The 57,671-nt window shown below is 50.6% G+C and carries 47 protein-coding genes (1 of these 47 running past the window's edge); 20 read left to right on the plus strand and 27 right to left on the minus strand.

Annotated elements, in window-relative coordinates; genetic code table 11:
- Window positions 1–270 precede the first annotated feature (270 nt).
- The 3 genes from AC0QH1_RS26530 to AC0QH1_RS26540 all read left to right on the plus strand — a co-directional run bounded on the left by AC0QH1_RS26530 (window position 271) and on the right by AC0QH1_RS26540 (window position 4,571).
- Complete coding sequence (locus AC0QH1_RS26530) at window positions 271–1,839, plus strand: thioredoxin-like domain-containing protein (protein WP_324634464.1); 1,569 nt, start codon at window positions 271–273, stop codon at window positions 1,837–1,839.
- Between the two features lie 470 nt (window positions 1,840–2,309).
- Window positions 2,310–3,746, plus strand: coding sequence for a NupC/NupG family nucleoside CNT transporter (locus AC0QH1_RS26535; RefSeq protein ID WP_324634465.1), 1,437 nt, complete (start codon window positions 2,310–2,312; stop codon window positions 3,744–3,746).
- A 48-nt stretch (window positions 3,747–3,794) separates the two neighbouring features.
- The gene (locus AC0QH1_RS26540; protein ID WP_324634466.1) at window positions 3,795–4,571 is read left to right on the plus strand and encodes a hypothetical protein; all 777 of its coding nucleotides are present in this window, start codon (window positions 3,795–3,797) and stop codon (window positions 4,569–4,571) included.
- Between the two features lie 104 nt (window positions 4,572–4,675).
- On the opposite strand, the gene AC0QH1_RS26545 is transcribed toward AC0QH1_RS26540, so the two are convergent.
- Both AC0QH1_RS26545 and AC0QH1_RS26550 read right to left on the minus strand, forming a co-directional pair.
- Entirely contained in the window at window positions 4,676–5,449 is a 774-nt protein-coding gene (locus tag AC0QH1_RS26545) for a circadian clock KaiB family protein (protein WP_324634467.1), read from the minus strand.
- 200 nt (window positions 5,450–5,649) lie between these two features.
- Window positions 5,650–6,948, minus strand: a complete 1,299-nt coding sequence (locus tag AC0QH1_RS26550; protein ID WP_324634468.1) for a type IV pilus twitching motility protein PilT — start codon at window positions 6,946–6,948, stop codon at window positions 5,650–5,652.
- A gap of 211 nt (window positions 6,949–7,159) precedes the next feature.
- Here AC0QH1_RS26550 and wecB point away from each other — a divergent pair, with 211 nt between their 5' ends.
- The gene (gene wecB / locus AC0QH1_RS26555; protein WP_324634469.1) at window positions 7,160–8,284 is read left to right on the plus strand and encodes a non-hydrolyzing UDP-N-acetylglucosamine 2-epimerase; all 1,125 of its coding nucleotides are present in this window, start codon (window positions 7,160–7,162) and stop codon (window positions 8,282–8,284) included.
- Between the two features lie 128 nt (window positions 8,285–8,412).
- Here wecB and AC0QH1_RS26560 read toward each other — a convergent pair whose 3' ends face one another.
- On the minus strand, window positions 8,413–8,913 hold the full coding sequence (locus tag AC0QH1_RS26560; RefSeq protein WP_324634470.1) for a TIGR00725 family protein: 501 nt from the start codon (window positions 8,911–8,913) through the stop codon (window positions 8,413–8,415).
- 666 nt (window positions 8,914–9,579) lie between these two features.
- Entirely contained in the window at window positions 9,580–9,702 is a 123-nt protein-coding gene (locus tag AC0QH1_RS26565; RefSeq protein ID WP_324634471.1) for a hypothetical protein, read from the minus strand.
- A gap of 753 nt (window positions 9,703–10,455) precedes the next feature.
- On the opposite strand from AC0QH1_RS26565, the gene argZ reads away from it, so the two are divergent.
- On the plus strand, window positions 10,456–12,570 hold the full coding sequence (gene argZ, locus AC0QH1_RS26570; protein WP_324634472.1) for a bifunctional arginine dihydrolase/ornithine cyclodeaminase: 2,115 nt from the start codon (window positions 10,456–10,458) through the stop codon (window positions 12,568–12,570).
- A gap of 335 nt (window positions 12,571–12,905) precedes the next feature.
- Here the strand turns inward: argZ and AC0QH1_RS26575 are convergent, their stop codons facing one another.
- From AC0QH1_RS26575 to AC0QH1_RS26595, 5 genes are all read right to left on the minus strand, one after another.
- Window positions 12,906–13,550: a Uma2 family endonuclease gene (locus AC0QH1_RS26575; RefSeq protein ID WP_324634473.1), complete on the minus strand. Its 645-nt coding sequence runs from the start codon at window positions 13,548–13,550 to the stop codon at window positions 12,906–12,908.
- A gap of 389 nt (window positions 13,551–13,939) precedes the next feature.
- Window positions 13,940–15,697, minus strand: coding sequence for an N-acetylmuramoyl-L-alanine amidase (locus AC0QH1_RS26580; RefSeq protein WP_324634474.1), 1,758 nt, complete (start codon window positions 15,695–15,697; stop codon window positions 13,940–13,942).
- Between the two features lie 49 nt (window positions 15,698–15,746).
- Window positions 15,747–16,328 carry a DUF3226 domain-containing protein gene (locus AC0QH1_RS26585; protein ID WP_324634475.1) on the minus strand — a complete coding sequence of 194 codons (582 nt, stop codon included), beginning with the start codon at window positions 16,326–16,328 and terminating at the stop codon, window positions 15,747–15,749.
- Between the two features lie 169 nt (window positions 16,329–16,497).
- Window positions 16,498–17,712 (minus strand): AAA family ATPase, encoded by a 1,215-nt coding sequence (locus AC0QH1_RS26590; protein WP_324634476.1) that lies wholly within the window; start codon window positions 17,710–17,712, stop codon window positions 16,498–16,500.
- Window positions 17,713–17,862: 150 nt separating this feature from the next.
- Window positions 17,863–18,918 carry an N-acetylmuramoyl-L-alanine amidase-like domain-containing protein gene (locus AC0QH1_RS26595; RefSeq protein WP_324634477.1) on the minus strand — a complete coding sequence of 352 codons (1,056 nt, stop codon included), beginning with the start codon at window positions 18,916–18,918 and terminating at the stop codon, window positions 17,863–17,865.
- Window positions 18,919–19,828: 910 nt separating this feature from the next.
- Between AC0QH1_RS26595 and AC0QH1_RS26600 the strand changes: the two genes are divergently transcribed.
- From AC0QH1_RS26600 to AC0QH1_RS26610, 3 genes are read left to right on the plus strand one after another with little or no spacing between them, the layout of a single operon-like run.
- Complete coding sequence (locus AC0QH1_RS26600; protein ID WP_324634478.1) at window positions 19,829–19,951, plus strand: hypothetical protein; 123 nt, start codon at window positions 19,829–19,831, stop codon at window positions 19,949–19,951.
- A complete protein-coding gene (locus tag AC0QH1_RS26605; protein ID WP_324634479.1) occupies window positions 19,944–21,626 on the plus strand; it encodes a CTP synthase in 1,683 nt (560 codons plus the stop codon). The genes AC0QH1_RS26600 and AC0QH1_RS26605 overlap by 8 nt, the downstream gene beginning before the upstream one ends.
- A 31-nt stretch (window positions 21,627–21,657) precedes the next feature.
- Window positions 21,658–22,083 carry a hypothetical protein gene (locus AC0QH1_RS26610; RefSeq protein ID WP_324634480.1) on the plus strand — a complete coding sequence of 142 codons (426 nt, stop codon included), beginning with the start codon at window positions 21,658–21,660 and terminating at the stop codon, window positions 22,081–22,083.
- 81 nt (window positions 22,084–22,164) lie between these two features.
- On the opposite strand, the gene AC0QH1_RS26615 is transcribed toward AC0QH1_RS26610, so the two are convergent.
- The 5 genes from AC0QH1_RS26615 to AC0QH1_RS26635 all read right to left on the minus strand — a co-directional run bounded on the left by AC0QH1_RS26615 (window position 22,165) and on the right by AC0QH1_RS26635 (window position 27,677).
- The gene (locus AC0QH1_RS26615; RefSeq protein WP_324634481.1) at window positions 22,165–23,100 is read right to left on the minus strand and encodes an ROK family protein; all 936 of its coding nucleotides are present in this window, start codon (window positions 23,098–23,100) and stop codon (window positions 22,165–22,167) included.
- A gap of 90 nt (window positions 23,101–23,190) precedes the next feature.
- Entirely contained in the window at window positions 23,191–24,981 is a 1,791-nt protein-coding gene (locus tag AC0QH1_RS26620) for an ABC transporter ATP-binding protein (RefSeq protein ID WP_324634482.1), read from the minus strand.
- Window positions 24,982–25,061: 80 nt separating this feature from the next.
- A complete protein-coding gene (locus tag AC0QH1_RS26625) occupies window positions 25,062–26,270 on the minus strand; it encodes a cupin domain-containing protein (protein WP_324634483.1) in 1,209 nt (402 codons plus the stop codon).
- A gap of 140 nt (window positions 26,271–26,410) precedes the next feature.
- Entirely contained in the window at window positions 26,411–26,569 is a 159-nt protein-coding gene (locus AC0QH1_RS26630) for a hypothetical protein (protein ID WP_324634484.1), read from the minus strand.
- Between the two features lie 103 nt (window positions 26,570–26,672).
- Window positions 26,673–27,677: a hypothetical protein gene (locus AC0QH1_RS26635; protein WP_324634485.1), complete on the minus strand. Its 1,005-nt coding sequence runs from the start codon at window positions 27,675–27,677 to the stop codon at window positions 26,673–26,675.
- Window positions 27,678–27,854: 177 nt separating this feature from the next.
- Here AC0QH1_RS26635 and AC0QH1_RS26640 point away from each other — a divergent pair, with 177 nt between their 5' ends.
- Window positions 27,855–28,685, plus strand: coding sequence for a nucleotidyltransferase family protein (locus AC0QH1_RS26640; protein WP_324634486.1), 831 nt, complete (start codon window positions 27,855–27,857; stop codon window positions 28,683–28,685).
- 160 nt (window positions 28,686–28,845) lie between these two features.
- On the opposite strand, the gene AC0QH1_RS26645 is transcribed toward AC0QH1_RS26640, so the two are convergent.
- The 3 genes from AC0QH1_RS26645 to trxB all read right to left on the minus strand — a co-directional run bounded on the left by AC0QH1_RS26645 (window position 28,846) and on the right by trxB (window position 33,515).
- A complete protein-coding gene (locus AC0QH1_RS26645; protein ID WP_324634487.1) occupies window positions 28,846–29,727 on the minus strand; it encodes an ABC transporter permease in 882 nt (293 codons plus the stop codon).
- A 334-nt stretch (window positions 29,728–30,061) separates the two neighbouring features.
- Entirely contained in the window at window positions 30,062–31,918 is a 1,857-nt protein-coding gene (locus AC0QH1_RS26650; RefSeq protein ID WP_324634512.1) for a glycosyltransferase, read from the minus strand.
- A 226-nt stretch (window positions 31,919–32,144) separates the two neighbouring features.
- The gene (gene trxB / locus AC0QH1_RS26655; RefSeq protein WP_324634488.1) at window positions 32,145–33,515 is read right to left on the minus strand and encodes a thioredoxin-disulfide reductase; all 1,371 of its coding nucleotides are present in this window, start codon (window positions 33,513–33,515) and stop codon (window positions 32,145–32,147) included.
- 253 nt (window positions 33,516–33,768) lie between these two features.
- Here trxB and AC0QH1_RS26660 point away from each other — a divergent pair, with 253 nt between their 5' ends.
- Window positions 33,769–34,434 carry a class I SAM-dependent methyltransferase gene (locus AC0QH1_RS26660; RefSeq protein ID WP_324634489.1) on the plus strand — a complete coding sequence of 222 codons (666 nt, stop codon included), beginning with the start codon at window positions 33,769–33,771 and terminating at the stop codon, window positions 34,432–34,434.
- Between the two features lie 75 nt (window positions 34,435–34,509).
- On the opposite strand, the gene AC0QH1_RS26665 is transcribed toward AC0QH1_RS26660, so the two are convergent.
- Window positions 34,510–35,013, minus strand: a complete 504-nt coding sequence (locus AC0QH1_RS26665; protein ID WP_324634490.1) for an O-acetyl-ADP-ribose deacetylase — start codon at window positions 35,011–35,013, stop codon at window positions 34,510–34,512.
- 41 nt (window positions 35,014–35,054) lie between these two features.
- On the opposite strand from AC0QH1_RS26665, the gene AC0QH1_RS26670 reads away from it, so the two are divergent.
- Entirely contained in the window at window positions 35,055–35,624 is a 570-nt protein-coding gene (locus AC0QH1_RS26670; RefSeq protein ID WP_324634491.1) for an NUDIX hydrolase, read from the plus strand.
- Window positions 35,625–35,655: 31 nt separating this feature from the next.
- Here AC0QH1_RS26670 and AC0QH1_RS26675 read toward each other — a convergent pair whose 3' ends face one another.
- Window positions 35,656–36,150 (minus strand): DUF427 domain-containing protein, encoded by a 495-nt coding sequence (locus AC0QH1_RS26675; protein WP_324634513.1) that lies wholly within the window; start codon window positions 36,148–36,150, stop codon window positions 35,656–35,658.
- A gap of 654 nt (window positions 36,151–36,804) precedes the next feature.
- Here AC0QH1_RS26675 and AC0QH1_RS26680 point away from each other — a divergent pair.
- The 3 genes from AC0QH1_RS26680 to AC0QH1_RS26690 all read left to right on the plus strand — a co-directional run bounded on the left by AC0QH1_RS26680 (window position 36,805) and on the right by AC0QH1_RS26690 (window position 40,354).
- Window positions 36,805–37,956 carry a hypothetical protein gene (locus tag AC0QH1_RS26680; protein ID WP_324634492.1) on the plus strand — a complete coding sequence of 384 codons (1,152 nt, stop codon included), beginning with the start codon at window positions 36,805–36,807 and terminating at the stop codon, window positions 37,954–37,956.
- A gap of 385 nt (window positions 37,957–38,341) precedes the next feature.
- Window positions 38,342–39,370, plus strand: a complete 1,029-nt coding sequence (locus AC0QH1_RS26685) for a hypothetical protein (RefSeq protein ID WP_324634493.1) — start codon at window positions 38,342–38,344, stop codon at window positions 39,368–39,370.
- Window positions 39,371–39,754: 384 nt separating this feature from the next.
- Complete coding sequence (locus AC0QH1_RS26690; RefSeq protein WP_324634494.1) at window positions 39,755–40,354, plus strand: gamma-glutamylcyclotransferase; 600 nt, start codon at window positions 39,755–39,757, stop codon at window positions 40,352–40,354.
- 141 nt (window positions 40,355–40,495) lie between these two features.
- Here AC0QH1_RS26690 and AC0QH1_RS26695 read toward each other — a convergent pair whose 3' ends face one another.
- A complete protein-coding gene (locus AC0QH1_RS26695) occupies window positions 40,496–41,290 on the minus strand; it encodes an MBL fold metallo-hydrolase (protein WP_324634514.1) in 795 nt (264 codons plus the stop codon).
- A gap of 181 nt (window positions 41,291–41,471) precedes the next feature.
- Between AC0QH1_RS26695 and AC0QH1_RS26700 the strand changes: the two genes are divergently transcribed.
- Both AC0QH1_RS26700 and AC0QH1_RS26705 read left to right on the plus strand, forming a co-directional pair.
- Window positions 41,472–42,962 (plus strand): TldD/PmbA family protein, encoded by a 1,491-nt coding sequence (locus AC0QH1_RS26700; protein WP_324634495.1) that lies wholly within the window; start codon window positions 41,472–41,474, stop codon window positions 42,960–42,962.
- Between the two features lie 570 nt (window positions 42,963–43,532).
- Window positions 43,533–46,418, plus strand: a complete 2,886-nt coding sequence (locus AC0QH1_RS26705) for a sensor domain-containing phosphodiesterase (RefSeq protein WP_324634497.1) — start codon at window positions 43,533–43,535, stop codon at window positions 46,416–46,418.
- Between the two features lie 26 nt (window positions 46,419–46,444).
- Here the strand turns inward: AC0QH1_RS26705 and AC0QH1_RS26710 are convergent, their stop codons facing one another.
- Both AC0QH1_RS26710 and AC0QH1_RS26715 read right to left on the minus strand, forming a co-directional pair.
- Window positions 46,445–47,248, minus strand: coding sequence for an RDD family protein (locus AC0QH1_RS26710; protein ID WP_324634499.1), 804 nt, complete (start codon window positions 47,246–47,248; stop codon window positions 46,445–46,447).
- 144 nt (window positions 47,249–47,392) lie between these two features.
- Window positions 47,393–48,247, minus strand: a complete 855-nt coding sequence (locus AC0QH1_RS26715; protein WP_324634500.1) for a DUF975 domain-containing protein — start codon at window positions 48,245–48,247, stop codon at window positions 47,393–47,395.
- 80 nt (window positions 48,248–48,327) lie between these two features.
- Between AC0QH1_RS26715 and AC0QH1_RS26720 the strand changes: the two genes are divergently transcribed.
- On the plus strand, window positions 48,328–49,290 hold the full coding sequence (locus AC0QH1_RS26720; protein ID WP_324634501.1) for a stage II sporulation protein M: 963 nt from the start codon (window positions 48,328–48,330) through the stop codon (window positions 49,288–49,290).
- Window positions 49,291–49,368: 78 nt separating this feature from the next.
- Here the strand turns inward: AC0QH1_RS26720 and AC0QH1_RS26725 are convergent, their stop codons facing one another.
- The 5 genes from AC0QH1_RS26725 to AC0QH1_RS26745 form a co-directional block, all read right to left on the minus strand.
- Window positions 49,369–50,676 (minus strand): DUF58 domain-containing protein, encoded by a 1,308-nt coding sequence (locus AC0QH1_RS26725; RefSeq protein WP_324634502.1) that lies wholly within the window; start codon window positions 50,674–50,676, stop codon window positions 49,369–49,371.
- Between the two features lie 57 nt (window positions 50,677–50,733).
- Window positions 50,734–51,684 carry an AAA family ATPase gene (locus AC0QH1_RS26730; RefSeq protein ID WP_324634503.1) on the minus strand — a complete coding sequence of 317 codons (951 nt, stop codon included), beginning with the start codon at window positions 51,682–51,684 and terminating at the stop codon, window positions 50,734–50,736.
- Window positions 51,685–51,786: 102 nt separating this feature from the next.
- The gene (locus AC0QH1_RS26735; protein ID WP_324634504.1) at window positions 51,787–52,893 is read right to left on the minus strand and encodes a DUF4350 domain-containing protein; all 1,107 of its coding nucleotides are present in this window, start codon (window positions 52,891–52,893) and stop codon (window positions 51,787–51,789) included.
- A 50-nt stretch (window positions 52,894–52,943) separates the two neighbouring features.
- Window positions 52,944–53,540 carry a DUF4129 domain-containing protein gene (locus tag AC0QH1_RS26740; RefSeq protein WP_324634505.1) on the minus strand — a complete coding sequence of 199 codons (597 nt, stop codon included), beginning with the start codon at window positions 53,538–53,540 and terminating at the stop codon, window positions 52,944–52,946.
- Window positions 53,540–54,622: a DNA cytosine methyltransferase gene (locus AC0QH1_RS26745; RefSeq protein WP_324634506.1), complete on the minus strand. Its 1,083-nt coding sequence runs from the start codon at window positions 54,620–54,622 to the stop codon at window positions 53,540–53,542. Before AC0QH1_RS26745 ends, AC0QH1_RS26740 begins: the two co-directional genes overlap by 1 nt.
- A 191-nt stretch (window positions 54,623–54,813) precedes the next feature.
- Here AC0QH1_RS26745 and AC0QH1_RS26750 point away from each other — a divergent pair, with 191 nt between their 5' ends.
- The 3 genes from AC0QH1_RS26750 to AC0QH1_RS26760 all read left to right on the plus strand — a co-directional run.
- A complete protein-coding gene (locus tag AC0QH1_RS26750; RefSeq protein ID WP_324634507.1) occupies window positions 54,814–55,878 on the plus strand; it encodes a restriction endonuclease, SacI family in 1,065 nt (354 codons plus the stop codon).
- A 206-nt stretch (window positions 55,879–56,084) separates the two neighbouring features.
- Window positions 56,085–57,431 (plus strand): TldD/PmbA family protein, encoded by a 1,347-nt coding sequence (locus AC0QH1_RS26755; protein WP_324634508.1) that lies wholly within the window; start codon window positions 56,085–56,087, stop codon window positions 57,429–57,431.
- Window positions 57,432–57,627: 196 nt separating this feature from the next.
- Window positions 57,628–57,671: the beginning of a YkvA family protein gene (locus tag AC0QH1_RS26760; RefSeq protein ID WP_324634509.1), read on the plus strand. 259 nt of this gene lie beyond the right edge of the window; only the first 44 of its 303 coding nucleotides appear in the window; the start codon lies at window positions 57,628–57,630; the stop codon falls past the right edge of the window.

A 57,671-nucleotide genomic window follows, 5' to 3' on the forward strand; every position in this document is an offset into this window, starting at 1 on the left:
GCCAGCGCGAATCATTTGCATGCAAGTTGCGATCGCCCTACGGTTCCTGTGGAGATCTGAGGCATAGGCTCCCTATGTCAATAAAAGCATTGCTTTAAAGTTTTGCCCCGATTATGAATAAGTTTATCCGATTGCCACTGTTTTGTCAACTTTTTTTTCTCCTTTTTCGCCGGCGCGAGAGGCGGGAGGGATAAAGGGGTGGTAATGATTTTGCATCACAACTGCAAATAAAACCCGATAGGATGGGAATTGTTGTTCTCGAAAAAATCTATGGTTTCTCGGGTTAGAGCACCGGAATTGCCACAGAATAAAGCGTGGCTGAATTGCGATCGCCCGCTATCCTTGGCGCAATTGAAAGGGCGGATCGTGATTCTCGACTTTTGGACCTATTGCTGCATCAACTGCCTGCATATTTTACCCGACCTGAAATATTTAGAGCAAAAATACAAAAACTGGTTGACTGCGATTGGGGTTCATACTGCCAAATTCGACAACGAACAAGAAATCGACAACATAAGAAAAGCCATTTTGCGCTACGATATCGAACATCCGGTTATCGTCGATCGCGATCGCCACATTTGGGACCAATATGCAATTCGCGCTTGGCCAACCTTAACGGTTATCGATCCGCAAGGCTATGTAGTGGGTAGCGTTTCCGGAGAAGGCAAGGGCGAGGTATTAGATGAACTGATTGGCAAATTAATCGAAGAACATCAAGAAAAAGGAACGATCGCCGCGCAAGAAATCCAGACCCTTTTAGAAAAACAGCGCCAAATCGAAATCACGCCCCTTGCCTTTCCCGGGAAAGTGCTAGCCGATGAAAAAAGAGATCGCCTGTTTATTGCCGATTCCGGACATCATCGGATTGTCGTCGCCACCTTCACTGGGGAAATAAAACAGATTATCGGTAAAGGGACGAAAGGATTAAAGGATGGTTATGTCAACGAAGCGCAGTTTTTTTCACCGCAAGGAATGGCATGCGATCGCAACCAAAACCTTCTCTATGTTGCCGATACAGAAAACCACACCATCCGAAAAATTGACTTATCTGCACAAACCGTAGAAACCATTGCCGGAACCGGAAAACAAAATCCTGCCCTGCATCTGCCATCGGGAAAAGCATTAGAAACCCCTTTAAACTCTCCCTGGGATTTAGAATTAATTGAAGGAGAGATTTTATTTATCGCAATGGCCGGTTCTCATCAAATTTGGGCAATGGATTTAAGAGTTGGCCAGATCGGGATTTATGCGGGAAGCGGTGCAGAAGGGTGTTGGGATAGTTATCTCAGCGAAGCTGCATTTGCTCAACCCAGTGGCATCAGCGCGAATGGGGAAGAATTGTTTGTGGCGGATAGCGAAATTAGTTCGATTCGCGCGGTAAGTTTAGAAGAGAATGCCACAGTGAGGACAGTCTGCGGAAGTGGAGATTTATTTGGGTTTGGCGATCGCGATGGGATTGGGGAAGAGGTAAGATTGCAACATTGCCTCGGCATGGAATATGTGGAAGGAAAACTGTGGATTGCGGATAGTTACAATCATAAAATAAAACGAGTCGATCCGAAAACTGGCCTGTGCGAAACGGTGTTGGGGGGTGACAGGGAGGACGATCGCAATCTGCAAAATCAAGAGAGTAGGTTTGACGAACCCGGGGGGTTGAGTGCCAGCAGTTCCGATCTTTATATTGCCGATAGCAATCACCATAAAATTCGCCGAGTAGAATTTAATACCCTGAGTATTTCCACCTTAGAATTGCCCGGTTTGTGTGCCCCAGGGGGTTGTGTGGCGATCGCATCGGATAACGGCGATCGCGGGAGGGAAAAAAGCGGTGAAAAGGAATAATTAAGCGTTGCTGGAAGTTGGGTGAGGGTGCATTCATCGCCGGAAGGGATGGGAATAAGAGTCAGTTAGGCCCTGGGTGAATGAGATCGCGGCATTTGGGTAGAGATTTTTGTCTCAGTGCCCTTGTCTTGGATCCTTAACAATGGGAAATATCGGGATGGAATAAAAAAGCGATCGCGGCGGATCCGTGGGGTGTGGTGTAACGATCGGCAACACTGAGTGGGGAGATTCACTCCACCGAGAGGGATGATAAGCAGAGGGATTGGAGTGGAGTGAATGGGGCGATCGCGCAGTAGAGATCGAATTAAATTCGACAGGAGGATACCAGTAGGGTTAGAATTGCCTCGACTAGGTATTTCAAAAGTCTGCCTGCGGTGACAATCAACACCATAAAACGGTTCAAAAATCGGTTAATTTGTTGAGCGTATCCCATTGTAGGCAGAGTTAACCTGTGCAGAGGCGTCAATCCAATGAACTTGCTATTAAATTTCATTTCGTTATTGGGCATCGCCGGACTTTGTTTGATTGCATGGTTCGGTTCCGAGGATCGTCGCATCATTCCCTGGAATGTGATGTTTTGGGGAATTGGTTTACAAATGGTCATCGGCGCGATCGTGTTTGGCTTTGGCAGTCAACTGGTAGAAGGACTCAGTACAGTTCTAAATGCCGTGTTAGATGCGTCTGAAGCGGGGGCGAGGTTTTTGTTTGGCGGACCGAATTCGATTTTAGTTGCGGATCCAGATTTTACTGCCGGACCGGGACCTGCGGGACGATGGATTGCTAGAGCAGTGGGACAACCCTATGTGGCGGTTCCGGGCGATCGCATCGGTACGGATAACCTAAACCCTGGATTTGCGTATGTGCTGGCATTTCGTGCCTTGCCGCAGGTGATTTTCTTTTCCGGTTTGGTGAGTTTGCTTTATCGACTGAATATCATCCAACCGATCGTCAAGTGGTTTGCGGTTATTTTCCAAAAAACCATGAAAATTAGCGGTGCAGAATCCCTGTCGGGGGCGGCGAATATTTTTGTAGGAATTGAATCAGCGATCGCGGTCAAACCGTTTCTTCTCGACATGACACGCAGCGAACTCTGTGCGATTTTGGCCAGTTGCTTCGGGTCGATCGCCTCTTCCGTATTAGCCCTTTATGCCGGCTTATTGCGGCCCGTATTTCCCTCCATTGCAGGTCACTTAGTTTCCGCTTCGATTATGACCATTCCGGCGTGTTTTGTGATGGCCAAATTATTAGTACCAGAACGAGACGAACCGAAAACAATGGGGAAAATTCCTGAAGAACCGGAAATCGACCCCGAGAAACGTCCCAATCCAATGGATAGTTTGATTGGTGGAGCACTGGATGGGGTAAAAATGGCAGTGGGAATTGCCGCAGCGATTATCGCAATTCTCGGATTGGTGGCGTTGCTGAACACCTTTTTTACCACGATATCCAGTTGGATAGTGGGTGATGCATCGGCAACAAGTGAATCGCTTATCGTGCAGTTTTTTGGCAATCCGTTAGCGAATATGTTAGGGATGTTGTTTTTGCCGCTAACATTTTTAACGGGAGTTTCTTTGGACTGGCAGGAACTTTGGACCGCTTCGGTGCTGATCGGGCGAAGATTGCTGGAAACCAATATTCCGCCGTATCAAGCCCTATCTGTGCTGTCGAAAAGTGGGGCAGTCAGCGATCGCGTAGTGCTGATTGTGAGTTACGTGCTTTGTGGGTTTACTCATTTTGCGTCCTACGGGATTTTTGTGGGGGGATTGTCGGGGTTAATTCCCGAACGGCGATCGGAGGTTTCTTCGCTGGGTTTTAAAGCACTGTGGGCCGGAACTTTGGCAACATTAATGACCGGCTGTATGGCGGGATTGTTTGATTTGGGCAATCCGGCAATTTTAGGGAAATAAGCGTAGCAGAAAAGAATCGGCGAACATCGAAAACGAGGAGAATTGACGATGAAATGGAATCGGTTGTGGCCGTTGGGGTTAGGATTGCTGACGGCGTTGGTGCTGGTTTTGGCGTCGGAACCGTCGTTTGTTTTCCCGGTGGATTCATCTGCCCACAGACAAGGGTTATCTGCTAGGGCGGTAGAGGTGGGAACCCTGGTGGCGCAAGAGTCCGAGTCGGAGGATAGCGAAAATGTTGCGCCCGATCCAGAAGCGCAACCGCAGGAGGAGTCTGGCGAACCCGCCGCATCGGAAACCCCACCGGCGACGGTAGAGGAAGCGGTGGAAGGGACGCCGTTAGTGCTGAGTGAAAATCTTTACAGGGATCCGAACGGTCGGTTTCAGGTGGGGATTTTAGGGCAATACGATCCGGAATTTACTCTGGAAGATGTAACCGATGAAGTCAGTTTGGAAGAATATCGGGTGAATGCGATCGGGGGGATTGCGTTAATTGAAGCGCCCGATGGAAATTTGGCTTACACCGTGGTGGTGCAACCCTTGGCAACGACGAGAACCCGGACGAATGAGGAGTTAGCCGAAATTGCGATCGCGCAATTCGAGCGTGGGGAAGGGTTTCAACCGGGTGAGTTTCAAGTGATGAGCCCGGGGCAAATTTTGATTCCCTGGACTGGGGTGTTAAATGGGTCTCAGGGGATGAGCGGGGCGATCGTGGCCCGACAAACCGCTCGAAATGTGTATTTGCTGTTGATTTCGGCCACTGAAGCGGGGGAACCGAAGTTGGAGGAGGCGATCGCCCTGTTATCCAGTTCTCTTGCACCGCTTTAATCCTGCGATCGGGCAAGGGCTTTCTATTATTGTCAATCTGCAATAACCGAGGAAGATTGCCCGATGGTGGGAATGCACAAACCGGGAAGTGAAGTTCGCCGGAATCAGTCTCTCAAATAGCCGAGGACTTGCAGGATTTTGGCTTCGTCATCCAAGGAACCCACAATCCGGCGCATGGGCAACGGCCAAACCTTGACTAAGGTTGGGGTAGCGGAAATTTGAGACAATTCTGCTTGTTCCGGGTGTTTGGAGACATCAATCACTTTTAAGGTGTAAGGATGTCCTAAAGAGCGTTCTAAAAAATGGTGTAGTGTCTGAAGGGTAAGTTCGGTGGTTCTACTGTGACCCGAGACAAACAGGCGCAACACATAGCCTTGGGTAGGCGATCGCTCGGTGGCGGGAAACCGCAGTTTGGGAGAGATATGTTCCTCAACGATAGGGCGATCGCTTTCCTGAGACTCCAACCGCAAAATTAAATCGTGATTGTCCCACAATTGGGGAAATTGCTGACGATAAGTGGCCAACACCATTGGGTGACACAAGTCTTCGGGCCACGGACTGGGAGACCACTGGAATTGCCACAGGTCAAAAATCATATTGAGCAGTGCTTGATATCGCAAAACCGGGGGATAAGCCACTGCCGAAGTTCGCACCTGTTCCGTATCCGGATCCCGCCATCGGTCAACCGTGGCGGTGTAACAAGGCACGAGGAAATGGGGCGGTTCCGGAAGGCCCAACCATTCCTGCAAGGCAGCACACAGATGCAAATGCCAGCGATTTTGTTTCGTTGGGTCGATGCAATAAATCAGGTCTCCACCCGGTGTAAATAAAGCAATGCCTTTAAAAAGTTCGGGAAGCGAAACTTGTGAATTATTCACAGAATTGCCTGCGCGCTAAACTGGGCAACGATAGAGTCGGACACAGGAAAGGGTGAACTCGGCATCAAGACAAAAGTAGAAAGCATAGAGGATGAACCTAAAATAACTTAAATTTTCAAGTTGACCTAGGAATAGATTTTCATCCTTAACACTTTCCACTTTAGTTAGTAAAAATTGCCATTTCTCCGCAGCCAATTTCCTTAAATCCGACCTCGAAGCATTTGAGCCATTTCATTGGGAGTTGGCGATTGTTCCAGGGCAATTTCTTCAGTAATTCGCCCTTCTTGATAAAGTTCATAGAGAGAGCGGTTCATCGTAATCATGCCTTCATAAGTATCTTTCAGCATGATTTGGTGGATTTCCTCATACTGCTCCTTGACGATGTATTCTTTAATCACATCGGTATTGATGAGGATATCGTGGAAACCGGCTCGCTTGCCATCGGTAGTTTTACACAATAACTGAGCGATGATAGCCACGAGAATTTCTGAGAGAGAAACCCGAATGGAGATTTGCTCTTCAGCGGAGAACATATCCAGAATCCGAGTTAGGGTTTTCACCGCACTATTGGTGTGCAGGGTACCCATAACCAAGTGACCGGTAGATGCCGCTTTAATGGCAATACTGACGGTTTCTTTATCCCGAATTTCCCCCACCAATATCATATCCGGGTCTTGACGGAGTGCGCCTTTGAGTGCGTTAAAAAACTTCAGAGTGTGGCGACCGACTTCTCGGTGCTTGATTAAGGATTTTTTACTTTCATGGACGAATTCCACCGGATCCTCAATCGTGATCATGTGGTAGGCGAAATTCTTATTCATGTAGTCGATCATTGCCGCCATTGTGGTGGACTTACCCGAACCCGTCGGCCCGGTGACCAACACTAACCCTTTGTGGTAGCTGCAGATCTTTTTAAAGACTTCTGGCAGGTTGAGTTGCTCCATCGTCAGAATCTTGGCTGCAATGAGTCGCAAAACCATTGCCGGACCGGCTAAGGAGTCGAAGGCACTGATCCGCACCCGAACGAAACCGAAGTCAAATGCGCCATCAAAGTCCAAATTTTCTTGGAATTGTTGAATTTCCTCATTGGACATGCACTCGCGCAACCAACTCATAAAGGTATTGAGATCGGTTTTGGGATAGCCCGTATCGGTGATATCGCCGCGCTTGCGGAAGCGAGGCAGTTCGTTGACGCCAAGGTGAACGTCAGAAATGCCTTCTTCGTTAGCTCGAGAGACAATTTCGCGCAATGTGGGGTGGCCCGGACTCGGACCTGGACCTTGGGGGGCATCAGGTGCGGCGGGAGTGGCCTGTGGTGTTGGTGGGGGTGGAGGGGCTTGTTTGGCTGCGGGGGCGGGAGGTGCCGGTGGGCGACCCGGTGGGGGTGGCGGCGGCGGTTTTGGTGCTTTTTGGGAGCCACCAGGAGGGCGTTTGGCAGGGGGACGACCCGGTGGTGGGGGCGGCGGGGGTGGAACGGGTGGACGCTTGGATTGGGTCATGTGACTCTCTTAATTTAGATGCAACAAGATTCATCGAATTAGGAGCAAGGCGGCTGCAGCTTGCTGACGCTGTGGAAAAGGCAGCCTTGCGCGATCGCGGGGGTGTACTCTTTAGAATAGAAGCGAACCCCTATCTAGGTGAAAGGTTTCCCAAAACTCTGCTGGTTTTAACAGGAGGGGTTGGCTGAAAGCAAGTTGTGCTGTGCTGTGGATGAGGTCAAGCGTGAAACAAGCGATTAAAGTGTGTATTGCCCTGGGAACTCGTCCGGAAGCGATTAAGTTGGCTCCGGTGATTCAAGCGTTTGCGCGATCGCCGGCGTTTGAGACGGAAGTCATCTTAACTGGTCAGCACCGGGAGATGGTGGAACAGGTGATGCAACTGTTCCATCTGAAAGCGGATCGGGATCTTGCCATTATGAAGCATAAGCAAAGCCTGACGGATATCACCGCTCGTAGTTTACAAGGGTTGGAAGATTTATTTCAACCGGATCCCCCGCAATTGCTCTTGGTGCAGGGAGATACCACCACAGCATTTGCGGCGGCCTTGGCGGCATTTTACCAAAAAATTCCCGTGGGTCACGTGGAGGCGGGGTTGCGAACTGATGATTTATTCAATCCCTATCCCGAAGAAGCCAACCGCCGCTTGATTTCGCAACTAGCGCAACTGCACTTTGCTCCCACGGTGGAAGCGGTGGAGAATCTGCATCGGTCTGGGGTGACGGGGGAAATTCATCAAACTGGCAATACAGTCATCGATGCGTTGCTTTCCGTGGCGTCTGGTCAACCGCCTTGTCCGGTTTCCGGGTTGGACTGGGAGGGCGATCGCGTGTTGTTGGCGACGGTTCACCGCCGGGAAAATTGGGGCGCACCCCTGGAAGGGATTGCCCGAGGATTTCTGGAGATTTTAAAGCAGTTCCCCGATACGGCGCTGCTGCTACCTTTGCATAAAAATCCGACGGTGCGCGAACCGTTACAAGCGCTGTTGGGCAATCATCCGCGCGTGTTTTTAACCGAACCGTTAGATTATGGGGAGTTGGTGGGGGCGATGCAGCGCTGTTATTTGTTATTAACCGATTCGGGCGGATTGCAGGAGGAGGCTCCTGCACTGGGAAAACCGGTGCTGGTGTTGCGCGAAACCACCGAACGTCCCGAAGCGATCGCCGCCGGTACGGCGATGCTGGTGGGTACCGATTCGAGGAATATTGTGGCGGCAGCTAGCAACCTGTTACGCGACGCGAATGCTTACCATAAAATGGCCAATGCTGTCAACCCCTTTGGTGATGGTCGGGCAGCACAGCGAATTGTGGATATTGTGCTGAAGTATTTTAAGGGGTGAGAGAGACAAAAGCGGCGACGAGGAAAAGTCGCGCCAGGGCAGAGAAAGCCCACCCGAGGCTAATTTTAATGCCTCGGTTTTTTATGAAAAATATAATTACGGTAGAGTATTGTCAGAGAGTTTTATTCCTATATGTGAGAATCGGAGAGAATTTGCTTGACGCGCGCGATCGCTGCTTCTGGGGTATCCACCGCAAACACAGTCTCTGGGGATAACATTTTCAAGAACTCGTGACTTTTTGGGTTGTTATTTAACAGAATGGCCCTTTTATTTGCCTTCAGGGCCAGAGCGATTTCCGAGAGAGTTCCCGCACCAATCCCGCAAGCAATCACCACATCGCTAGAGAGGACATTAATCTGATTGCGAGCGCTTCCCATCCCGGTGACAATGGCAATATCTACTGCATCGGAGAGATTTACCGGGCGATCGCTGGGCAAAATTCCCAAGGTTAACCCATTGGCATCCTTTGCACCGTTGCTCGCCGCATCCATCACCCCTGCATTGCGACCCCCGGTTAACAAAACCCAGTAGTTTTTGGCGATGAGTCGTCCCAATTGATATGCATTTTGTAGGTCTGTTTCTGTGGCACCGTTGCCCGGCCCCATAACCCCGATAATAGTTTTTCTCATCTTCTCCTAGCCCCTGCCTTGTGACGCCGAAATTCACCGCGATGTTATGGGAATTATGACACGAGTCGAGGAAGAAAGGCTCGAGCGTTCTTGAACTCGGATTCTGACGAATCTGGAAAAGGGAAAACTGGAGAAACCCCGGAAAGAATCTGGCAGATTTGCGACAACGGAAGGCAAATTATCCGGATGTCTTGCACAAATCTGGAAATCAGACTATAGATGCACCCCTGATTGACATCATTCCCCCAGACTCGTGCTGGGGGATTTTATTAGGTGCAGACTGCAATAGGGACAGTCGGGGTTGGATTTTGAGCAAGTGTTCTGGTTTGAGTCAGCAACGGGTGAATAGAACGAGTCAGTGTACTCTGAGTGTCGTCCTCTAGCCAAAGGCTAGAGGGCTTTTTTTGGCGTTAAGGGTTGAAATTCAACTCGCCAGGGGTAAAAAACGCGCGATTCGATGGAATTTCCCGGATGGGAATCGCCGATTGGGGAAGATAGGTTGCGGATGCACCCTGATTGATATCCCCCCCTAGCCTCCCGCTAGGGGTTTTTTTATGGGGATGGGGGAGGGGTTGGAAAAAAAATTGCCAAAAACTTGTCAAATTACCCGGATCGCGCGAGCAAAACGAGAATACAGATTATAGATGCACCCTGATTGACGCCCCCCTAGTCGAGTCGGCTAGGGGGATTTTTTTTGCTTTTCGGGGTGGCGATCGCCGCGATAATTTTCCCATCCCCCACAAATCCGCCACAACACTCCTCCCATCGCAATGGAGTTGCCCTGTCCATTTGGATCCGGTTCGTGGGTTTTATTTAGGACTACCGCAAATCCTGGGATTAAGCACTAGCTGTAGGGTAGGCAAATATTTGCCCACCCTACCCGTGAAGGTGCTGCGGTGGTTCTGTTATTATTTCATTCTCGGTGGCCAGTGCGGATAAGCCCCGGGTTGTAGAGACGGGATTCATCGGGGAGAGAGGGGAGAGAAATAATTTGCCCAGTTGCTGAAAACCGAAATTTTGCGAGAAAGGGCCGGGAAAATCGGGCTTGTTTCACTTTAAGGATGCGGGGTTTTGAGAGGGGTAGCCTCCGGGTGTGGGAAGTGAAAAGGAGGGTGAGGGTCAAAGGGTAGAGGCGAGAAAGTTGTCTGAGGAGAGGAGAGGGGTGAAACGACGAAAGTTGCGAGGGAATGGACTTGAGTGGATTGAGTTGCCGGAAGGCTTTGGCAAATTGTAAAATTTTTTACTAAAATAAAAGGTAAAGAAGCGGCGATCGAAGCTGGGGGGTTGATGTGCGGCAAAAAATCAGTGAATTAGAGAAAATACTCAGGCAGAATTGCTTAAAGGTGGGGAGATCGCCTCATGGGTTTGGGTCGAGAAATGTGGCATTGAGGTGATAGAATCAAAAGTTGGCTTGTCAGCCAAAGATCGAACCGCTGTGTTCTGAAAATGCTCCTAGTTTGCGAACAAAGGAGTGATTTTGTCGTGCCAAACCAATCGAGCGCCCAAAATCTGTAACAATCACTACCAAATATAGCGCAAGTTATGACCTCTGAAATTCGTATCCTGATGTGTCCCCCGAACCACTACGATGTGGATTATGTGATTAATCCGTGGATGGAGGGGAATATTCACAAATCGTCGCGCGATCGCGCTGCCGAACAGTGGCATAAGCTGCACCACGTGCTGAAAGAACATGCCTTGGTGGATTTAGTCGATCCCCAACCGGGTTGGCCCGATATGGTCTTTACCGCAAATGCGGGATTAGTCTTAGGAGATAAAGTCGTCCTGAGTCGGTTTTTCCACAAAGAACGACAAGGGGAAGAACCTTTCTTCAAACAATGGTTTGAGGTGCAAGGCTATAAAGTATTTGAACTCCCGAAAGACTTACCCTTTGAAGGGGCGGGAGACGCGCTGCTCGATCGCCAAGGACGGTGGTTGTGGGCGGGATACGGCTTTCGTTCGGAGCTTGATTCCCATTCCTATATCGCTAAATGGCTCGACATAGAAGTGGTTTCGCTGCAATTAGTAGACGAGCGTTTCTATCACTTGGACACCTGTTTTTGTCCTCTCAATCGCGGCTATTTACTTTATTATCCTCCGGCATTTGATTTCTATTCCAATCGGATTATTGAGATGCGAGTTCCGCCGGAAAAACGGATTGCGATTGACGAACCGGATGCGGTAAATTTTGCCTGCAATGCGGTGAATGTGGACGATGTGGTGGTGATGAATAAGGTCAGCGATGAGCTCAAAGAGCAACTGGCCAAAGTGGGATTTAAAGTAATCGAAACCCCACTGAACGAATTTCTCAAAGCAGGGGGGGCGGCGAAATGCTTGACCTTGCGAACCACCGAACCGATGCAGTTGGACGTGCATGCGAACCAACCGGTGGAAAGTCGGACGATTCGCCTGGAAGGTCATCTGTTGGATACCGGGGCAATCAACCGCGCGTTAGATACGATTGTGGAAGGTGGCGGTAGCTTCCAAGTGCTGAATTTCAATTTGGGGGCGCAGCGACAAAGTACCTCCACGGCGGATATCAAGGTATCTGCGCCGTCACACCAAGTCATGGAAGAAATTTTGGCGCAGTTGATCGACTTGGGTGCGATGGATTTGCCCCAAGACGAACAAGATGCGAAACTCGAACCGGTGGAACAAGATGGCGTATCGCCGGATGATTTCTACGTGACGACGATTTATCCCACGGAAGTGCGGATCGACGGGCAGTGGGTGCGGGTGCAAAACCAGCGGATGGATGCGGCGATCGCGATTACCCGCAGTGAGTCCGGACCGGTGGCACAATGCAAGCTGCTGCGCGACTTGAAAGTGGGCGAAGAGGTTGTGGTGGATGTGGTGGGTATCCGCACGGTTCGCAAGACCGAATCGCGGGAACAACGCCACACGCAGGAATTTAGCTTTATGTCGGCGGGGGTTTCTAGCGAACGCCGGGTCGAGTTGGTGGTGGAACAAGTGGCGTGGGAAATGCGCCAAATCCGCGATCGCGGCGGTAAAGTAGTGGTGACTGCAGGACCGGTGGTGATTCACACGGGTGGCGGCGACCATTTGGCGCGGTTAATTCGCGAAGGATACGTGCAAGGACTCCTGGGGGGTAATGCGATCGCCGTCCACGATATCGAACAAGCGCTGATGGGCACCTCGTTGGGTGTGGATATGAAGCGTGGTGTGGTAGTGCGCGGCGGGCATCGCCACCACCTGAAGACGATTAATATGATTCGTCGCTACGGGAGCATTGCCAAAGCGGTAGAACAAGGTGTGATTAAGCGAGGGGTGTTGTATGAGTGCGTGAAGCAGAACGTGCCCTTCGCGCTGGCGGGTTCGATCCGCGATGACGGTCCTCTGCCCGATACGCAGATGGATTTGATTAAGGCGCAGGAAGAGTATAGCCGTCTGTTGCAAGGGACGGATATGGTTTTGATGCTGTCTACGATGCTGCACTCGATTGGCGTGGGGAATATGACGCCTTCAGGGGTGAAGATGGTCTGCGTGGATATCAACCCGGCGGTGGTGACGAAATTGAGCGATCGCGGTTCAGTGGAATCCACGGGAGTAGTAACGGATGTAGGTCTGTTCTTGAGCCTGCTGGTGAAGCAGTTGGAGGAGTTGACCAGTCCCTATAACGCGCCTAATCCTGTATAAGACTGAGGCGATCGGGTCGTGACATTGCCAGGGTGAGGGGGAATCTCTCCCTCACCCTGGCCAGGTGAAGACACAGGAAATAGAATTAGACCCTTTTTAAAATTTTGCTTCATGGAAGTGGTTTACAACCCTAAATTTTTACTAGCATATTTCACCGCATTTGTCAATGTATTTTTGGGAAATTTTGTCCAGAGGCAACGGCTGCAATAATCGCGATTTTATAACATCAGTATCCACCTTGGCTAAGGACATACCAGTGCCTTGTCCCTACAAATTATCCGTCACCGTTGGTGGTTGCAAATCGGGACTGAAAAACCCTGCAAAGTCCGCAGTATTTATTGGGTTTGTTGGCGAAGCTGCTCTCTGACCCAGTTGCGAAATTTTTTAGTCATGGAAATCTCTCCCATTTGTCTGCTTTCTGTTAAAAAGCGGGGAATTTCCTTCACGGGTATCGGGGAAAACGTGGGGCTGGTTTCGCATTCCACGTACTGTCCCGATTGTAAGCAATAAACCTGCAAACCGCCATTTTTATAGCGCCAAAATTCTAGCACGCCGAGACTGGCATAAATTTCAAATTTATTCAAATTGGAGCGACTATATTCTACTTCCAGAACCAAGTCGGGGGGCGGATCGATGTCGAGGTCGATATTGACTTTGGCGCGCACTTGCGGTTCGTTTTGGATGTAGTAGCTGCTATCGGGTTCGCAAGCGCGTTGTAAGTCTTCTCGCTTGCAGGTGAGCGAACCAGAACGCTTGATTTCTAGTCCCATTTCTTCTGCCAAAACAACAATGAGAGCCTCAATCAGTCGGTTGGAGTTTTCATGGGGCATCAAGGGGGTCATAATTTCCAATTTTCCATCGGTATAGCTGACTCTGGCGGCGCGATTTTCTCCCATTTCAGCCAGCAGGGTTTTAAAGGTTTGCCAACTGACGTTGAGAAGGGTGCGTTGTTCTCCTAGGGGGGTTGGGGTTTTAATCATAATGGTTTGGAATTGTCGGTAAAATAGGGAAGAGTTTTTATGAAGCCGATAAAAAGCGGGCGATTGAAATCGCGCCTTTGCAAGCTAAGTCCGCCTACGCGGACTAATCCGTTTTGTGAGTGTTTCTTCGGACAGGATTTTACGGGAGGCGGAGCTTCCCAGGGGGCGTTCCCCCCAGGGGGGAACGAGGGATGTTTGGGAACGAGGGATGTTTGGGAACGAGGGATGTTTGGGAACGAGGGAAGGGTTTTTATTATTTTAGCCTAGGGTGGCCAAGGGGCGGAAAAAGAGGAGGGACACAGCAAAAGCTATGTCCCTCGCAGGGGGTTTTATTGGGTGTAAAGGGGGAGGGTGGAAGGGTTTTTTGAGGGGGGTTTAGGAGGGAGGAATTATTGGGTGGTGGAGAACCATTCTACGATGGCGTCAGCGAGTTTGGCGGCGAGTTTTTTCTGTTCGCGATCGCTGACAATCCACTCAAATTCGCGGGGATTGATCATAAAGCCGAGTTCGAGTAGAACTGAGGGAGCGACGGCGGGACGAGTGAGGGCTAAGTTATTCCAAAACACGCCATAGGAGGGACGATTCAGTTCTTCCACCAGGTAGTTATGCAAAAATACCGAAAGGTCGTGAGCTTGGGGATGATACCAGAACATGCCGATACCGGCGGTATTTTCGGCATCGCCCCAGTCGGGTAAGGCATTATAGTGAATGCTGAGGGCGAGGTGAGGTTCGGTGGCTTCGATAATTTCCACGCGATCGTGAGGCCATAAATCGTCATCGCCTTCGCGGGTCATCACCACGGTTGCGCCGCGCTGTTCCAATTCCTGACGCAGGAGTTTGGAGACGATGAGGGTGACATCTTTTTCCGGATAGCCGGTGGGGCCTCGGGCACCGAGGTCATTTTCGCTACCATGTCCGGGGTCGAGGAGAATGGTCAACCCGTTGAGGGGGTTGTTGCGCGTGCTAGTGACGCGGGGGGGATGGCGCAGGGAGAGGATGAGGGTAGTGCCTTCGTAACGCAGTTTGTATCCCCACTGTTGGGAGGGTTTGAAGTTAAAGGTATATTCGAGGCGATCGCGGGTGGGTTGTTGCCAGTCCATGCGTGCCACCAGGGGATCGTCGTTGAAGGCAATGGTGTCGGTTTGGGCGGTGGTGTTATGTAAGGTGAGCGTCAGGGAGCGATCGCCTTGGTTGACGCTGACGGGGACGGGGGTTTGCAAGGGAAACAGCACTTCGGTCCATCCGGGCACCTGACGCGATCGCACGCTGCGAATCAGCGATCGCGGCGGTACTGCGCCCCTGGTTATCCGGGTTTCTTCGGCTTTAATCCAGGCTCCATAGTCCAGGCGCAACCATTCTCCTTCTCGCCCCGTCACCGCTGCTGTGGTGCCTTTTGGTAACGGCGTCAGGCGGGAATAACTGGTGGAAGGACCGGTGCGCGCCACCCCCGAATCCACCGTCACCTCGGCAATTTCAAATTGCGTGGGTGACATAATTTCAATATTGCCTGGGGCAACCTCGGTTTTGGTTTTTCCGTTGAGGGAGATTTGATAGCGCGGTGGTCCCAAATTGCCTGGGTTTTGCGGTGCGCTGGTGCAACCTTCAAAATGGCCGATTTCCACCCGGGTGGGGTTGTTGGTGGCGGTTAAAGCGGCGAGATTGGAGGGGAGAGAAACGGTTTCGGTGCGCGCCATCAGGGGGAGGCGTTGATTTCCCACTTGCACCGAAACGGTGGCATTCGGTTGGGCGATCGCTTCAAAACAAATCAGCTCTCCGGGCATGCGGGCAATATCCACCTTTGGCGTCAAGGAGTCTGAGGCAAATGCCACCCCTTCGGGCACTGGGGGCACGTCAGATTCGCGGGTGACTTTGATTTGCAATTCTTGGTCTTGATAGCGCAGGGTAAATACATTGACGCCCAATTCCAGGGGAAATGTGGGGGCAAAATGACCCCCGGGACTGCGCTCGATCGGGCGATCGTTGATATAGACTTGTCCTTGCGGTGGCGCAGTGCCAATTAAAAAGATTGTCTCCGAGGTGGTTTTATGTTCTGCACTCGGGTACGCCACGAATAGTTTTTGTTCTGCCCATGCTGGAGAGACCATCATAATAGATGCAATTGCTGCTAGTCCTAGAATGTTTCGCATTTGGAAATCTGGATAAAGTAACACAACAAGGGTGAAAGAAGGAGGCAGACTATAATTCCTCTAACTTTTGATAAACGGCAAGCAGGGATGGAAGCTCTTCCCACGGCACGCGGGTTAAGCGATCGTTCAATGAGGAAAAGACCCAATCGGGAGACATTACCGACAATACCGCACCCAAGCAAGCTTTGGGACGAAAACGCCGTTTTTTAACATACGGCTCATCGGGAATTTGGTCAATAAAATTTTGCGCGTTTTCTACTAATTCTGTGTCTGAATTGGAACGAGTTTTAAGAGAATTGAGTAAAAAGGTTTCCAAAGCGCCCTCACTGTGGGGCGGTACCGCGATCGCCAGCACTGTTAACCGATGGCTTTCCGGAGGCGTTTTCCGCGGGTCTGTGCGCGCATTGACCCATTCCCCCAGTTGCAGATTGTCCCTATTTTCTAATTGACTGTCCCTTGCCCACTGGGCGATAATTTCTACAGATTCCGACTGGTTGCGGGTATCGCGATCGAAAAATACCACAATTTTTGCCACTCGATTCTTCGGTTCTCTCTCCCGGCGCGTGCGTTCGATCGCTGCTTTCAGTTTGACCGGAATTTCATCAATTCCGCCACAGCCCCAAATACCCACTTCTCCCTCGGATTTTTCGGGATGCGCGTAACCAGTTTAAGACTTCGTTATTGCGATCGACTTGAAAGTTAATCACTTTTTTTTTGATGTTATGACTACCCCAATCGCTGGAGAAAATAGCTGATGAGAATTGCGTCGGTCTTTCCTTCGCCAAAAATCATCCGTTTCATCAGCGCAACTCCAATTCATACTTATGGCGGCTTTCATACGCCTCGCGACCGGTTAGCGGCCAAACTTCTGGAATCCCCGCCTCTGCAGAGGGTTTAATCGTGAAGATGCGAACTGGGTCTTCTTCTGAATTGACAACTGCCCCATTTTCGCCGTAGAGCGCTTCTAAAAAGCTATCGGCAAATTCAATACTGTGTGAAGTCACAAAGAGCTGGTTATTAAATTCATTGGCATATTTAACTAACAGCGGAATAAATGGGGATTGTGCTGCTGGGTGCAACGTCACCTCTAATTCTTCAATGCAATGGACGCCGTTTTGAAAGATTAACATTTGCCCGAGTAAGTAAAACCATCGCCGCATTCCATCACCAAACGAATAAAGCGGGAGTCGTCTTCCATCTGTAGTGGCGATCGCCACCGGCGCAGGGGTACCATTGGGATAGGGGATCAGATCGATGTCAAGGACTTCGGGAAAGGCTTGCTTCATTTCTGCAATAAATTGACCAAAAATATCATACCGCTTGAGTTGGCTGAAGATGCGAAGGTCTTCTCCGAGGGTTCTATGGTCTAAAATTTCATGTAATGTAGCCGAGCGAAACTGGGGTTTTGCCTCAAATTGAAATTGAGGAAAATATAACTGGTTTTCTAATTTTTCGCCATTGAATTCAACGCTCCATTTTCCTAAATAAGTATCGGGAATATTTCGATGCTGGCTTCGGGTTTCAGCGGTTGGCGAGCGCGCGGGTATAAGCTGGGTGAATCCTCTAGTTTGAGAAGAGAAACTGCCGGACAATTGGCCTAAACCGAGCGGATCTAGGAGAGATAATTCGGCGGCGGGATGAAAGGACGATTTGAGGAGATAGGGTGAAGGAGTATCGAGAGTTTTTGCTGAGAGGGTAAAGGTATAGGGGAGGGAAGAGGTATCTCGAAATAGGCTAAAAATTTTTTCGCCCAGGTCTAACGGGCCGGAAACTGCATTATCCGCTCGGTTCAACACCACCTGACCCATAACGGCGGCTAAATTAAGACCGCAGGCATGGGTGTAAATTGCTTCGAGTATGCTACTTTTTCCCGCATTATTTGGGCCAAAAAAGAGATTAATTTTGCCTAGGTTATTGAGGTTTAAGTGTTTGAACTGACGGAAGCCTTCGATCGCGATCGCGTCATATCGACTGCGAGGGCGATCGGATGGGGAATTGGAATTAGCTGGCGGCATAGGTTGAGTGAGGGAGAAGGGGTGGCATGGGATTATTATAGCGTTTTTCGGCGCGCATTTTTCGGACAATTTATGGAAAAAAAGAACCAGAGGGCGCACCGACGACCCGAGGGAGAATCGGGGTGGCGTCTAGGGAGGGTCAATAATATTTTAGCGGGGGTCAAGGGGGCGGGCTAAAATAATGCCAATTTGTCCATCTACAGCTTCTACATAGGATTGCAAATCTGGAGAGATTTTCACTTCGCCACTGGGAGAAGCGTGAATAAATCCAATTTTGCCATCGGGATATCGATAAACGAATCCGGTATGGGTGACATCGAGTCCGGGGATATCCGTAGCGGTGGCGATGATATCTCCGGGTTGCAGGTGGGGGTAGAGGGTGTAAATTTGATGTTGGGGAATGTATTTGAGTTGAAGTTGATTGAGATTTGCTTCTACATTTTTCAGGCATTGATAATTGGCATTGCTGGCGGCAATTTGGGGGTAGCTGTGCCAGTTGGCGGTCATAAAGTTAAACTGTTTGTGCAGTGGGAAACCGCCGAGTTTTGGGGTAATGTTTTCGACAATATTGCGCGTTTGGTTATCATTAATCCAGTCAGAAAAGTAGTGGAGTCTGCTACAATAGCCGTTGAGCTGTCCGTGACGATAGCGCTGTTCGAGCAAGCGATCGCGAAATCCGGGGTAAGAATAATCTTCCTGGGCAATTCCGCGAGCGATCGCCAATACGGTTTCCACAAATAGTACGCAATCAAATCCTTGCAGGGAAATGGTCAATTGCTCTTGATTGGACTTGTCTAATAATCCGGCGATATAGGGAGTCCCGAGGAATTGTTCGGCGATCGCCTGGATAATTTCCCCCAAGGAGCGATCGAAGAGGTTGCGGGCGATCGCATTTTGCATCATCCGGGCAAAGCGGCGACCATTTTCATCTGGGGGAACCTGCAATCTGGGAGGCAAAACTGGCTCGTGCAGTGGGGGATAATTTTGCAGTGTGGGTGCTTGATTTTCGCTCCAATCTGCGGGAAGTTCGTGGGGGGCGTCATTTTGCGGTGCAGAAGCCGAGAAAGCGGAACGGGGGGGTGCTGCAACCATGAGCGAGTCAGGGGTAGGCGGTGCAGAGCCATCCAGGAGAGTGGCGGGAGCGACGATCGCCGCGCCTAACAGAGTAAATTGTAGCATATTTTGGGGAGTGAATAAATGAAGCATTGGGGAATTTTTGGTCAGTAAAGGTTACTCAGAGAACGCTTCTCGTTTTTCCGGGACAAATTAACTGAACCGGACAAGAAAGCCAGGGTTACATTGTTCGGATAACGAGTCAAACAGAAGCCAGGTGAGAGTGAAAAAGACTCGAAAAATTTCAGGCAATTTTACCGCTATCCGATGGCGGGATAATCGGGAGAGTCCGAGGGAGAAGATGAGCCAGAAGTGGTGGGAGAAACGCCCAAAAAACAGGAAATGGCTTGCCGGACAAGTTAGCCTAGGAGTCAGGGGGAATGCAAGGGAGAGGAGTGGAAATTTACCCAACTTACCAAAGTTTTACCATTACGGTCACAAAAAATTGGCCCAGATTGAGGGGGAAAAGGCTGATTTGGCGGTAGATTGGGGGGAAATGGAGGGGAGGAGGGGATTGAGCACAGGTGGTAAGCGGGGGTAAGGGAAGGAAAAATGAGAGGCTGAAAAACGGCGATCGCCAGGGACAATGCGCCGGTGGTGGGAGAGTGGAAGTAGCGGAGAGGAAAGGGGAAAGGGGGGTGGGATTTGGCTGTTGTTGAGGCGATCGAGTGGGGCGATCGCCTGGATGAGGAAAAGCGGAGGTAGCGGGGGGAGAAACCTCCAGGGCGACAGTTCATGCTTGCGGATTCCTTGGAGGGTGAAAACCGGGGGCTATCCTGACTCATTGGCGATCGCAATAGGGGAGATTTATGTTAAACTGAGTCTTGTTGAAAATTGAACGGCAACAACCATCGTGAGGGAAAGCTCGTGGCAAAAGCAATGAAATAAAGGGATTCTCAAACAATAGATCCGGCACTCATCGCGAGAAAAATTTCAACCCCGAACGCAAGGGTAAGCTTTTGAGTACAAGGTCACGAGGCGATCGAGTCTGGTAAGATGCAGGTTGCACGAGCGAATCCATTTGAAAGCGGGCGCGATCGGCAACGGCGGACCGGGCGAAACGGTGGCAAAATTAACGCAGTATGTAGGCGCAAGAAACGCAGCGTTGGGCAATTTTTATGACTAAATTTGTGTTTGTAACCGGCGGCGTAGTATCCAGTATCGGCAAAGGGATAGTCGCCGCGAGTTTGGGACGGTTGCTCAAATCGAGAGACTATTCCGTGTCGATTTTGAAGCTCGACCCTTATATTAATGTAGATCCCGGCACCATGAGTCCTTTCCAACATGGAGAGGTGTTCGTCACGGAGGATGGTGCGGAAACCGACTTGGACTTAGGACACTACGAACGCTTCACCGATACCTCGATGTCGCGTCTTAACAGCGTCACCCAAGGGTCGATCTATCAGGCGGTACTGAATAAGGAACGCCGGGGGGATTATCAAGGCGGAACGGTGCAGGTGATTCCCCACATTACCCATGAAATTAAAGAGCGGATCCATCGGGTGGCGAGAAATACGAATCCGGATGTAGTGATTACCGAGATTGGCGGAACCGTGGGGGATATCGAATCTCAGCCATTTTTGGAAGCGATTCGCCAGTTTCGCAAAGATGTGGGGCGCAATAACGTGCTTTACATCCACGTGACGCTGGTGCCTTGGATTCCGTCGGCGGGGGAAATGAAGACGAAACCGACGCAGCACTCGGTGAAGGAGTTGCGCTCGATCGGGATCCAGCCGGATATTTTGGTCTGTCGCTGCGATCGCCCGTTGCAACCGGGACTGAAGGACAAAATGTCAGAGTTTTGTGACGTGCCGGTGGAATGCGTCATCCCCGCACAGGACGCCAACAGCATTTACGAAGTGCCCCTGATTTTGGAACGGGAAGGGTTGGCGCAGCAAGCGATCGAGCTGCTGCGACTGGATGAGCGAGAACTGGATTTAAGCCAGTGGCAAACCTTGGTAGAACGGCTATATCAGGGTGGAGAACCCCTGGATGTGGCGATTGTCGGGAAATACGTTCGCCTCACCGATGCCTACCTGTCGGTGACTGAAGCGCTGAAACATGCGGCGATCGCGCTGGGAGTAGAGATCGACCTGCACTGGGTCAACTCGGAAGATATCGAAGCTTACGGGGCGAAAAAATATCTGCAAAACGTTCAAGGCGTGCTGGTTCCCGGCGGTTTCGGCATCCGAGGGGTGGATGGAAAAATCGCCGCCATCCAATACGCCCGAGAAAATACCCTGCCATTTCTCGGCTTATGCTTGGGAATGCAGTGTGCGGCGATCGAATGGGGCCGTAACGTGGCGAAGCTAGAAAATGCCAATAGCGCCGAATTCGATCCCAATACCAGCAACCCGGTAATCAACCTGTTACCGGAACAGCAAGATGTGGTGGATTTGGGCGGTACCATGCGACTCGGATTGTATCCCAGTCGCCTGATCCCCAACACCCTCGCTGCCCGTCTCTATCAAAAAGAGGTGGTTTACGAACGTCACCGCCATCGCTACGAATTCAACAATGCTTATCGCAATTTATTCCTCGAAACGGGATATGCGGTTAGCGGTACCTCTCCCGATGGGCGACTGGTGGAAATTATCGAATTTTCCCATCATCCGTTCTTCATCGCCACTCAATTTCACCCCGAGTTTCTCTCGCGACCGAGTACCCCTCATCCGTTGTTTCTCGGTTTCCTGCAAGCGGCGTTAGCCCACAGTTCCGAGTCACCCGCCCCGGTGGAATCCGAACAGCGATCGCCGGCCCTGAGTTCTCCAGGCCAATCTCGAACCACGACAACGGGCTGAAATGCTGGGAAAAGCGGTGTGAGGAGGTCTTGTGACGTATTGGGTCAAGTTCATTTATGACAGAGAAACCTACGTGGTCGATCTAGAACGGATCGGTGCGTTTTGTCAGTCTCCAAATGGCAAGCTAACCTTTTGGTTGCCAACCAGCCGCAATCCCGTTGTCATCCATCCGCGAAGCAATGCAGAGGCTTATCAAAAGGTGCTTGATTATCTGAAAAAAACCACCCAATACTCCCTAGACGCCTATTGGGTAAAAATTCACTACGAACGAGAAGAATATGACATCGACCTGAATCGAATTAGTTCTTTCTCTTGCTCTCCCGGTAGCCGGAAAATTTCTTTTTATTTGCCCGATAGCGGAATGCAAATTATCATTCATCCGCAAAGCAATCCGGAAGACTATCGCAAGGTAATCGAGTACGTACACAAAACCACGGGATTTCACTTGGACGGCTAAACCAGTGGCGAGGTTGCCCTAAAATGAGTGAATCAGGACTATTAATCCCTTGTTTCTCTCCCCTGATTCACTCATTTACAATTACTTCACTTCTACCCGTTGCCAAGCTAATTTGGCTGCACCGACAATTCCGGCGCGGTTGCCTAATTCAGCCACGACTAATTGCAAATCCCCCCGACAAATCGGCAACACCCGGCGCTCGATTTCTGCTCTCGTGGCGCTTAAGAAAAATTCGGCGCTGGCACTGATTCCGCCACCCAGCACGATCGCTTCGGGTCCGAATACATAAATCAAACTCGCCAAACCGGCACCGAGTTGATGTCCGTAAGTTTCCCAAAATTCCAACGCTTGGCGATTGCCTGCTTTAGCTGCATGACCCAATTCGTCGGGAGTGGTTCGGGTGGCGCGTTGAATCGCCTGCACCGACAGATGCTGTTCTAAGGATCCTTGGTTGCCGCTATGGCACTCCGGTCCGTAGAGATTCAGGGTAATTAATCCCAACTCCCCAGCGGTGCCCGTATGACCGGTAAACAATTTGCCATCGAGAATAATGGCACCGCCCACGCCAGTTCCCAGGGTCAGCATTAGCAGGTTGCGAAACTGGCGACCGGCCCCTAACCAGGCTTCTCCCAACCCGGCGCAGTTGCCATCGTTGGCCAAAATCACGGGTTTGCCGGTTTTTTCGGATAGCCAGTTTCCCAAGGGGACATCATGCCAATTAGCAAGGTTAATCGCTACTTTGGCAATTTGTCCCGAGGGGTCTACAGGACCGGGGGTACCGACTCCGATCGCCAGAGTGCGGTTTTCTGGGTCGAGGGTGGCGATCGCTTCTGCCATGACGCCAAATACGGCTTCTGGCGTGGAGGGTTGCGGCGTCGCCACGCTGACGGCTTGGTGACAGTGACAGCTTCCATCGGCACCAAAGCGGCCTAATTTTATCGCACTTCCCCCGATATCCACGCCGATAACGTAAGGGGTATTGTTGGGTTCTATTACCACATCGGCATCTGTAGTCATAATCTAACCTAAATTTTCCTCTGCTTTATTGTACGAGGTGACGTTAACCTTGGCATAGAATCAACGGGATGCGCGCCGCTTCCAGAACCCCTAGGGTGTTTCGCACTGCATCCGATACAGTTGAGTATAATGCCCGCCTCGAGCCAATAGTTGGTCATGGGTGCCGATTTCCACAATCCGCCCTTTGTCTAAGACGGCGATCCGATCGGCATTTTGCACCGCCGACAATCGATGGGCGATCGCTAACGTGGTGCGATTGCGGCTTAGATTGTCAATTGCCTCGCGAATTGCCCGTTCGGAAATCGTATCTAAGGCACTGGTAGCTTCATCTAAGATTAAAATATCCGGATCTTGCAGCAAGGTGCGTGCGATCGCCAATCGTTGCCGTTGTCCTCCGGATAAGCAAATTCCGCGATCGCCAATCTTCGTCTCGAATCCTTGGGGCAATTCTAGAATAAATTCATATGCATTTGCTTGTTTCGCGGCCTCAATCACTTCCGCCTCGGTGGCATGCGGTTTCCCATAGGCAATATTCTCCAACACCGAGGCATTAAATAACACAGTTTCTTGAGTGACAATTCCCATCGCCTTTCGCAAGCTTTTGACATTGAATTCCCGCAAATCCCTGCCATCTAGGGTAATTTTACCCGCAGTGGGGTCGTAAAACCGAGGTAACAACTTCGCCACGGTGGATTTTCCCGCCCCTGATGCCCCGACTAAGGCTAAGGTTTCTCCCCGGTAAAGCTGGAAATCGATGCCGTCCAAAACCGGTTGGGCGCGATCGCCATAGGCAAAGGAAACGCGATCGAAGCGGATTCCTTGGGCGATCGGCACATAATGGCAATTCCCATTTTGAGAAAAGGGTTTGTTATCTCGCCGCAAAAATTCATTCACGGCTTTTATACTGCTGGCGCGATTGGCAAATTTGCTGCGAAATCCGTTCAATTGGGCAATTAAGGGCAACAGGCGAAACAGCAGGAATAAATAAGTCAGCAAAATTGCTGAAAGCGAGGCCACTTGGGTGGGAAAAAATGCATTTCCCAGTCCGACAATTAGCAGAATGGCAAATAGACTCATCACTTCCGATAGGGGGGCGATCGCTGCCGAGTTGGCTTGGGCTAAAAAATCGGCTTGTTCGCAGTTTTCAATCGCCTGCAATAAGCGCCGATATTCTTTTTCTTCATTGGCGGTGGCTTTGATGAGTTGGATGCCAGTCAGGGTTTCCATCACGCGAATGGAATATTCTTGTGAGGTTTCGGAAAAGCGTTTGCCAAAATGCCGAGATCGGGCGATGAAATGCTGATTGACGGCGGCGATCGCGCCGACAACTGCGGTGGAAACTAGGGTTAATGGGGGCGAAATCGAAATCAACAATCCGAGAAATACCAATACCGCGATCGCCGCGATCGCCATCCGAATTCCATTGCGAATCGAACTCGCCGCCCGATTGATTTCAATTCCCAAACAGTTGACCAAATCCCCGAGTTTTGTGGTATGATAAAATTCTAGGTCAATTTCGAGTAACAGTTGAATTCCTCGCCCCCGCAAATCCGCAGTCAGCGATCGGGTGAGGGAATTGGCCATAATGGCATTTCCATATTGCGCTAAATTTCGCAACATTACCAGCAATACCACCCCGCCCGTCATCGCCGCTAAATGATGTGTGGGCGACAGCGCATCAAATGCCGTGACGAGGCGATCGAGTATTAACGGTGCATCGCTAAAATCCACCGGATTGCCCACAAATTCTACCAAAATCGGCACGATTAAAGTGGCGCTGACTCCATTAAAAACCGATTCGGCGAGACCCAGAAAAATGGCGATCGCAATAGCCCCGGGATGGCGTTTCACTAAATCCAAAAGCAGTTTATTTTCACTCATAGATAGATAGCCATTTTCGATGCAAATAAAATCCTTTTTTAGGTGGTAAAGTGCCCAGCATATTCACCGATATATTCCGATTATTGCCCCTTTAGCAACCCAGCGCGATCGCCCTTGTCCACGCAAATAATGCCTTCGGTGACTAAGCGAGAAATCAGCGGTAAAATATCAGCCTGTAGGTCAAACTGGGGCAATCGACTAATAACCTGTTTGAGGGTAAAAGTTTCCTTGGCAAACAACCAGTCCAAAAACTCCCGAGGTAAGCCTTTCAGGGCAATGGATTTATTTCCCACAAAAATGTTATATTCATCGTTTTCCAGGGATTCGATTCGCACTCGTTGAAAGGGCGGACGCTTAAATTGGGTATTGAGTTTATCCCGAAAGATATCGTAGCCCATTTGATAGGGAAAAGAATAGGGAATGGGTGGTTTTTCTAAACTGGCGAGATAGTTAGCATATTGGGTACTGAGGGAAGGGTCGAGTAAGTAATCGATGAGGCGGTGAATTAAGCCATCAATTTGAGCCGTCATTTGGGTAGAATCTTGAGGGGCGATGGGGGATAGGTTTTGACGCCACTCTTCTTTTTCCTGCAACTGCGTGACTAACCAATCGACAAAATCAACGCCGGTTTGACAGTCAATTCCTAAGGTTAAATGCAAGGAAGGCTCATCTACTGCGATCGCATAATGCCAATGACCCCGAGGAATATATAAAACATCACCGGGATTGAGGATGCAGTGCAGATAAGGGTCTGTAGTCGGCGGGGATAAATCCGAGGAGGGATGAACGGATAAAGGGTATTTAAAGGTGTCTCTAAACACCAACCATTCTTTTTGTCCGGCAATTTGCAAGATAAAGACTTCATGGGTGTCGTAATGACACTTAAATCCCTGTTCTCCGGGCCAAGAGCAGTAGCTATTGACCTGGGTGCGATGACCGATTTCATAGCGCAATGCGGCGGCAAATTGGGCGATTTCGGGCAAGCGGGTATGGAGGCGATCGATGATGAGGGTTGCACCTTCTTGACAGCGCTGGATTAAACTATCGCGATCGTCGCTTGGGGATAAGATTTCGCCATGTTTCGAGAACCGCAATTCCGGATGACTGATATTATGGAAATTTAACAACTCGTTGAGTTTGTCCCAGGAAAATAGATGACTCAGTTTGTCTGGCGATTCTGCTTTGATGAGTAATCCTTCTTGACTCCAATTCTCCGAAAAAAATTGTTTCAAAGAATAGGGATACAGGAGGCGGGAAAAGGCTTTCATTTTTTTTGTAAAGTACCGCATTATTTTAATGTATCATGCTTCAGGCATTTTTCAACATATAACCAGATATTTTTGGCAAAAAATAACGCACCTAATCTGGTGCGTTAGAAACAGCAATTCTTGATTAATAAGCCGAGAAATGGTTTAGTCGCCAATGGAGTTTAGCGGCGACCTCCGGCATCTACATCGTAGCCATAATCCACATCTTGGCCATCCATTGTCAGGGGAGTGCGGGTGCGACGGGGGGGATGAAGGGTGGTGACTTTAATTTGGATGCGGGGTTTTTCGAGAACGGCGGTAGAAGAAGAATTGGCTGGCATAATCAGTGACCTCCTAGTTAAAAATTACGGGGTATTTGGCGTAGAATTACGCGCTTTAATAAGAATTAAATGGTTAGATTCGGATGGAGAATTTGAGGGGGAATCAATCAAAACGGTTCGCGTCAAATTCGTAGTTGAAATCGGAATCTTCTGAACCCGGATTGGAATTGCGCGATCGCCCGCCAGTTTGGGTAACATTCATTTGAATGCCGCCGGGGGTCACCAGAGAACCATCGGGGCGGGTGATTGTATAAGCATCGAAGTCGTCATCATCCATATCGCCGACGAGGGTTAAGGGTTCCCCGGGATTAACGGCGATCGCGCCTTCCCCTTCCGGAATGCCATCCACGAGAATTTGCCCATTACCCGTATCGAAGAGGAAACTATCCGGTTCCGTGCGCGCTACAACGGTGCCAGTGAGGGTCATCATGCCCATGCCGGTGAGCGGATCGGTGGCGACGGGTGCGGGTGTAACCGGCAGGGGTGCCAGGAGCGATCGCGCCCCTGCGGCGATTTGTTGCGCCATTGCTGGATTATACATGGGATTCCCACTGCCGATCCGACCTTCTGCCGCGCCGTACATCACAAAGTGTTCCCAAGGATCTGCCCCTGCTGCTACTACATCCGGATTATTGCTTTCGTAAAAACTGCGGTCGAACAGTTCCGGCATCCGCCCTTCAGAGGCTCCGTAGCGGACGAAATGCTGCCAGGGATCGGCTCCTGCCGCCGCTACATCGGGATTGCGGGTTAAATAGTCGGAGGTATTGAATCCAGACCCGATTGCCGGATCCGCGATCGGCATGGTGGGATTCAGCGGTTGAGCGATTTGTGTGCCGCCCAGAATCGCCGATCCATCGGCACGAGTAATGGAAAATGTATCGATTTCCGTCCCATCCCATTCTCCCACTAGCACATTGACTTGTTCCCCGAGGTTCAACCCCAGTTGATTCGCCCGCAAGGGTTCGGTATCGACGATCGCACTTCCGCCGGTCCAATTCAAGATAAAATCATCGCCGTTGTCGGCAAATCCGCCCACCGTTCCGGAAATCACTGCACCCGGTTGGATGCCGATCGCGGTGTTGGTTGGTTGTACGAAATCAAAGTCCATTGTTCTCATCCTCGGTCTGTTTCAGCGTTATTCTTAGCTTCGGCGATGAATCTAAAATAATTATTAAGGCAACATGAGAAGATTCTCACTGAGGCGGCGATCGCTTCCCTGGGGCAGATTGAGGGTTTACGATAAAACCAGATAACCCCACAGGCGATCGCCGCAAGGAAAGCAAAGATGACGGAGATTTTACCCATTGGCAGCGTCTTGACCACCGATGCCCAAGGATTTATTATGAATGAATGCAGTTTGGAGAAAATCTCGCCGCCGTGGAATCTAGTGGTGGAAGAGATAAAATCGGCTTATTTGCGCCATTTAGGCAGCACCCTACACAGCATTTACCTGCGCGGATCCGTACCGCGCGGGCAAGCAATACCGGGCATTTCTGATGTGGATACCTTTGCGGTGGTTTTGGGCGATCGCGAAGCCTTGGATTTGTCCTGGAAACGCGAATTTCAAGAGTTTATTACCACACAGTATTCCTTTTGTCAAGGGGTTGAACTCACATTAATTCCCCTCACCGATATTTTCCAAACGCGCCGCGATCGCCCGAATCCAATTCAACTGTTAATCAAAACTCAAGCCCTCTGTATTTTTGGCGAATCCTCGCGGGAGATTCTCCCGGGAATTAAACCGGGAATTGATGCTACAATTCAGGCATGGACGATTCGCCGCGATATTACCAAAGTCATGGAAGATTTGCAAGCCTTAGAGAACGATGGCACATGCGACGAACGGTTCGTGCAAAAAGTTTGTAGCTGGATAATGAAGCGCATTCTTCGCACCGGCTTTGAGTTAGTGATGGAACGAGAGGGCGTTTATACCCGGGATTTATATCCCTGTTGGGAAATTTTTTCCCGCTATTATCCCCGAGAGAAAGACCACATGAAACGAGCATTACAATGGGCGATCGCACCCGGAACTAACCCCCGGGAAATCCGGCCTTTTTTAGAGAGTTTTGGCGGCTGGTTAATCGCGCAAGTTGAGGAAAACTTGTTGCCAAAATAAGACCATTTTCACAGCATTAATAATGTAAAAGTGCAAAAGATTTCCAACGTTTTTGTACCAGTATGCTGAGTCTCGGGTGGGGCGGATTAAAAAATAGCCCGCGTCGGCGGGCTTTGTCCGAATAGTCCCACCCTGAAGGGGTGCGGATATTTTCACACCCTTATTCGTTTCGCATTTTGGGATTGACAAATTCGTTCAATCCTTCTCCGAATAAAGATAATCCCACCACCATTAGGGTCATGGTACAACCGGGGAAAAATGCGGTCCACCAGATACCAGTGGGAAGGGCATCGAGAGCTTGACGCAAATCGTGACCCCATTCTGGCACTTCTTCGGGAAGGCCCAATCCGAGAAAACCCAATCCGCCGAGGACCAAAATTGCATCAGCGGCGTTGAGGGTAAACAATACCGGTACGCTTTGGATCACATTTAGAAATAAGTAGCGCGAGAGGACCCGCCAGGTGGAAGCGCCCATTGCTTGCGCCGCTTCGATAAACAGTTCGGTTTTGACGCTGACGGTGTGATTGCGAACCACCCGATAATATTGGGGAACATAGGCGATGCTGAGGGCGATCGCGGCATTCCAGATTCCGCGTCCCACCACAAATGCCAGGGTAATCGAAAGCAACAATCCGGGCAAGGTGTAAATGGTATCCATTAAGAATAACAAAACCCGGTCTAATCTTCCCCCTAAATATCCGCTAACCAAACCGAGGGGAACCCCGATCGCCATACTGAGTGCGGTTGCCAAAATCACCACTTTCCAGGCGACTACACTGCCCATCAAGGTGCGACTAAACACATCATATCCCAGGCGGTTGGTACCAAACCAATGGGTCCAGGAAGGGGGTTCGTGAATCGGGTTGCTCAAAAATTCGGTGGGGTCTTGCAGGATTCCCCACTGGATGAACAACGGCGAGAAGATGGCAATCAAGATGAAGGTCAGGGTAATGGCAAGTCCCACCCACATCATTTTGGTGGAGAGGGTGGGGCGATCGGTTAACCGCAAAAAGCGCGGTACGCGGGATTTGGTGATGGTCATCGATGGAATTACCTCAGGGCGGAGAGTATTTTACAACAATCTAATTGGGTTGCATTCCCCAATCCGGGCGATCGGGAAATTTCAGACAGTCAGTTTGCTGGCTCAATTCCCTTCATTTCCCCATAGCTGGCGCGAGAACGTGGGTTTATATTTACCATGTTTTGTCAATTTTGTCGAGAGTTTTTTAGCAGTTGGGAAAATATTTTGCTCTGGTAACTTCACCCCGGGCAAATCCCCCACAACCCATGTCATTGGTCATTGATTATTGGTCATTTGTGGGTGGTTATTTGTCATTTGTCCTTTGTCATTGGTCATTGGTCATTGACCGACCTACTTATTCTAAAATTGGCAGATGGTTGAGGCCAATTTTGGCGGCGAGTTGGGTATTTTCATGGGGGAAGGGAATTCGGTACTGAATGCGCGGTAACAAAGCTTGCCATTCTGGTGCGGTTAAGGGGGTTTCGATGAGAGAAATTTCGGGGGTTTCTTCTCCCGCGTCCAGGTCTTCTCGGGAGAATAAGTTTAAGCCAATAGTAGCTAAAATTAAATCCGGTTGCATGTCCGAACTCTCCGGAAGGGTGCTGCATTCGATGAGGATGGTGATGTTTCCTGGGTTGGGATGCTCGATGATGGGGGCGATCGCAGTTTCTAATTCTTGCAGGAGGGTTTCCTCGGGTTGATTCCAGTCGGGAAGGGCGATCGCATTGGTCTCGGTGAGGTTGAATTGAGCCAAAAAACTCTCGTCTATCTCTCCAGATTTGACCGCTTTTAAAATCGCTCGCACGTGAATCACTTGTCCGGGAGATTCTTGATGTTCGAGTTGAACGATACTGAAAGCTCCTTTAAATCCATAGCTGCGACAGAGTTCGAGATAAGCGGGAAATTCGACCGCATAATACATGAATGAGTTAATATTCCAATAGCTGACATGAGTGGGGTCTTGAAATGCTCCCCTGCCATCGGTAGAAGGGACAAAAATATCGACTTTTCCGTTTGGTTTGCAAATCCGCCAAATTTCATTCATGGTTTGAATTCTATCGGGCAAATGCTCGATAAAGTCATGCGCTCTAACTTCATCGACGCTACTATCGGGAAAGGGAAATTGTTGGGTGAGATCGGCGACAATATCCACGTTAGACCAGGGATAAATATCCACGCCGATATACCCGGGTGGTTTTTTTGCTCCACATCCTAAGTCAATGCGAAGGGGTTGGGAGGTTGGGGTTAGTATCTGCGGTACGGGAGGGTGCTGTGCGAGTCCTGCGCCGTGGAGGGAACAGTAATGTTTGGTCGGATGAAAAGACTGTTGCAGCAATGAGGAAATATCGTAAGTCGAGCCGTAGGAAATGTCTAAGGGAATTCCCCATTTTTGTTTAAATATTTCCCAGTTTTTTAATAACAGTTTTTGGCGATATTTTTTGCCTTGGGTTTTAAAGCTTTGACTGCCAAAATGATGGATAAAGCAGCTTTGGGCGATCGCAGCTTGGAAGCCGGCGATCGCGGCGCGGATGCAAAAGTCGTCGTCTTCAAAATTACCGAGGCCGTAGCGGGTATCTAATCCGCCAATTTTGTCCAGTACGGTGCGCTTAATCAGCAAACAAAATCCCACTACCCGCCAGGAATATACCATTTCTCCCTGCCGTTTTTTCCCCCATTCGCTGGCAAATTCTGCTAACCCTTCCAGGGAGTCGATGGGGTAGTTGACTTCGGCAATTCGTTGCGGGCCGGAAATGTAATTGGTCACCGGTCCGACGAGACCGACTTGCGGATGGGTTTGGGCAACGGCGAGCAATCTTTCCAGCCAATTCGGCGTGACCACCGTATCGTTATTGAGTAAAAGAACATAAGCTCCTTCGGCGATCGCCATGCCTTGATTATTACCCACCGCATAGCCGAGATTTTCGCTGTTGAGAATCAGTTTCACCCTCTGACAGCAATCAGGGGGTGAATTGGCCGATTTCTGCTGCGATGCTTGCCACTGACGCCGCCATTTGATTAAATATTCATCGGTGCCATCTGTTGACGCATTATCCACCACGATCGCTTCATAAGGAATCGTGGTATGCTCCTGAATGCTGGCCAAGCATTTTTGGGTATAATCGAGCTGATTGTAAGCCAGGATAATAATCGAGACGAGGGGCGATCGCTCGGTTCCTGCAAGGGGCGGATGCACGGATGGCGCTGGATTCATCACGGCTTCAATCTCCGATAATTTTTAACTCCCTATTGTACCAGTTCGCGGCGGTGGGAAAAATCAGTCAATCCACATGGATACCGGGCGATCGCCGATAGGGACACAGCACTGCTGTGTCCCTACGTTACCACTGGAAAAAAAATCGTTGATTTTCCGGTCGGTAGAACCTACGGCGTTGCCTTCGAGAGCGGATCGCAATCAGAGGAAACCGGGAAAAACCGGGCTACAGATGCTTTTCAATCTGTTCGCGATACTGACTTTTTTGCTTAACGCCTTTCATTTCATGCACCAGGTCTTTATTTTTGAAAAACTGAACCGTGGGGGTACCGATGATGCCGGCATTATCGGCAATTCCGGGGTCTTGGTCGATGTCGATTTCCACGAAATGAATTTTCCCCTCGAATTCATCCACCACCTTGTTTAAAATCGGTTTGAGGGTGTGGCACGGCCCGCAGGTGGGGGAGACGTATTTCACCATAATCACGCGATCGCTCTCGTGGTAAAGCTTCCGCAAGGCATATCCCCCGGCGTGGCGCGTTTCTTGGATATCGAAGGTCTCTTCCGTATCTGCTGCTTGCGCTTTTTCTTCCGGTTCTGGCGCTTTTTCCGACTCTTCGGTTTGATGGAACTCTTGCGCTAACCCTTTTTCGGCTAACAAACGTTCCGCCAACATCGCCCCCATGCAACCGGTTCCCGCCGCCGTGACTGCTTGGCGGAATTCGTGGTCCTGGACGTCACCCACGGCGTACACGCCTTCGACGCTGGTTTCTACGGAGTTGGGTTTGGTGACCACGTAACCGCGTTCGTCGAGTTCTAATTGCCCTTTAAACAGTTGCGTGTTCGGGGTGTGACCGATCGCGTAGAACAATCCCTTGACGCGCAGTTCGTGTTCTTCCCCGGTTTGCTTGTTCTTGATTTTTATCCCTTCCATGCGACCATCTTCGCCACCAAACACATCCTGTGCCTCGGTATTCCAGTGAACGGTGATTTTCGGGTTCTTTAACACCCGGTCTTGCATCGCTTTCGAGGCGCGCATTTGATCCCGGCGCACTAACAGGTTCACGTGACTGCCGTATTTGGTCAAATATACGGACTCTTCGGCGGCGGTATCGCCTCCGCCCACTACCGCGAGATCCACTCCTTTAAAGATGGGACTCGCCCCATCGCAAATGGCGCAGGCGGAAATGCCGTGACTCCAGAATTGATGTTCGTTGGGCAGTCCTAGGCGTTTCGCGGTGGCACCGGTGGCAATCACGAGGGTGTGGGTCTTGAATTCCCGTTCGTCGGATTTGACCACAAAGGGACGCTGACTCAGGTCTACTGAGGTGACATCTTCGGTGTACAGTTCCGCCCCCCATCGCTTCGCCTGTAGTTTCATCCGTTCCATGAGTTGCGGTCCGGTGATGCCTTCGGGAAAACCGGGGTAGTTCTCCACTTCGGTGGTGGTCATCAGTTGCCCGCCAGGAATACCTCCCACCTGAAACCCTTCAAATACCACGGGTTTCAGGTTGGCGCGGGCGGCATAAATGGCGGCGGTGTATCCGGCAGGTCCAGATCCGATAATGACTAGGTTTTCAACTGCAGGGTTTGCCATTGGCTTCTATCCAAACTCATAACGACTTCGTTTTAAGCCTATTATAACGGCTTGCTAACCATTATCGGTGATTTGAGTCACCTCAACCGATGGAGGGGGAGGAAACTGAGGCGATTTCAAAACAGCAATCGGTTTTTGGTGATTGTGAATTGTCAATTGGCAACTCAATCGGGCGCGGGAGAAAAACCGCGCTGCAGAATGTGGGGCGTTGAGCGCTACGATAAGGTCGAGATGTTAAGGGTGATAACAAGCGATGGAACGAGTGCTAGAACCGGAAGTGATGGATACCTGGGAAGATGCGGTGGAATACGATGCGATGGATTTTGTGGAGGTGAATACGGCGTTTGCGGAAAGCGCGATCGCCCTCGGACCACAAGCAGGAACCATCCTCGATGCCGGCACGGGAACTGCCCGGATTCCGATTATTATCTCTCAGCGTCGTCCCGAGTGGCACATTACCGCGATCGACTTATCGGAAAATATGTTGAAAGTGGGGGCGCAAAATGTGCAGCAGGCGGGTTGTGAGGCGCAAATTCAGCTAGATTTCGTGGATGCGAAGCAGATGCCTTATCCCGACGATCGCTTTGATTTTGTCATCTCCAATAGCATCGTGCATCACTTGAGCGACCCGATGCCATTCTTCCGCGAACTCAAGCGGGTGCTAAAACCGAATGGGGGGATATTTTTGCGGGATTTAATGCGGCCTGCGGATGTGGCAACAGTGGATGGGTTGGTTGCCCGGATTGGCGAGGAGTATAACGAGTATCAGACGAAGTTATTTCGCGATTCTCTGTTTGCTTCCTTTACTTTACCGGAAGTGAGGCAAATGCTGGCAGATGCTGGGTTGTCGGGGGTGGAAGTATATGCCTCTTCCGATCGCCATTGGACCGCCCAGCGCTCTTGGCAACCGGAACGGTAATTCGGTCGAGGATTATACGCGATCGGCGGCAGAGCCTCCAGAGGTCGTTCCCAGCATGAGCTGGGAACGAGGGTGTTATACTAAGGGGGTATAAGTGTGATAGACGCGATCGCCGAAACAGACAAAGCGAACTTGGGCGATCGCCGGATTGGCGGAGAGAAACTGCTTCACCTCTCCCACGGCAATTCGGGCGGCGCGGTCCAGGGGAAATCGATAGACGCCGGTACTAATTGCCGGAAAGGCGATAGTTTTGATATCATGTTGTAGGGCTAAGTGCAAGCTATTTCGGTAGCATTGGGCGAGCAATTCATCTTCGCGATCGCCCCCGCCATGCCAAACCGGACCGACGGTGTGAATCACAAATTTAGCTGGCAAATTGTAGCCACTGGTGATTTTAGCCTCTCCGGTTTGGCATCCGTGAAGTTGGCGACATTCCTTTAATAAATCCGGGCCGGCGGCGCGATGAATGGCACCATCCACGCCACCGCCGCCGAGGAGAGTTTCATTTGCTGCATTGACGATCGCATCGACCTGTTGTTTGGTAATATCGCCTTGGATGACTTGGATTTTCTCGGTCATACGCTCACTATTAAAACGAGGACATGGAGGAATCAGCGGGAATGAGGAAAGAAATCCAAAAATGGAAGTCGTTGCGATCGCAGCTTGTCTTCGAGAATCAATGGTGCAAAGTTCGGCGCGATGAAGTGCAACTTCCCAGCGGCGAAATAATCGATGACTTTTATGTAAACCTGCGCCCCGATATCGCCCTGGTCTTTCCCCTAACTCAGAATAACGAAATTGTCTTCGTCCGTCAATACCGACATGGGGTAGGAGAAATTTTACTCGAATTACCCGCCGGAGCTTTCGATCCGGAAACTGAAATTGCCGCCGAAGCAGCAGCGCGAGAAATGACCGAAGAAACCGGCTATATTTCCGAAGAACTGATTCCCCTTGCTACCCTTTACGATAATCCGGTGAAAGACACGAATGCCATTCATGTCTTTTTCGCGAAAAACGCGCGCGATGGCGGGGGGCAAAAGTTAGACTTAACCGAACAAATCGAGGTAGTATTAGTGCCCGTTTCGCGAGTCATGGAAAAAATCAACCGGGGGGAAATTTGCGTTTCGGGCAGTGTTGCGGCTGTTTTTTTAGGATTGAATTTTTTAAACCAACAAAAAAACATAACTTAAAAAAAAGGTGGGCATTCGCCCACCTTTTTTTTTACCATCCCATCGTGCCCGAACTGCCTTTAAACGGACCGACAATTTCCTTGGTAATCCAACCGCCGTAAAAATCCCCTGCTTGGGCGTCTACTTGTTCGCCATCCACATAACAGGCATCCATTTGATTGGCATAAAACCCCAGAGAATTTTTGATGGGAGAAAACTTCGACGTGGGTACGGGGTAAGACCACGCCCCATTTTCCACTGATTTATCGCCGACGGTGACGCTGTAGTAATTCGCCACCCCTTTCCACTCGCAGAAACTGCGGCGATCGTTTTTGCTGATATATTCCATTTTGATGTCTTCCGTGGGAATATAGTACACCGGCGGGTGACTGGTTTCGAGGACTCGTTGGGCGCGATGGGTATCCGCAATGGTTTCGCCGTTGAAGATAACTTGAATGTGTTTGGAGCACTCTTCTAAGCGCGGAGGGCGGGGATAATCCCAGACAGATTCTTGTCCCGGACCGGGTTCGATTCGTTGAGGGCGCATAATCATTTTAGAGGGTCGTTGTTTGGGGTTGTATGGAGTTTAATTTAGTTATTATAGCGCGGCTAAATTATTTTTTCAACTGGGTTTGGGGAGAATTGGCAAGGAGTTGACCCAGGTTGTGCTTTCACCCTGGGCGAGTCAGGGATTGCTCCTCATTTTCACAAATTTATTTTCCGACTTGAGGAGGGTTAGCAGAGGAAAGTGCTGGGTTTCCAGGGGATGCCGGATTGGGGACACTGGGGGAGACAGGCGATCGCACTCCAAAAGCGATGCACCGCCCTCTATTTTCTGGCTGATTCAACTCACTTTGCGATCGCCCATCTCGGGGAAAAGGAATCCCGGGGGAATAAAACCGGGGAAATGGCGGTTAAAAATGCATTCCTTGGGCGATATGCGCTTTTTTTATTGTTAATTAATTGGGAAAAGCCGATAAAATGTTCCCAATCGGGAGGGAAGCTTTTTTATCCCCGATGGGGGAAAGAAAATCCGGAAGGGTTGTAAAACAACTGAAAAATACCCCCTTTGGGGGATGGCAAAATACCGGAAAAGATGTTTGTTAAAATTGAGAAAAAGTAAAACGCAGGAATCGAAAAACTTTTATAAAATTGCTGCGTCTTTTTTTTAGAAGCAAGTAAAGCTAGGAGTAGAAAATCGATGAAACCTTATGCAACAGTATCCACTTTAGTATTAACTGGAATTTTGTCTTTGACGGCGGGTCTGTGGGGGATAGAAGCGGCGCGGGGGGAAATGGCGGAATTGCCTTTCTCGCGGATCTTGGTAGCGAAAGGCGATCGCGACTTTGATGATGATGACTTGCCGCGATCGGTGCAAAGTGCCGTGGTGCGGGATTTATCGCGCCGTGCCAATATTTCCGAACGTCAGATCCGGGTGGTGGAGGCGAGTGAGGAAACCTGGCCCGATAGTTGTCTGGGACTGTCTAGAGGAGGAGAATTTTGCTCGCAAGTGCTAACCGAAGGATGGCGGGTGGTGCTGAGCGATGGACGCGATCGCTGGGTGTATCGCACTGACGAAACCGGGGCGGTGGTGCGCCTCGCCGCCGGTTCAAACGTGACCGGTAGCGTGCCCCAATCGGTGGCTAATTCGGTCTTGCGCGATGTGTCCCGGCGGGTGGGACAACCGAGGGAGAGCTTGCAAATTGCCAAAGCGGTGCAGAAAACCTGGCCGAATGGATGTCTCGGGGTTTCTCGCCCGGGACAGGTCTGCACCCAAGCGCTGGTGGAAGGATGGCAAGTGACGGTCATCAGCGATCGCAACCCGGGACAGCGGTGGATTTATCATACCGATAGTAGCGGCGATCGCATTGTGCTAGCCGAGAGCTACGACAGTCAATCCACCCGGGGGTCGGGGTTCGATACTGCGGAGATTGCGCCCTTGCCGATTCCGCACAACGAATTGCCACAACCCCTCTCGCGAGGGATAGTGTTTCGGGCGATTAGCAGTGGCGGATTTGCCGGACGCACTTACGAGACGGTGCTGATGGAGGATGGTACCTTGATTCAAGTGCAGCGCGGGTGGGGAAATGCCACCGATCGCGATCGGCGCGTCACCCGGATTCCTCGCCGGGACTTGCGCCGCTTTCAGCGCTTGCTGGCACGCGCCCAGTTCGCTCGCTACGATGGGTTGAGCTATGGTGCCCCTGAAGGCGCTGCCGATTATATTACCGTAACGCTTTCTAGCGATTCGAGTACCTGGCGATATGCGGATATCGTGCAAGAAAACTTGCCGGACCATTTGCAGCAGGCGATCGGCTCCTGGAATCGGATCGTCACCCAACTTTACCGCTAATCGCCGGATGTCAAATTCCCCGCCAACCGTGGGTTTTTAGGGAAATCTGTACTTTTTCGGGATCCCACCGTGGCGTCTTTTGACCTTCAATCCCTCCGGAAGCACCGGGGGGACGTTTTTTCTGTGGGTGGCGATCGCCTAGGGGGGGGAGTGCCAGGGGGAGGGAATTTGTCGCCTCTGATGTGGAGCGATCGCTCCGGAAGCCGCGATCGTTCGTTATTCTTCAGGTGGGGAGGAATCCGACGCTTAACCCTACTTTTGGGGAACTCGCATCTGAGGTGTTGATGTCTACGTTGCTGGTTTGGTGGTTTTCCATCCCCCACACCGGGCGCGGTTCCCGAGAATTCGGGCGCGACTGGGGTTCACTGATTTCACAGGAGGTGCTATGGATACCGAGAACAAACGCCCCCCAACCAAACCCCCCCAACCCCTGATTCTTGCTTTTATGCTGACTGGGGCGCTGCTGCTGCATACTCATCCCAAGGTGACGCCGGAGGCGCGGGCATTACCCGATCCGATCGCCACCGCGTCAAAATTTTTGCACAGTACCCGCACGTTTCTCAGTCACACCATCGATCCCTACCGTCTTCCCGACGCGATCGCAGAAGCAGTTCGCCAAGACTTATCCCAAAAACTCGGAATTGAGGTTTCCAAACTGCAAATTACCGACTACCGTCGCGAAAACTTGCCCCAACCCTGTGATGACAAGGCGATCGCCGAGAAAACTTGCGATGGCGCGCCGCAGGAGGGATGGCGGATTGTGGTCTCGAATTGGTGGGTCTATCGCAGCGATTTGCAAGGCGACGCGATCGCCCTGGAGACTCCGGATGTTCCCACCAGTTATCTGCCCGATACGGTAGCGAGTGCGGTGTTAGAAACTGCTGCGCGCCGTTCCGGTTTACAAATCTCCGAGTTGAGTATTGAGCGGATCGACTCGCGCCAGTGGAACAGTGCTTGTTTGGGATTGCATCCCCCCCATACCCCTTGTTACCAGGAAAAAATCCCGGGTTGGCAAATCGCGATCGCCACTCCACAGGGTCGTTACATCTATCACACCGATAACACAGGCGAGGTGGTATTGTTCAATTCTGCCTTATCCTCCGCCCACAGCAACCCCGTGGAACCCCCTTTACCCTCAGAACTCGTGGTAGCGGTCAAGCAAGATTTATCGGAAAAAGTGGGGATTGCGCCCACAGGGTTGCAGGTGATGGAGTATAGTCGCCAAACGTGGGGCGATCGCTGTCTGGGTCTGCTCAATTCCGATGCAGTTTGCCAACCTCTCCCCGTGGACGGATGGCGGTTGGTGTTATCCAATGGTGAGACCCGCTGGGTTTACCGCACTGACGCCGAGGGTCACACCGTGGGATTAGAAACCTCCATCCCGGACGAACTGCCGCCGTCAAATTCTCAATAAGCAATCGAGCATTTTACCTTTTTTGTTTTTCAATCCAAAAAATTGTCAGTTGTCAATCCGTTACTTTTATTCCGTCGCACATTCAATTTGCATAATTGCCGATTAAATTGAAAGCGCCTTTTGCCGGGGATAGTCTCACCAATTCGGGGTGCTAAACCTGGGAAATCATTGATTTTTTGTCCCATTAGGGTGATTATAGGCGTCAAATTGGCGAAAATTGGCGAAAATCAGAGGATTGAGCCTTGGGGTTCCCGGGAAAAATGGCAGAGCAAATTATGCAATTTAAGTGAACTTTATTAAAACTTTATTAAATCTACGGTTTTCCGGTCGAGATTGTGTTGATTTTAGTCTAAGGGTTTGGTAGAATTCCTTATCAAACAGTAGATGAGTTCGGAAATGACGATCGTTCACCCTGGACATTTTGAACCCCCTTGCCAAAACGTTGCTGGCGATCGCGAAACTGGCGCGTTGTCGGTAGTCCGCCCAGAGGAACCGACATTTTACTATTTCGCCTATGGGTCTTGCATGTGCCCGGTAGATTTGAAGCGATCGCTCGGAGAAAGCACCTATCCCTACATTGTCGGACCGGCGACCTTAGAGGGGTATCGGTTAGTGTTTTATGGGTATTCCGACTTACGCAACTGCGGCGTATTGGACGTAGTGAAAGACCCAAGCGCCTCAGTGGAAGGGGTATTGTACCGACTTCCCCTGCGACTGAGCGATCGCCTAGACGAGCGAGAAAAAGGCTATCATCACGAAATCATCCCCATCCAGTGCGGTGGGAAAAATTACCCCGGAGTCCGCACCTACGCGGTGGATAACAAACTTTCCGAAGAGCTTCCGCCGAACGACTGGTATTTTAACGTGGTATTGCGCGGTGCGGTAACTTGCGGACTGTCCGAACAATATTGCTGGCGGTTGTTCCATCGGATGCATCAATTGCAAACCCGCCATTCTCAAAACCGACCCTTAAAATCAGCATGAAAAAGCGATCGCCACCTCAATCAGGCCCAGAGAATATCCATCTGGAGGGGGGTAAAATTGGGGTGGCCAATCGCGAGGGTGGGGAAGTTGGGAAACCGCACCGATAAATGCCCGGGGGAGACGGGAGAAGGGAACCGAGAATTAAGAAGAACTCGAAGAAACCGGAGAGACGCGACGTTCCAGGGAAATTTCCAAGCGATCGCCCGGTTTGGGATCCATGACGCGAGTGGAAATATGGTGCTTCGCCAACAGCGATCGCAAATCTTCCACACTTCCCTTTGCGCGAATCATCGACATCAGCAGACCTTCAAACACCACATCGCCGCCTGCTGCTGTGGGGAGCATCACTTGCGGTTGGAGCATTTTTGCCGCTTGTAACGCACTATCTTTGCCTTTAATAATCGGCCCTAAAACCGGAATCGAGAGGTCTACAATCGGGGTAATTACCACATCAACGGGCGCTTCTTGCTGCAGGGAGGGAGAGTGATAGCCGTGCGGTTCGTAATACAGACTGATACCGGTTTCGAGATTTTTGAGAATATAGGCATTTTCCACTAAAAATGGGCCGATAGGGGAACCCGGGATCGCTTTAATTTCGAGGCGATCGCCCAATACAAACTTGCCCCCATGCGCCAGAGTAGTCACTTGGGGATAACCGAGGTCCTGGACCACCTTCGCCGCGTTCGGGGAAGCCACCACTGGAATTTGGCGATCGAGTTGCTTTAAAGTAGGCGGATGGGCGTGGTCTTCCAACCCTTGAGACAATAAAATCAAATCGATATTATCGGGAATGGGGCGCTCAGTTCTGCGGAAGCTTTTAAATAACCAGGTTTGATTGCCGAAGACTAACGGACCGACGAACCAGGGATCGAGGAGGATCCGTTGTCCTGCCATTTCAATCAGCCAAGAATTACTGTCTAACCAAGTCAGGTGCATGAGTAAAGCGTGATTTTGCGATGACATCTGAAGATTATTGTACGCAGTCGTTACAATCGTTAACAAGATTTTCAGCCGATCGCTCGCAGGGAGGCGCACCAGAAGCGGGTCGCATCAGGTAGACGATCGCGCCCACACAGACTCAGCCAGAATCGTACATTTAACCGAACCACAACCTAAGATGGTACAAACTCCAGTAAAAACCAGCTCCTCCAAAGAACTCGCCATGCAGGCGGTGGAATTAATTCGCCAAGCGGGATGCGAATATGGGGATATCCGATTATGTACTTACCGACATCAAAACCTAACCGCCCGCGATCGCTCCTTAAGCAATTTAGCCGATAACGTCAGTTCCGGGTTTGGCGTGCGCGTGTTATTCAAAGGCGCGTGGGGATTTGCCGCCAGTCATCGGCAAACCCCGGAAGAAGTGGTGCGAATTGTTGCCCTAGCGGTAGAGATTGCCAAAGGGAGTCATTTAACCCAACAGACCCCCGTGCGCTTGGCCCGGGTAGAAGCGTATCGCGACACCTACATCACGCCCATCGACATCGATCCGTTTGCCATTCCCATCGGGGAAAAAGCCGAACTGCTGCTGACGATTAACGATCGCCTGTTAGGATATGAAGCCGAAGGGGTAAAAAAAGCCTATTCGTTCCTGCGCTTTACCCGGGAAGATAAAATCTTTGCCTCCACCGAAGGGTCGGCGATCGAGCAAACTATTTATCGCAGTTATCCTGGATTTGGCTGTACGGCGATCGCCAATGGAGACGCCCAGAGTCGCAACTACGAACGAGCGCCATTAAATGTGGGCTACGAACATATCGATAAAGCGGATTTGTTGGGACAAGTGGAACGAGTGGCGGGGGAAGCGATCGCCAAAGTTCATGCGCCTTCATGCCCATCGGAGATTCGGTCTACGTTAATTCTCAAACCCACCAATTTGTTTTTAACCATTCACGAATCCGTGGGACATCCCACCGAACTCGATCGCGTGTATGGGTACGAAGCGAACTTTGCCGGTACCAGTTTTGCCACCCCCGAGCATCTGGGCGAACTACAGTATGCCGCACCTTGGGTGAATTTCAAAGCCGATCGCACCCAACCTCGGGGACGGGGAACGATGGGATATGACGATGAAGGCGTCTTAGCACAAGAATGGCATGTTGTCAAGGATGGGATTTTAGTAGATTATCTCACCGACCGGGAAACTGCCCACCGACTGGGACGCGGCAGTAGCAACGGAGCGGCATACGCCGATAGTTGGTACAACGTGCCAATGGTCAGGATTCCCAATCTCGGATTGGAACCCGGACCCGAGGGCGGGAGTCACACCGCTACCCTAGAAGAGATGATTGCCGACACCGAGGAGGGGATTTTAATTGACGGGATTGGCAGTTTCTCCATCGACCAACAACGGCGCAACTTCCAATTTGGCGGCGATGCCTTCTGGCAAGTGAAGCACGGCAAAATTGTCGGCATGTTAAAAGATGTGACGTATCATTCCCACACCACCGAGTTTTGGAATCGGGTGGATGCGATCGGGCCGCAGTCAGAGTGGATGCAATGCGGCACCAACATGTGCGGGAAAGGAGAACCGATTCAGGTGGCCCAGATGACCCATGCTTGCGTGCCCGTGCGGGTGCGCGACATCGCGATCGGCGGCAGAACCTAGTCTGTAGCGTCTTTCCCGCAAGTCTATCTATTCTGGAGGGCTAGTGCGCGGATGCGCGGGTTAAAGATGACGGACAACAGAAAAAGGGAAAAGGGAAACGGGACGAGAATTGATATGCCGGGTTTTCTCTTTTCTCTTTTTTTAGGTGTTTTGCTACGACGGAATCTTTGTCAAAAAAATACAAGGAAAGGGGATGGGTTTATCAAAAATTCAAACAACTTCCACCGCAGGCCAGTAAAAGCCGGTTAAACTATGAATCATAAAAGCGAGTAAATTAAGTCCTTTATAATACTTCTATGCAATGGCAACTCAGCGCCCCGGGGTTTGGGGTCAGCTCCCGATGGGGGAGGGCACAGCTTAAATGGGGGGAACGAAACAACTCAGCAGGGGGGAATAGAAGGCGGATTGGGGTCTTTCCCAGACGCTTGGGGAGAGGGGCGATCGCTGCTTCGCGCGGTACCCCCGAGGAGAGAGAAAATTGGGGTTCCGGTTCGCGCTTCGGCGCTGGGTAGGGATTTCTAATGACCGCGCCATAGCGGTTGAATATGTGGTGTCAGACAACAGCGATTCATGCACAGAGCCTCTGGCGATTCAATTATCAAGCGCGCAGACCTCGACCTGTTTCATCGGTTGATGTCTCCGGTTTGGATATTCGATATCGAGAGAATGCAGATTTGGTGGGCGAATCAGGCGGCGTTAAAGCTGTGGAATGCGGCGAGTTTGGAAGAACTGCGCGATCGCGACTGGGATCGGGTTTCGCCGCCGACGCAAACGCGACTGCAAACCTATTTAGAAAAATTTCAGCAGAGAAAAACCGTGGTGGAACAATGGACGTTTTATCCAGAAGGGAAAGCAGTATCTGCCTGTTGTCTTTGTTCCGGGATTTGGATCGGGGCGGGGCGGTTGGCGATGTTGGTGGAAGCGCTGATTGGGGAGCAAATCGAGCGCATCGAGTCCGATCTGCGGCGATCGACCGAAGCATTGCGCCACACCAACACTCCGATATCCCTGTACACCTTGCAGGGATATCCGATCGTGCAGAATCCAGCGGCGATTCGCTGTTATGGTGACGAAAGAGAGAGGGAGGGAGTGGGGGAAAACGGCTTGTGCAGACGGTTTGTGGATGGAAGCATTGCCGATCGCGCCATGAGTTGCATTCAAAGGGGGGAGGTGTTTGCGATCGAAGCGCAGGTGCAAACCCGCAGGGGGATCCGATGGCATGCGATCGAGATTCACCCCACCCCGGATCCGGTAACGGGAAAGCCCAGTGTGTTGGTGAATGAAAAAGATATTACGGAACTGAAGGAGACCACTTCAAAGCTCAACCAGCGCGATCGCCTCCTGGAAGGGGTGGCAAAAGCGACCAATCAACTGCTGACCAATCCAGACCGGGAAACGGCGATGTCTCAAGCCCTAGAGGCATTGGGAAGTGCCGCCCAAGTCGATCGGGTTTATTTGTTTGAAAATCATCGCGATCGCGAAAGCGGGGAACTGTTGATGAGTCAGCGATGGGAATGGGTAGCATCTGGCGTGACGCCACAAATCGATAATCCAGAGCTGCAAAATAGCCCGTATAGTATAGCTCCTTGGTGGTATGGGAACCTCTCTCAGGGTGAGGCGATTAGCGGTTTGGTGCGAGATTTGCCCTTACCGGAACGAGAAAGTTTAGAAGCGCAAGAGATTCTCTCGATTTTGGTGGTGCCGATCGCGATCGAGGGAGAATTTTGGGGGTTTATTGGGTTTGACGACTGTCACCAGGAACGTCAGTGGTCCGAGACGGAGAAATCGATTTTGATGGCTACAGCGGGCAGTTTCGGCGGCGCGATCGCCCGTCAGCGTGCCGAGGACAAACTGGCACAATTAAACCAGCAGCTCGAAGCAATGGTGGAAGAACGCACCGCCAAGTTAAAAGCAACCAACGAGCGATTGAAAGCGGAAATTGCCGAAAAAGCTCACATTGAAAACCAGTTGCGGCACAATGCCTTTCACGACGGTCTCACGGGGCTGCCCAATCGCACGTTATTTATGGAGCAGTTGAACGAAGCATTGCAAGTAGCCAAGCAAAATCCAAATTATTTATTTGCGGTGTTGTTTCTGGACTTGGATCGGTTTAAAATTATTAACGATAGTTTGGGTCACAGCGTGGGCGATCGCCTGTTGGTGGAAATTGCCGCGCGCATCCGCAAAACCCTGGCGGTTCGACCGCACAGCTTTCGGCACAACGAGCATCTGGTGGCGCGACTCGGCGGGGATGAATTTGCGATTTTGCTCAAGGATATTCGCTCGTTACGCAACGCGCGCCGGATCGCCGATCGCCTGCAGTCCTCTTTGACTCGTCCGTTTGACCTGCACGGGCAAGAAGTGTTTACTACAGTCAGTATCGGCATTGCCTTGAGTTCCACCGGATACGATCGTCCGGAAGAGTTGCTGCGCGATGCCGATATCGTGATGTATCGGGCCAAAGCCTTGGGACGCTCTCGCAATGAAGTATTCGATACCGCCATGCACGATAGCTTTGTGCGAGCGATCGAGTTGGAAAATGACCTGAGACGGGAACTGGCTGATGACAAAAGGCGAGCAGAGCGCTCTCGCTTGCATCTCACTTCTGCCAGCAAAGCCGCCCATCAGACAGAAAAGGTGGCGGAGAACCCGGAATTAAATGGCTCTTCTGCCTCTCTTTTTGTATCAAATCCTTTGCCGAAGTCTTCTACTTTCCTCCTTCACTATCAACCGATTGTGGCCTTACAATCCGGTCGCATCGAGGGGTTTGAGGCGCTGGTACGCTGGCAACATCCGAAATTTGGCTTTGTTTCTCCGACAGAATTCGTCCCGATCGCGGAAGAAACCGGCACGATTGTCTCTTTGGGTGAGTGGGTTCTGCGCGAGGCGTGCGAGTGCTTGCGAATCTGGCAAGATACATTTCCCGACTATCCGCCGTTAACCATTGCGGTGAATCTTTCCAGACGCCAGTTTTCTCACCCAGATTTGATCCGGCAAATCGATCGCATTCTGGAAGAAACTGGGGTGGCCCCGGAGACTCTGAAACTGGAAATCACCGAAAGCGCGATCGTGGATAATCCCGACGTGGCGAGGGAGATGCTCCTCCAACTTCGCGATCGCAAAATTAATTTATGCATGGATGATTTCGGCACCGGATATTCTTCTTTAAGCTATCTGCATCGCTTTCCCCTAGATACCTTGAAAATCGACCGCTCTTTTATCAGTCGGATCGGCGTGGAGGGCGAAAATTCCGAAATTGTCAAAACCATTATTACCCTCGCCCACGATTTAGGTATGGAAGCGATCGCCGAAGGGGTGGAAAATTCCGCTCAATTGGAACGATTGCAAAGGTTGGGCTGTGCGATGGGTCAGGGCTATTTATTCGCCCCACCCCTGGAAAACAACTCCGTGGGGGAATTACTCCGCAAAGATTGGAAAATTGCCATGAATTTTTGAGAGAATAGCAATCTTAAATTTTCCATTTATCTTCCTTGGCGATAGCGGGAAGCGTACTCCTGGTAGGCGATATATACCGCTTCGAGAAAGACTTCGGCAGTAACTTTTTGCGGCACTTTCTCCAGGGCGATCGCTCGTTTTGTCTGGGTGGCTAAATTGCGACTCACTTGCACTTTCGCTTTAGACGTCAGGGTATTTCTACGTTGCAAATATTCTCGAACGATGGCAAAATCATCCGGCGTTAGCAATGATAAATCCCCTACTTCTAGCAAGTCATCGGCTAAAGAATGAGCGGTTTGCGAAAGGGAGAAATTTGCCTCGGCAATGGCTTGTTCTTCTTGAATCACTAAAGTTCCCGCCACCCAATCGCCCAGGCGCTTTTCCCGCTTGCCAAAGACGATAAAACCTACGCCGATTAACAACAAATCGTCCACCGGACGCAATAAAGCGCGAAGGCTGGCTTGTTGCATGCCGCAAGGACGTCCATCATCGCGAATCACCCGAATGTTTACTCGTCGCTTACCCGGGGTTTGACCCTGCCACAGCACCTCAAAAAACACGAAATAACCAGCGTAAATGACAAAGAGCACGAACAGCAGAATTGCTATCAGCCACAGTTGCAGGCGATCGCCACTCCCCGCCAATCTTTCGATAAATCCAATTAAATAAATCGACGCGAAAAACCACAGAAACACTATCCCCAGTTGAATTAACGTCAAGTATAAATAATCCACCATTAGAGCATAAGCGCGGTTGCCAATTCCTGCTAAAGTTAGCTCTAATTCGACACTTTCTGGCGTTTGCAGCCGGATTTTATTAAACAGCTTCATAGGTATTAATCGGGAATTTCGTTAAATTATCGGCACATGCCAGTTAGGAAAAAGAAAACCGCCCAGAATGATTTCGCCTCAAATCTGGCTTTTTCAAACCGTTTGCGCCGTCAGTACAGGCGGGAGGAAGTTTTTGCCATACCCTCAGGATTCCCAAGCGTCAGTATCTTGCAACTCTAAGCCCAACCCTTCGCGACGGGCGCGCAGGTCGTAGTAAATCATCGCTTTCAGGGCTTGCCAAAATGGCACAAGCACGACCCCACTCCCAAGGCTAATTAACAACAGCAATATAAAATGGATGGTTACATATAAACCGGTTTCTGGGATAAGAAAAAAGGAGAGAATGACCCGCAGAAGGGGGTCTAGAAGTTGGAGCAATATCACTATCGGTAGAGTAATCAGATAGGCGAGGAGAAATACTCCCACAATCCGCCACGCTGAATACTTCGTCAGTTCCCAGCTTCGCGAAATTCCCCCCGCAGCATCCAGGTTTTCTTCAATGGCGATGGGTAACTCGACCACGGATAAACGGCTAAACAACCAGAGATATCCGATCGCACCCACTAGGAAAGCGATCGTGCCGACTAAAATTCCCACTAACGTGCCCGCGATCGCATTTTGCGAACCGATCGCCACACCAATGGTAACGCCGACGATCGTAAACGCAATAGTTGCGCCAATCAATGCTCCCAGGAAAATCAGGGAAATCAAAATCCCTGCCCCTAGCAACCGCCACTTTTTCGGATCCACCTGGCGACGGGCTGACTCCACGGTTTCCGGGCGTTCCATCACTTCCGCAAATGCCAGACGCGAAATCATGGCGAAAATCGCACTGCATTTCGCCCACCCATAAATCGGAATTAATACCCACAGATAACCAGTCAATGCCAGAGTACAGTATAATTTAAAGCGATCGCGATACAGGCGCAACGCCCCACTGACGGCATTGCCCACACTCAGGGGTTCTATCCGGGGTTGGTTTCTCGGCGTTTTCGACATAATCCTCATTCTCCTATGCTGATTAAGATCGAGTTTAAGGCTATCTTAGACGAAATTACCAAAATATCGAGAAAATCTTTATGAACGTTCAACGTTGGATTGCAAGGCGCGAACCGAACTGGAAACGGTTGGATGCATTGTTGGCGCGCGTAGAAAAACGGGGCATCAAATCTTTACAAGCCACGGAAATCGAAGAACTCGCCAGCTTATATCGGTCAGTTTCGGCAGATTTAGCCCGCGCCAGAACCCAGCAGGTGGGTAATATTATCCTCCAAGACTTACAACGGTTAACCTCACGCAGCTATCACCTGATTTATCAAGGCTCTCGGCGTCAGGAATGGGGCGCAGTAGTGGAGTTTTATCGCCGGGGTTTCCCCCGGATTGTAAAGCAAACTTGGCCTTACATTGCTGTAGCCACCGCTACATTCTTTCTCGGGGGGTTAGTGGCTTGGTGGTATGGGTGGCAAGACCCGACATTTCTCTCCCTCGTTGTGCCTCCAGAGTTAATCGAAAAAGTGCGCGACAAAGGGGAATTGTGGATGGGTTCTATCGTCGGCATCGAACCCCTCGCCTCTAGTGGCATTATGGTGAATAATATCCGGGTTTCTTTTGCCGCTGTTGGCGGAGGAATCACCGCCGGAGCCTACACGATTTTTATTATGGCTTACAACGGAGTGCATATCGGCGCGATAGCCACGTTAGTGGGGCAAAATAATTTGGCTTACCCATTTTGGGCGTTTGTCTTTCCTCACGGTTCGTTAGAATTACCCGCTATATTCTTGGCCGGCGCGGCGGGTTTGCTCATTGGCAGAGCGCTTTTATTTCCCGGTCGCTATAAGCGCGTGGATTCTTTAAAATTCTACGGTTATCAAGCCGCTCAGTTAGTGTTTGGCATCGTCCCGATGTTGATAATTGCGGGAATAATCGAAGGGTTTTTATCTCCCAATCCCGCCATTCCGGACTTTTTAAAATATGTAACTGGCATGGGTTTATTTGCGGTTTTGGTGGTGTATATTACTCAGCCATCAAGGCAGCAGTTTTGAGTTGGTTTTTACTAACTTTGCCGGGATGAAAAGGTAGGGACAAGGGGGTTTCTCTTGTCCCTATTTCTTTAAGTGAGATTAAATCCGATTGCGGGCTTTGAGTTGCAAATAGCGGTCTACTAATTGTTCGCTAATTAAGTTGGCAGGGGCATCGAGGACGAGGACGCCTTTTTGTTTTAATTGGGCAAAGGCAACCTGACGCTGGGATAACAGGTCGATCGCGATCGCACGCTGATAGATTTCCCTAGGGTCTTCCGTAGGGGTTTGGGCAATTGCATCCACTTGCGGATCGCGCAGGGTGACGCAAAATGGCAGATAGCGCGGCGTCAGGCGTCGCAAGGCGGCAAACAATTCCGCCGAAGCGGTTGCATCTACGATATCTGTAATCATCACCACCAATGCCCGTCGGGTTTGCTGACTCACTAGGCGCGTCACCGCACCTACATAGTCGGGTTCGAGCAAGACCGGTTGAATGGGAGTGAGAGTTTCCATTATGTGAGAAAACTGATGCTGGCCGCGTTCTGGGGGCAGCCAACTGTGTATATCGCGATCGAACACCGCCACTCCCACGCGATCGCCGCGATTTAATCCCGCCAATACCAGGGAGAGGGTGGCATTCAAGCCCCAGTCAAACCGCTTCATCCCCTGCACCTGCGCCGTCATCAACCGCCCGCGATCGAGCACAATCAGCAAGGTTTGCTCACGTTCCGGTTCCAACACCCGCACCAGAGGGCGATGTCGGCGCGCGGTGGCTTTCCAGTCGATCGCCCGGGTATCGTCCCCGACGCTATATTCGCGCAGTTCTGCAAATTCGGTTCCCATGCCGGTGCTGAGCCTGCGGCGCATGGTACCGGTGGACTGCAATGTGAGGCGAATCGAGAGCGATCGCAGGCCCACCAAATCCGGATAAACCGCCACTGTTTCCGAGGCTTTCACCGTCCAGTGAGACCAAATCCAGCCCCAGGGACTCAACTGGCGCACTTGAATGTCCCCCCAGTGATATTCGCCCCGTTTGTCCGGTTTGATAGTATAGCTCAGCCGTTCGGTGGCGTTCGGCGGTAAGGAGAGGCGCAAAGTGCGATGAGACGCGGGAAAGGCGATAGGATAGGCATCGGCGATCGCGATTTCCGCCGAGTGAGAGCCGGAACGCACCCACAGCACCACCGGATTATCCCGTCCGATGGAGAGTTTTTCCGGCACATCGCGGGTCACTTCCACCCGCCGCCCCCGCACCCGCTGACCCTCGACCAGGGCCACGAGTAAGAGAATCCCATCGAATCCCAAAGTTCCCACAATAGCGATGGTGGGCGAAAACAGAACCGCCAACAGGATGGCGATCGCGATGCCCACACCGAACAATACATAAAGAAGTTTTGACGGAATCACGGTTGTAAATCCTCCCTAATTCTGTAACGATATGATATCTCGATATCTCACTTACGCTTACCTCGGTACCGGCACTTGTTTGAGCAGGGAGGCGATCGCGCTATCCACCTGTACCCCATCTAACAGGGCATCGGGTGTGAGGATAAACCGATGGCGCAACAAAGGCAACGCCACCGCCTTCACATCATCCGGGGTCACATACTCTCGCCCGGATAGCCAAGCCTGCGCCTTGCTGGTTCGCAACCATGCCACTGCCGATCGCGGCGAAGCCCCCAGTGCTAAATCCGGATATTGACGCGATCGCTGCACCAATTCTAACAGATAATCCAGCACCGGTTCTGCCACTCGCACATCCTTGACCTCCTCCCGCGCCGCGAGAATTTGTTGCACCGTGGCGATGGATTTGAGTTGGGCTAAATCCAACCGTTTCGCCTCAAATCCTGCCTGAGAATTGAGCAACATTTGCTTTTCCGCCCCCGGATCGGGATAATCCACCACCAGTTTAAATAAAAAGCGATCGAGTTGAGCTTCCGGAAGCGGATAAGTTCCCTCAAATTCCAGAGGATTTTGGGTAGCGATCGTCCAAAACAAATCCGGAAGTGCCATGCTTTCTCCATCTAGCGTTACCTGCTGTTCTTCCATCGCTTCTAGCAGGGCGGATTGGGTTTTTGGCGGTGTGCGATTAATCTCATCCGCCAGCAAAACTTCGGTAAAAATTGGGCCGCGCTTTAATGTAAAACTGCCAGTATTCATCTCGAAAATATTCGTTCCCAAAATATCCGAAGGCAAAATATCTGGCGTCAGTTGAACCCGGCGAAAATCCGCTTGAATTAATCGCGCCAGTACCCGCACTAACAGGGTTTTTCCAGTTCCCGGAACCCCTTCGAGAATCACGTGGCCCCCCGCCAGCAGGGCCACGAGTAATTGTTGCACTACGGTAGATTGACCCACCACGATTTTTTCTAGCGCCTGACCTAGGCGAGTGACAGTAGTATTAGTTTGGCTCATGTTGTTCTGTGATTATTCAAGAATTGTCCGGTATTGAGCTTTTGCACTTTTATCGGTTATCTCCACCTTTATAACAGAAATTGCTAGGGTTTGAACGTTCAATTACGAGAAAAACCGGTTGCGGATGGAACTCCATTTTTTTACCCAACCGAGCAATTCCGAATCGCTCAGTTTTCCCGGATGCGAAGCGGTTTGCAATTGCTGTAGAATATCCGCAGCGGGACGCCCGGTTTGCTGCGCCCAAGCATTGGCTAAAATTTCTGGTTCTACGGGCACTTGTCCCAATCCTAATGCTTGTTGCAGTTGTCGTTGTTCTTCCTTCCCCAAGCGGTGGATAACGAAGTCACGAGTGCCCGCTTTTTGCAATACTCCTGCTAAGGCTTCGATATAGGCTTGGCTATTATTAATCTGAGGAGTGGGGAGGGTTTCTATTTGCCCGAAACGCCGATTTTTGGCACTGATTAAAATTAGCAACAGAATCAGTGCTTGCACCAAGACGGGAAATACGGGAGTTTTGGCCAAATAATCGGTTAGAGTAGCCGTTTGTTGTTCTTCGAGTACCTCTGGGTCGCGGTATCCGTGAATGTATTCATCCACCAAAATCGGGCGATCGCCTGTGGCGACCAATTGCGCCAAAAACGGATAGTTCCCCGGTTCGTTTTGATAGGCATTGGCGGCTAAATGACGGGTGGAGGCGAAAATTACTTTGCCTTCGCCAATGGTAGTTTCCCAAACAATTGCGCCGAATTCATCGCCGAGTAATTGGGTTTCTCGTCGCGTTTGCCGTCGCCGCGTTGCAATTTTTATCTCTCCTACAGGACTGTTTTGCCGAGTCACAAATGGCGCTTTAGTTGCGGGTGTCATTATCCCTAGCATAACCAAAGTGTTGCCTTTTTTTACCCACTCTGTTTCAGTTTGGGATAGGGATGAAACTCTCAAATTTCTGTAGACTCGCAAGAGGAGGGTTTCTCTGCCATTGGAGTGGCGATCGCTTAGTTTTTCAAAGGGTTTTTGCCAGCGTTCGATGGGGATATTTTGCCGTTCCATGTAAGCATACCACGCCCCGTAGCCATCCGGGTCGCGCCCATAGGTGGAACCGCTATTATACTGACTGCTGGCTGGTGCGCCGAGAAAGGTAAAAATCGCGATCGCCGCCACTGCGATCGCGCCAAATACCCATAACCGACGCGAGGAAATATTGCTTGTCATTTTTCACCTTAACCTGGTATAAGTTTAAAAAATAAACCACAACTGAGAAGCTAATTTTGGGGTAATTCAATCCGGCGATAGGCTTCCTTACAGCGTTCGTAATCCTCGGCGGTGATTTCGGTATTATTAAAGCACAGTTCTTCGTGAGCGTTCAATAAGGTTTGATACGCACTGAAGGTACTTTGTTGCTGAATTAAACGGCGATATTCGCCATCGGTACGACTGAGTTGATAGGGAACAATTCCGCGATCGCTTAATTGCCGTAACATCGCCATATACAAGCAGCGACAAGCTTCGCCGTAGTTTCCCTGGCGCTGAAACTGAAGCGATCGCTCTAGCCAAACCTTGGTGGGACGAGTTTCTGACACCGAGGGCACTAGTTTCTTTCTCTCCCCGCGCCAGTTTTGCCACCCAGAGAGATATGGGAGCAAAAGCGGGGACAAACGCCACAGCAACCACAATCCCAAGGCGATCGCGATCGACCACACCAGCACTATTCCCCCTTCTCCCAAGTGCGGAATCTGTAATTGCGGCGCATCCGGAAAGGGAATGCGCGACAGTTGCAATTCCCACCACTGAGAAGCGCGTTGTTGCAATTGCTGCAGTTGCCACCCCCAACTGGTGGTTTCAAACTCTTCGGTTGCCATTATTTTACCTCCCGTTTTACCTCATAGCAGCTAGGATAAACCCATTTAGCGCGATCGTCTAGGGTGGGGGGATAAAGGGAGTGATAAATGGCTTCGGCAACTGCTTTTGCTAATTTCGGGGGAACGGCATTTCCAATCTGCTTGTATTGTGCGGTTTTCGACCCCACAAAGGTAAACGTATCGGGAAAAGATTGCGCTCTAGCACACTCGCGCACTGTGAGTCTTCTTACTCCTTCCACAGTGCCGGATTTCGGCATTCCTCCCTTCATTAAATACTGATGATATTCCAATAAAATTCCATCCGGATCGAGAATGGGGGTGCGGTTTCCACCTGCTGTTGCTGGAATCGTGCGACAGGGTTCGTTTAAGTTAATCGGTCTGCCTTGACCATTTACTAACATTCCCGCCCAAGGACTGGGGCGAAGCACGGGGTTTTTTGCATAAGTAACTTTAGCCGTATTTGGCTCATCTGCGGGAACGTCAGCCAGTGCTTCCCCCGCCGAAATATAGGGATTTGGCGTACCCTTACCGTGAGTTTTTTCTGGAAATTCAAACAAACATTTCCCCAAAAAACCGACAAAAAATAGGCGGTCGCGATGTTGCGGGACGCCATAAGATGCGGCGTCCAATACATCAATATAAACCGAATAGCCCAAGCGGCGAAACTCTCGATAAAGCCATTGGGAATATTCAATATGTTTTGTGGTTTGCAATCCAGGAACATTTTCCATCAAAAATGCTGGCGGACGGATTTCTTTCACCGCCCGAATAAATTCCGGTACGCGATCGCGCGGGTCTGCTTTCGCAAGCTGCTTACCGGCTACGGAAAAGGGCTGACAAGGCGGACCTCCTGCTACTAAGTCAATGCCTTGAAACTGGGTAAAATCAATTTTACGAGCGTCTTTTGTGATAAGATGGGTGGCAGGGAAGTTTTGTTGGTAGGTGGCGATCGCCCACTTTTCGTTTTCTATGGCCGTGGTAACATTCCACCCTGCCATATGAAGACCCAGGGAAAGTCCTCCAGCCCCGGCAAATAAATCTATTGCTGTTTTGAAGTGCTTTTGCAAATGAATATTTTTCATAGGTTAACCTGCGCTGAATGTTGTGTAATACCCGACAGCCCTTGCCTCGGCTTGGACGCAATCGGCCAGTTATTTATTTTTCAAATATTGGCACAGGTAGCGGCTTTTGTCAAGAGATAGTTGAGGTCAACGAATCCTTCTGGATTTTAATCCCATTCTTACCTACTCGTAACTTGAATCTGGTAAACTAAATGACCAAACAAACTGTAGATAACCAACGGGCAATGGAAGCCTTGGAGTCGGCTTGGAGGAGTGTGGACGACGAAAGAATTTCCCCGCGGTCCTCCGTCGCTACCAATATAGAGGAAATTATTGCTGTCCCCAGAAATATTGCTTTCAAATATATTTTAGTGACGGGAACTCTGGCTAAATATGTAAATTCTCAAATTCATCCGAGAGCATTACAAGCCAGTAGCGAATTACCGGGAGCGTATGATGCGCGGAGTCTATGCCATTCTGTTGTCGTTCCATTTGAAAAAACCAAAGGGAATCTCTTTGGTCTTTCTAATGAACCTTTCCTCAGCAAGCCAGCCAGAAATCGAGAACACGACCGCTCGAACCCTTTACAAAACAAGAAATTAGCCAATGCTTTGCATGATGTTCTAGATTGCATCAATGCCTTTTCTCCCGCCGAAGTATTCCGCAGTTTAGTTTATATTCTCAGGCTGGCGAAACAACGAAGCGAAAGGATAATAGAAGCTACGATAGAGCCGGAAGAGCCAAATTACGATCGCGTGATTCGATTTGTGCAAAATTTCCTCCAAGAGGCAGAGGGAGGAGTGCGTTTAGTGGCAGTTACGGGAACTTTTTTATCTCTGCTCAACCAAGAATTTGAAGTAAAAGTTTATCAACCGAAGGTTTCCGATCGCTTTGCTCGAACCGCCGGAGATATTGAGATTTTGCACCAACAAACGTTAATAAGTGCGACGGAGTGCAAGCATCGCCCCCTGACTCTTGATGATATCAGACACGGCATCAGAAAGGCAAAAGAGTATGGCGTGGCAGAATACTGCTTTATTTATGCGGAGGGACTAGAGAGAGAGCGAGAGTCGGATATCCAAAGTGAAATTGCTGAACGAAGAGGAAATCTCGATATTCTTCTCATTAATATTTATCGGGTTTTACCTGCTTGGACTAGCGTCCTCAATCCGAATCGGCGGTTACTGTTTGGCGAGAAAATCGTGGAAATATTGCGAGATATTCGGCAATTCGATAGTGCTAAGACAGCCGCTAACCTCTGGAATGAATCCTCGTAAGGCGGTGGTTCACTAGCAATTAGAAACCGGGGTTATTCACAACATATTGAGGAAATTGCCATGAATTCGGGTCAGGAACACCGATTTCTTGTGCGGTTTATCTAAAACCACACCTATGCTCTAGCCGATTTCTTCCAAAGAGGCGATCGCCGCCCTTAGCCTGTACAATAGAATTGAAACTCGAAACGCCTAAGGTTTACATTCCTATGACCCAAACAACTGTCCCCATTTTAATTAGTGAAGAGGATGCCTTGTCGGTGGTGGACTCGGCGATCGCACAGTCTGAAGCAGAAGGAGTGTTCGTCAGTCTCAGCGCTGGGGAGTCCTCCCTGAGTCGGTTTTCCGAGAATCAAATTACGCAAAATATCAGCCGCAATCGGTTTAAGCTCACAATTACTAGCTATTTTGGCAAGCGCAGTGCTTCCGCTTCCACCTCGGAACAAACTCCAGAGGCGATCGCGCAAACCCTGCGGCGATCGGAAGAACTGGCGCGCATTGCACCGGAAGATCCGGAATGGGTACCTTTGCTCGAACCGCAAGTTTACGACGCGCGCATCCCCGGATTTGACGAAGCAACTGCCACGATTACGCCTCTCACGCGGGGCGAAAAGGTGCAACAAGTGTGCCGCTTGAGTCGCAAGGCGGGGGTGGAAGGATTCGGCACTCTCAGCGCCGAAGTCTCCTTACAAGCAGTGGGCAATTCCCTCGGATTGCGAGCCTGCAATCAAGGCACAGAGGCAGATTTCAGCTTTACTGCTAAGGTTGATGGCGGATCGAGTTGGAATCGTCGCACAGCTTGGGCTATCGATCGCATCCCCATGCCAGAAATAGCTCACAAAGTTATCGATCGCGCCTTTGCCTCCCAAAACCCTCGCAAAGTGAGTCCAGACAGCTATCCGGTTATCTTTGATGCCGCCGCTTTTGCCGATTTATTGCCTTGGGTAATTTGGAACATGGACGCCCGGGCCGCCGATGAAGGGCGATCGTTCATGTCGCGCACCGATGACTCAGGCAAACCGGTGGGCAACTATGTGGGAGAACAACTGTTTAGCCCCTTGGTACAGGTGCAGCGCGATCCGGGTCATCCCTGGTTGCAGTCGGGCACCTTTTTCAACGATGGATTGAGCAATCGCTATCTGAAGTTAATCGAAAACGGCATTCCGCAAACGCTCTCCTACAGCCGCTATTGGGCGCAGCAGCAGGACAAAACTCCCACTGGTACGCTGTACCCGATCGCGATGACCGGTTCGGATAAAAGTTTATCCGACTTAATCGCCGCTACCCCGCGCGGAATCCTCGTCAGTCGCGCCTGGTACGTGCGTTACGTCAACCCCCGCACTCTGGAAGTCACCGGCATGACCCGGGATGGCACTTTCTGGATCGAAGACGGCGCGATCGCGTATCCGATCGAAAACCTGCGCTTTAATCAACGTTTACCGGAAATGCTCCACCAAATCGATGCCCTCAGTACCCCGCAACGATTTGGCGGTTGTGTGGTTCCCGGGGTGCGCGTTAAAGCCTTTAACTTCACCAGTATTACCGAGAGTGTATAAAACCGGGAATTAAAATCGCGCCTGGGCGTTCCCTGGCTCAGCCAGGGAACGCCCCCCTGGAGGTTCCGCCTCCGAGTATATCTCATTCCCGCATCGCAAGTATAAAGGCGAATGATGCCAGTTTCATCGTTGGGATTTGCTGCTATAATCTCAAACAGTCGCAAACCCAAATTCTGTTGGAGTCAATCGGTCATTTATGAAACTTCCCATCCAAGCGATTACTAACTTGTATCGCAACGC

The organism is Phormidium sp. CCY1219 (assembly GCF_055795085.1).

Coding starts and splice junctions, on each gene's coding strand:
- AC0QH1_RS26530 (WP_324634464.1), top strand. CDS start 271: ATGGTTTCTCGGGTTAGAGCACCGGAATTGCCACAGAATAAAGCGTGG.
- AC0QH1_RS26535 (WP_324634465.1), top strand. CDS start 2,310: ATGAACTTGCTATTAAATTTCATTTCGTTATTGGGCATCGCCGGACTT.
- AC0QH1_RS26540 (WP_324634466.1), top strand. CDS start 3,795: ATGAAATGGAATCGGTTGTGGCCGTTGGGGTTAGGATTGCTGACGGCG.
- AC0QH1_RS26550 (WP_324634468.1), bottom strand. CDS start 6,948: ATGACCCAATCCAAGCGTCCACCCGTTCCACCCCCGCCGCCCCCACCA.
- wecB (WP_324634469.1), top strand. CDS start 7,160: ATGAGGTCAAGCGTGAAACAAGCGATTAAAGTGTGTATTGCCCTGGGA.
- AC0QH1_RS26560 (WP_324634470.1), bottom strand. CDS start 8,913: ATGAGAAAAACTATTATCGGGGTTATGGGGCCGGGCAACGGTGCCACA.
- AC0QH1_RS26565 (WP_324634471.1), bottom strand. CDS start 9,702: ATGGACAGGGCAACTCCATTGCGATGGGAGGAGTGTTGTGGCGGATTT.
- argZ (WP_324634472.1), top strand. CDS start 10,456: ATGACCTCTGAAATTCGTATCCTGATGTGTCCCCCGAACCACTACGAT.
- AC0QH1_RS26575 (WP_324634473.1), bottom strand. CDS start 13,550: ATGATTAAAACCCCAACCCCCCTAGGAGAACAACGCACCCTTCTCAAC.
- AC0QH1_RS26580 (WP_324634474.1), bottom strand. CDS start 15,697: ATGCGAAACATTCTAGGACTAGCAGCAATTGCATCTATTATGATGGTC.
- AC0QH1_RS26590 (WP_324634476.1), bottom strand. CDS start 17,712: ATGCCGCCAGCTAATTCCAATTCCCCATCCGATCGCCCTCGCAGTCGA.
- AC0QH1_RS26595 (WP_324634477.1), bottom strand. CDS start 18,918: ATGCTTCATTTATTCACTCCCCAAAATATGCTACAATTTACTCTGTTA.
- AC0QH1_RS26605 (WP_324634479.1), top strand. CDS start 19,944: ATGACTAAATTTGTGTTTGTAACCGGCGGCGTAGTATCCAGTATCGGC.
- AC0QH1_RS26615 (WP_324634481.1), bottom strand. CDS start 23,100: ATGACTACAGATGCCGATGTGGTAATAGAACCCAACAATACCCCTTAC.
- AC0QH1_RS26620 (WP_324634482.1), bottom strand. CDS start 24,981: ATGAGTGAAAATAAACTGCTTTTGGATTTAGTGAAACGCCATCCCGGG.
- AC0QH1_RS26625 (WP_324634483.1), bottom strand. CDS start 26,270: ATGCGGTACTTTACAAAAAAAATGAAAGCCTTTTCCCGCCTCCTGTAT.
- AC0QH1_RS26630 (WP_324634484.1), bottom strand. CDS start 26,569: ATGCCAGCCAATTCTTCTTCTACCGCCGTTCTCGAAAAACCCCGCATC.
- AC0QH1_RS26635 (WP_324634485.1), bottom strand. CDS start 27,677: ATGGACTTTGATTTCGTACAACCAACCAACACCGCGATCGGCATCCAA.
- AC0QH1_RS26640 (WP_324634486.1), top strand. CDS start 27,855: ATGACGGAGATTTTACCCATTGGCAGCGTCTTGACCACCGATGCCCAA.
- AC0QH1_RS26645 (WP_324634487.1), bottom strand. CDS start 29,727: ATGACCATCACCAAATCCCGCGTACCGCGCTTTTTGCGGTTAACCGAT.
- AC0QH1_RS26650 (WP_324634512.1), bottom strand. CDS start 31,918: ATGAATCCAGCGCCATCCGTGCATCCGCCCCTTGCAGGAACCGAGCGA.
- trxB (WP_324634488.1), bottom strand. CDS start 33,515: ATGGCAAACCCTGCAGTTGAAAACCTAGTCATTATCGGATCTGGACCT.
- AC0QH1_RS26660 (WP_324634489.1), top strand. CDS start 33,769: ATGGAACGAGTGCTAGAACCGGAAGTGATGGATACCTGGGAAGATGCG.
- AC0QH1_RS26665 (WP_324634490.1), bottom strand. CDS start 35,013: ATGACCGAGAAAATCCAAGTCATCCAAGGCGATATTACCAAACAACAG.
- AC0QH1_RS26670 (WP_324634491.1), top strand. CDS start 35,055: ATGAGGAAAGAAATCCAAAAATGGAAGTCGTTGCGATCGCAGCTTGTC.
- AC0QH1_RS26675 (WP_324634513.1), bottom strand. CDS start 36,150: ATGCGCCCTCAACGAATCGAACCCGGTCCGGGACAAGAATCTGTCTGG.
- AC0QH1_RS26680 (WP_324634492.1), top strand. CDS start 36,805: ATGAAACCTTATGCAACAGTATCCACTTTAGTATTAACTGGAATTTTG.
- AC0QH1_RS26685 (WP_324634493.1), top strand. CDS start 38,342: ATGGATACCGAGAACAAACGCCCCCCAACCAAACCCCCCCAACCCCTG.
- AC0QH1_RS26690 (WP_324634494.1), top strand. CDS start 39,755: ATGAGTTCGGAAATGACGATCGTTCACCCTGGACATTTTGAACCCCCT.
- AC0QH1_RS26695 (WP_324634514.1), bottom strand. CDS start 41,290: ATGCACCTGACTTGGTTAGACAGTAATTCTTGGCTGATTGAAATGGCA.
- AC0QH1_RS26700 (WP_324634495.1), top strand. CDS start 41,472: ATGGTACAAACTCCAGTAAAAACCAGCTCCTCCAAAGAACTCGCCATG.
- AC0QH1_RS26705 (WP_324634497.1), top strand. CDS start 43,533: ATGCACAGAGCCTCTGGCGATTCAATTATCAAGCGCGCAGACCTCGAC.
- AC0QH1_RS26710 (WP_324634499.1), bottom strand. CDS start 47,248: ATGAAGCTGTTTAATAAAATCCGGCTGCAAACGCCAGAAAGTGTCGAA.
- AC0QH1_RS26715 (WP_324634500.1), bottom strand. CDS start 48,247: ATGTCGAAAACGCCGAGAAACCAACCCCGGATAGAACCCCTGAGTGTG.
- AC0QH1_RS26720 (WP_324634501.1), top strand. CDS start 48,328: ATGAACGTTCAACGTTGGATTGCAAGGCGCGAACCGAACTGGAAACGG.
- AC0QH1_RS26730 (WP_324634503.1), bottom strand. CDS start 51,684: ATGAGCCAAACTAATACTACTGTCACTCGCCTAGGTCAGGCGCTAGAA.
- AC0QH1_RS26735 (WP_324634504.1), bottom strand. CDS start 52,893: ATGACAAGCAATATTTCCTCGCGTCGGTTATGGGTATTTGGCGCGATC.
- AC0QH1_RS26740 (WP_324634505.1), bottom strand. CDS start 53,540: ATGGCAACCGAAGAGTTTGAAACCACCAGTTGGGGGTGGCAACTGCAG.
- AC0QH1_RS26745 (WP_324634506.1), bottom strand. CDS start 54,622: ATGAAAAATATTCATTTGCAAAAGCACTTCAAAACAGCAATAGATTTA.
- AC0QH1_RS26750 (WP_324634507.1), top strand. CDS start 54,814: ATGACCAAACAAACTGTAGATAACCAACGGGCAATGGAAGCCTTGGAG.
- AC0QH1_RS26755 (WP_324634508.1), top strand. CDS start 56,085: ATGACCCAAACAACTGTCCCCATTTTAATTAGTGAAGAGGATGCCTTG.